This window comes from Streptomyces neyagawaensis (assembly GCF_023516595.1).
Lineage (GTDB): Bacteria > Actinomycetota > Actinomycetes > Streptomycetales > Streptomycetaceae > Streptomyces > Streptomyces neyagawaensis.
The window spans coordinates 1-45,372 of record NZ_JAMGBG010000157.1 but is presented as its reverse complement, the minus strand read 5'-3'; the positions used below and the strand labels follow the sequence as shown (position 1 = coordinate 45,372).

The 45,372-nt window shown below is 71.3% G+C and carries 48 protein-coding genes and 3 tRNA genes; 35 read left to right on the top strand and 16 right to left on the bottom strand.

What is annotated here, in order from left to right; all coding sequences use genetic code 11:
- Positions 1-71: 71 nt before the first annotated feature.
- Positions 72-695, bottom strand: a complete 624-nt coding sequence (locus tag M8J73_RS39890) for a GNAT family N-acetyltransferase (RefSeq protein ID WP_055542153.1) — start codon at positions 693-695, stop codon at positions 72-74.
- Positions 685-3,210: a penicillin acylase family protein gene (locus M8J73_RS39885; protein ID WP_055542154.1), complete on the bottom strand. Its 2,526-nt coding sequence runs from the start codon at positions 3,208-3,210 to the stop codon at positions 685-687. Before M8J73_RS39885 ends, M8J73_RS39890 begins: the two co-directional genes overlap by 11 nt.
- A gap of 84 nt (positions 3,211-3,294) precedes the next feature.
- On the opposite strand from M8J73_RS39885, the gene M8J73_RS39880 reads away from it, so the two are divergent.
- From M8J73_RS39880 to M8J73_RS39855, 6 genes are all read left to right on the top strand, one after another.
- The gene (locus M8J73_RS39880) at positions 3,295-4,053 is read left to right on the top strand and encodes a siderophore-interacting protein (RefSeq protein ID WP_055542155.1); all 759 of its coding nucleotides are present in this window, start codon (positions 3,295-3,297) and stop codon (positions 4,051-4,053) included.
- A 114-nt stretch (positions 4,054-4,167) separates the two neighbouring features.
- Entirely contained in the window at positions 4,168-4,761 is a 594-nt protein-coding gene (locus tag M8J73_RS39875) for an HhH-GPD-type base excision DNA repair protein (protein ID WP_055542156.1), read from the top strand.
- Positions 4,762-5,191: 430 nt separating this feature from the next.
- On the top strand, positions 5,192-5,530 hold the full coding sequence (locus tag M8J73_RS39870) for a hypothetical protein (protein WP_249829726.1): 339 nt from the start codon (positions 5,192-5,194) through the stop codon (positions 5,528-5,530).
- Between the two features lie 84 nt (positions 5,531-5,614).
- Positions 5,615-5,767, top strand: coding sequence for a hypothetical protein (locus tag M8J73_RS39865; protein WP_169797952.1), 153 nt, complete (start codon positions 5,615-5,617; stop codon positions 5,765-5,767).
- A gap of 185 nt (positions 5,768-5,952) precedes the next feature.
- Positions 5,953-6,249 carry a type II toxin-antitoxin system VapB family antitoxin gene (locus tag M8J73_RS39860; RefSeq protein WP_003999914.1) on the top strand — a complete coding sequence of 99 codons (297 nt, stop codon included), beginning with the start codon at positions 5,953-5,955 and terminating at the stop codon, positions 6,247-6,249.
- A 139-nt stretch (positions 6,250-6,388) separates the two neighbouring features.
- Entirely contained in the window at positions 6,389-7,033 is a 645-nt protein-coding gene (locus tag M8J73_RS39855) for a LytR C-terminal domain-containing protein (RefSeq protein WP_055542932.1), read from the top strand.
- 64 nt (positions 7,034-7,097) lie between these two features.
- Here M8J73_RS39855 and upp read toward each other — a convergent pair whose 3' ends face one another.
- Positions 7,098-7,733, bottom strand: a complete 636-nt coding sequence (gene upp / locus M8J73_RS39850) for a uracil phosphoribosyltransferase (RefSeq protein ID WP_055542936.1) — start codon at positions 7,731-7,733, stop codon at positions 7,098-7,100.
- Positions 7,734-7,918: 185 nt separating this feature from the next.
- Here upp and M8J73_RS39845 point away from each other — a divergent pair, with 185 nt between their 5' ends.
- The 9 genes from M8J73_RS39845 to M8J73_RS39805 all read left to right on the top strand — a co-directional run bounded on the left by M8J73_RS39845 (position 7,919) and on the right by M8J73_RS39805 (position 13,968).
- Positions 7,919-8,260: a hypothetical protein gene (locus tag M8J73_RS39845; RefSeq protein ID WP_157873393.1), complete on the top strand. Its 342-nt coding sequence runs from the start codon at positions 7,919-7,921 to the stop codon at positions 8,258-8,260.
- Positions 8,261-8,612: 352 nt separating this feature from the next.
- The gene (locus tag M8J73_RS39840) at positions 8,613-9,137 is read left to right on the top strand and encodes a tRNA adenosine deaminase-associated protein (protein WP_055542934.1); all 525 of its coding nucleotides are present in this window, start codon (positions 8,613-8,615) and stop codon (positions 9,135-9,137) included.
- A 209-nt stretch (positions 9,138-9,346) separates the two neighbouring features.
- A complete protein-coding gene (gene tadA / locus M8J73_RS39835; RefSeq protein WP_055542935.1) occupies positions 9,347-9,778 on the top strand; it encodes a tRNA adenosine(34) deaminase TadA in 432 nt (143 codons plus the stop codon).
- 78 nt (positions 9,779-9,856) lie between these two features.
- Positions 9,857-9,941 (top strand) — tRNA-Ser (locus M8J73_RS39830).
- 207 nt (positions 9,942-10,148) lie between these two features.
- Positions 10,149-10,721 (top strand): DUF4232 domain-containing protein, encoded by a 573-nt coding sequence (locus M8J73_RS39825; protein ID WP_249829725.1) that lies wholly within the window; start codon positions 10,149-10,151, stop codon positions 10,719-10,721.
- A 160-nt stretch (positions 10,722-10,881) separates the two neighbouring features.
- Positions 10,882-11,058: a hypothetical protein gene (locus tag M8J73_RS39820; protein WP_099966503.1), complete on the top strand. Its 177-nt coding sequence runs from the start codon at positions 10,882-10,884 to the stop codon at positions 11,056-11,058.
- 41 nt (positions 11,059-11,099) lie between these two features.
- The gene (locus M8J73_RS39815) at positions 11,100-11,393 is read left to right on the top strand and encodes a Dabb family protein (protein ID WP_055538177.1); all 294 of its coding nucleotides are present in this window, start codon (positions 11,100-11,102) and stop codon (positions 11,391-11,393) included.
- Between the two features lie 218 nt (positions 11,394-11,611).
- Complete coding sequence (locus M8J73_RS39810) at positions 11,612-12,445, top strand: RNA polymerase sigma factor SigF (RefSeq protein ID WP_079054765.1); 834 nt, start codon at positions 11,612-11,614, stop codon at positions 12,443-12,445.
- A 602-nt stretch (positions 12,446-13,047) separates the two neighbouring features.
- Positions 13,048-13,968: an RNA polymerase sigma factor SigF gene (locus M8J73_RS39805; protein ID WP_055522255.1), complete on the top strand. Its 921-nt coding sequence runs from the start codon at positions 13,048-13,050 to the stop codon at positions 13,966-13,968.
- A gap of 354 nt (positions 13,969-14,322) precedes the next feature.
- On the opposite strand, the gene M8J73_RS39800 is transcribed toward M8J73_RS39805, so the two are convergent.
- The gene (locus M8J73_RS39800; protein WP_055713413.1) at positions 14,323-14,517 is read right to left on the bottom strand and encodes a hypothetical protein; all 195 of its coding nucleotides are present in this window, start codon (positions 14,515-14,517) and stop codon (positions 14,323-14,325) included.
- A gap of 175 nt (positions 14,518-14,692) precedes the next feature.
- Here M8J73_RS39800 and M8J73_RS39795 point away from each other — a divergent pair, with 175 nt between their 5' ends.
- The 4 genes from M8J73_RS39795 (at position 14,693) to M8J73_RS39780 (ending at position 19,120) form a co-directional block, all read left to right on the top strand.
- Positions 14,693-15,142, top strand: a complete 450-nt coding sequence (locus M8J73_RS39795) for a MarR family winged helix-turn-helix transcriptional regulator (protein WP_249829724.1) — start codon at positions 14,693-14,695, stop codon at positions 15,140-15,142.
- A 145-nt stretch (positions 15,143-15,287) separates the two neighbouring features.
- Positions 15,288-17,726, top strand: a complete 2,439-nt coding sequence (locus M8J73_RS39790) for an MFS transporter (protein WP_476718387.1) — start codon at positions 15,288-15,290, stop codon at positions 17,724-17,726.
- Between the two features lie 68 nt (positions 17,727-17,794).
- The gene (locus tag M8J73_RS39785) at positions 17,795-18,625 is read left to right on the top strand and encodes a YceI family protein (RefSeq protein WP_249829722.1); all 831 of its coding nucleotides are present in this window, start codon (positions 17,795-17,797) and stop codon (positions 18,623-18,625) included.
- A gap of 24 nt (positions 18,626-18,649) precedes the next feature.
- Positions 18,650-19,120, top strand: a complete 471-nt coding sequence (locus tag M8J73_RS39780) for a PPOX class F420-dependent oxidoreductase (protein WP_055520542.1) — start codon at positions 18,650-18,652, stop codon at positions 19,118-19,120.
- 67 nt (positions 19,121-19,187) lie between these two features.
- On the opposite strand, the gene M8J73_RS45070 is transcribed toward M8J73_RS39780, so the two are convergent.
- The 8 genes from M8J73_RS45070 to M8J73_RS39745 all read right to left on the bottom strand — a co-directional run bounded on the left by M8J73_RS45070 (position 19,188) and on the right by M8J73_RS39745 (position 28,191).
- Positions 19,188-19,319: a hypothetical protein gene (locus tag M8J73_RS45070; protein WP_274757580.1), complete on the bottom strand. Its 132-nt coding sequence runs from the start codon at positions 19,317-19,319 to the stop codon at positions 19,188-19,190.
- Between the two features lie 23 nt (positions 19,320-19,342).
- Complete coding sequence (locus M8J73_RS39775; RefSeq protein WP_249829721.1) at positions 19,343-21,634, bottom strand: ArnT family glycosyltransferase; 2,292 nt, start codon at positions 21,632-21,634, stop codon at positions 19,343-19,345.
- A complete protein-coding gene (locus M8J73_RS39770; RefSeq protein WP_249829720.1) occupies positions 21,631-23,247 on the bottom strand; it encodes a bifunctional glycosyltransferase family 2/GtrA family protein in 1,617 nt (538 codons plus the stop codon). Before M8J73_RS39770 ends, M8J73_RS39775 begins: the two co-directional genes overlap by 4 nt.
- 26 nt (positions 23,248-23,273) lie before the next feature.
- Positions 23,274-25,094: a sensor histidine kinase gene (locus M8J73_RS39765; RefSeq protein ID WP_249829719.1), complete on the bottom strand. Its 1,821-nt coding sequence runs from the start codon at positions 25,092-25,094 to the stop codon at positions 23,274-23,276.
- On the bottom strand, positions 25,091-25,831 hold the full coding sequence (locus M8J73_RS39760; RefSeq protein ID WP_055711103.1) for a response regulator transcription factor: 741 nt from the start codon (positions 25,829-25,831) through the stop codon (positions 25,091-25,093). Before M8J73_RS39760 ends, M8J73_RS39765 begins: the two co-directional genes overlap by 4 nt.
- 292 nt (positions 25,832-26,123) lie before the next feature.
- Positions 26,124-26,474 carry an antibiotic biosynthesis monooxygenase family protein gene (locus tag M8J73_RS39755; protein ID WP_249829718.1) on the bottom strand — a complete coding sequence of 117 codons (351 nt, stop codon included), beginning with the start codon at positions 26,472-26,474 and terminating at the stop codon, positions 26,124-26,126.
- Between the two features lie 199 nt (positions 26,475-26,673).
- The gene (locus tag M8J73_RS39750) at positions 26,674-27,558 is read right to left on the bottom strand and encodes a DUF2797 domain-containing protein (protein ID WP_055536968.1); all 885 of its coding nucleotides are present in this window, start codon (positions 27,556-27,558) and stop codon (positions 26,674-26,676) included.
- Between the two features lie 186 nt (positions 27,559-27,744).
- Entirely contained in the window at positions 27,745-28,191 is a 447-nt protein-coding gene (locus M8J73_RS39745; RefSeq protein ID WP_055536969.1) for a hypothetical protein, read from the bottom strand.
- Between the two features lie 88 nt (positions 28,192-28,279).
- On the opposite strand from M8J73_RS39745, the gene M8J73_RS39740 reads away from it, so the two are divergent.
- Together M8J73_RS39740 and M8J73_RS39735 are read left to right on the top strand one after the other, a co-directional pair.
- Positions 28,280-28,771, top strand: a complete 492-nt coding sequence (locus tag M8J73_RS39740) for an MSMEG_6728 family protein (RefSeq protein ID WP_055536979.1) — start codon at positions 28,280-28,282, stop codon at positions 28,769-28,771.
- 76 nt (positions 28,772-28,847) lie between these two features.
- Positions 28,848-29,618 carry a hypothetical protein gene (locus M8J73_RS39735; RefSeq protein WP_055536970.1) on the top strand — a complete coding sequence of 257 codons (771 nt, stop codon included), beginning with the start codon at positions 28,848-28,850 and terminating at the stop codon, positions 29,616-29,618.
- A gap of 345 nt (positions 29,619-29,963) precedes the next feature.
- On the opposite strand, the gene M8J73_RS39730 is transcribed toward M8J73_RS39735, so the two are convergent.
- Positions 29,964-30,581 carry a GNAT family N-acetyltransferase gene (locus M8J73_RS39730; RefSeq protein WP_055536971.1) on the bottom strand — a complete coding sequence of 206 codons (618 nt, stop codon included), beginning with the start codon at positions 30,579-30,581 and terminating at the stop codon, positions 29,964-29,966.
- The gene (locus M8J73_RS39725) at positions 30,562-31,332 is read right to left on the bottom strand and encodes a GntR family transcriptional regulator (protein WP_055536972.1); all 771 of its coding nucleotides are present in this window, start codon (positions 31,330-31,332) and stop codon (positions 30,562-30,564) included. The genes M8J73_RS39730 and M8J73_RS39725 overlap by 20 nt, the downstream gene beginning before the upstream one ends.
- 454 nt (positions 31,333-31,786) lie before the next feature.
- On the opposite strand from M8J73_RS39725, the gene M8J73_RS39720 reads away from it, so the two are divergent.
- From M8J73_RS39720 to M8J73_RS39665, 12 genes are all read left to right on the top strand, one after another.
- Positions 31,787-32,056 (top strand): DUF6284 family protein, encoded by a 270-nt coding sequence (locus M8J73_RS39720; protein ID WP_055536973.1) that lies wholly within the window; start codon positions 31,787-31,789, stop codon positions 32,054-32,056.
- Positions 32,053-32,382: a hypothetical protein gene (locus M8J73_RS39715; protein WP_055536974.1), complete on the top strand. Its 330-nt coding sequence runs from the start codon at positions 32,053-32,055 to the stop codon at positions 32,380-32,382. The genes M8J73_RS39720 and M8J73_RS39715 overlap by 4 nt, the downstream gene beginning before the upstream one ends.
- The gene (locus M8J73_RS39710) at positions 32,379-33,260 is read left to right on the top strand and encodes a DUF2637 domain-containing protein (protein WP_055536975.1); all 882 of its coding nucleotides are present in this window, start codon (positions 32,379-32,381) and stop codon (positions 33,258-33,260) included. The genes M8J73_RS39715 and M8J73_RS39710 overlap by 4 nt, the downstream gene beginning before the upstream one ends.
- Positions 33,260-33,601 (top strand): RRQRL motif-containing zinc-binding protein, encoded by a 342-nt coding sequence (locus M8J73_RS39705; RefSeq protein ID WP_055536976.1) that lies wholly within the window; start codon positions 33,260-33,262, stop codon positions 33,599-33,601. Before M8J73_RS39710 ends, M8J73_RS39705 begins: the two co-directional genes overlap by 1 nt.
- 29 nt (positions 33,602-33,630) lie before the next feature.
- Entirely contained in the window at positions 33,631-34,128 is a 498-nt protein-coding gene (locus M8J73_RS39700) for a hypothetical protein (protein WP_055536977.1), read from the top strand.
- 17 nt (positions 34,129-34,145) lie between these two features.
- Positions 34,146-34,691, top strand: coding sequence for a plasmid transfer protein TraA (traA, locus tag M8J73_RS39695; RefSeq protein WP_055536978.1), 546 nt, complete (start codon positions 34,146-34,148; stop codon positions 34,689-34,691).
- Positions 34,692-34,766: 75 nt separating this feature from the next.
- The gene (traB, locus tag M8J73_RS39690; protein WP_055536980.1) at positions 34,767-36,785 is read left to right on the top strand and encodes a plasmid transfer protein TraB; all 2,019 of its coding nucleotides are present in this window, start codon (positions 34,767-34,769) and stop codon (positions 36,783-36,785) included.
- 169 nt (positions 36,786-36,954) lie between these two features.
- A complete protein-coding gene (locus M8J73_RS39685) occupies positions 36,955-37,401 on the top strand; it encodes a hypothetical protein (RefSeq protein WP_249829717.1) in 447 nt (148 codons plus the stop codon).
- Between the two features lie 88 nt (positions 37,402-37,489).
- A complete protein-coding gene (locus tag M8J73_RS39680) occupies positions 37,490-38,392 on the top strand; it encodes a bifunctional DNA primase/polymerase (protein ID WP_249829716.1) in 903 nt (300 codons plus the stop codon).
- 349 nt (positions 38,393-38,741) lie between these two features.
- Positions 38,742-39,908, top strand: a complete 1,167-nt coding sequence (locus tag M8J73_RS39675) for a DUF3631 domain-containing protein (RefSeq protein ID WP_055539816.1) — start codon at positions 38,742-38,744, stop codon at positions 39,906-39,908.
- A gap of 180 nt (positions 39,909-40,088) precedes the next feature.
- Positions 40,089-40,286 carry a helix-turn-helix domain-containing protein gene (locus tag M8J73_RS39670; RefSeq protein WP_055539817.1) on the top strand — a complete coding sequence of 66 codons (198 nt, stop codon included), beginning with the start codon at positions 40,089-40,091 and terminating at the stop codon, positions 40,284-40,286.
- Positions 40,286-41,569, top strand: coding sequence for a tyrosine-type recombinase/integrase (locus M8J73_RS39665; protein ID WP_055539818.1), 1,284 nt, complete (start codon positions 40,286-40,288; stop codon positions 41,567-41,569). The genes M8J73_RS39670 and M8J73_RS39665 overlap by 1 nt, the downstream gene beginning before the upstream one ends.
- Positions 41,570-41,649: 80 nt before the next feature.
- Here M8J73_RS39665 and M8J73_RS39660 read toward each other — a convergent pair.
- Positions 41,650-41,722 (bottom strand) — tRNA-Arg (locus M8J73_RS39660).
- 188 nt (positions 41,723-41,910) lie between these two features.
- Positions 41,911-42,001, bottom strand: a tRNA-Ser gene (locus tag M8J73_RS39655).
- 357 nt (positions 42,002-42,358) lie between these two features.
- On the opposite strand from M8J73_RS39655, the gene M8J73_RS39650 reads away from it, so the two are divergent.
- Together M8J73_RS39650 and M8J73_RS39645 are read left to right on the top strand one after the other, a co-directional pair.
- Complete coding sequence (locus M8J73_RS39650) at positions 42,359-42,985, top strand: SSI family serine proteinase inhibitor (RefSeq protein WP_249829715.1); 627 nt, start codon at positions 42,359-42,361, stop codon at positions 42,983-42,985.
- Between the two features lie 374 nt (positions 42,986-43,359).
- Positions 43,360-45,372, top strand: a 2,013-nt coding sequence (locus M8J73_RS39645) for a PAS domain-containing protein (protein ID WP_249829714.1), incomplete at its 3' end; no start/stop codon positions are given.

Below are 45,372 nucleotides of genomic sequence, written 5' to 3'. Positions count from 1 at the left end.
CGTCCACCCTCCCGGGGGATGGGCTCCAACGCGTAGTGCGCGATCAGGTCCTCAGGAGTCACCCGCACACGCTACGTCCGAACCGACCGCCCCGACACCGTCTCGCGCCGCAGGAACGCCAGTTGCGCCCGCTTCTCCGGCAGGTACACGTCGGGCAGGTCGATCTCCGGCAGTACGACCACCGGCCCGCGTTCGAAGCCCTGCCGCAGGAATCGCTCGATCGCCTTCTCGTTCCGCACGTCCGGGTCGACGACGACCCGCCGCCGGTCCAGGCCGACCAGTACGAACGCCGTGAGGGCCGCCAGCACCGAGGCCGACCAGCCGGGCCGCACCCCGTCCCGCCCGGCGGGCGCCAGCAGGACGTGCACGCCGATGTCGCCGGGCTCGACGTCGTAGCACTCCCCGACCCGGTCGGCGTCCGGCTCGTACGTCTGGAGCAGTCCGACGGGCTCGCCGTCGTGCACCGCGAGGAAAGCGTGGTGGGTGTCGAGGGTGTCGAGGTGGTCGTAGACCTCCCGGACCTGGTCCTCGGTGAGCCCGTTCATGCCCCAGAACGCGGCCCGGGGTTCGCTCACCCAGCCGTGGACGACACCCGCGTCGGCCTTCGGGTCCAGCGGCAGGACGCGGACGGTCCCGAAGCCGTCGATCACCTGCTCATGGACGGCCACGCGACCGCCGTACGCGTCAACGCTCATCGTCGTTCCCCTCGCTGAACTTGCTGACCTGGCTGTCCTGGCTGTCCTGGCTGTCCTTCTGGTGCTCGCCGTGGTCGGTGAGCCCGGTGTCCCTGGTGAGCCGGTCCCAGTCGGTCACGACCGGTACGAGCTCCCCCCGGAGCCAGAGGGGGAGCTGATCGCGGTGGTGGGCGGAGCCGGTCGTGCCGGACGCCCCGAACGGCACCACCCAGAGGCTGTCCTCACGCCGGGCCAGGTCCCAGACGTAACGGGCGGCGGGGCCGCGCGCGCTGAGGTCGGTGATCCCGGGGACGGCGGAGGTGCACAACACGCAGTCGTGGTCACCCGCGAGCCCCGGCTCCACGTGCGCGGCGGACGGGTCCGTGGGGCCGAGCGCCCGCCACGGCGCGAGCCGGTGGCTGTCGGCCCACGGCCCGAACGCACCGCCCGCCACCTCCTCCAGCGCCTCCCGCACCAGCCCCGCACGGTCGATCCCGTACAACTCCTCGGCCCGCAAAAGATGTTCGAGCGCGAACCCGATGCGGACGGTGAGCGACAGCCAGGGCCGGAAGACGTCCGGGTACCCCGGCGGCGCGGCCAGCGCCGCGAACGCGGGCTGGGCGGCGAGCCGTCGTACGACCGCGCCGCGCACCGCCGCGTACGCCGTGGCCTCGACGCTGTCGGCCGCCATCCGCCGGTCCCAGCCCAGCAGCCGCGCGCGCAGGTCGGCGGCGGCAGGGGTGAGTCCCTCGGAGCCGTGGGAGCCCTCGGGGAGGGCGGCCAGGTGATCCAGCAGGGGCTCCGCGGAGGCGAGATACGTGTCCATGTGGATGGCCGGCATGTCCGGCGCCGACCAGACCGGCCGCTCGGCCAGCAACTCCCGGATGCGGGCGGCCCGGTGGGGCGGCGCGAACTCCACGCCGAGCGGGGTCGCCGGGCCCCGCTGGTTCGCCATGACGGCGACCCCGTCCTCGAACGTGCCGTACGGCGTCTCGTGCCAGCCCTCCCAGGCATGGCCCGGCTCCCAGGCAGGAACGATCCTCTGGCGGTTGTCCGCGCTCCGGACCGGCACCCGCCCCGCCACCCGGTGCAGCACGCCGCCCCGGGTGTCCGCGGCCTGCACGACGTTCACCGGCTCGGCCCACAGATCCAGCGCCCGGTCCACATCGGCGACCTCACGCGCCCGGAGGAGGGGGAGCAGCGCGCTCATCCCGAGGTCCTCGGTGACCCGCGGCGGGTAGCGGAGGCTGATGGGACCGACGGAGAGGATGCCGGAAGCGGCGCTCGCGCCCGCGTCGGCCGCGGAGGCGATGCCCGCGCCGATGCCGGTGTCGGCGTCGGCATCGACATCGACATCGACATCGACATCGGCGTCGATGGCCGTGCCTGTGTCGGCGTCGTTGGCCGAAGCGGTGAGCGTGCCCGCGTCGGCGTATGTGTCGGCGTGAGTGCCCGAGGCGGTGGCTGTGTCCGAGGCGGTGGCCGTGTCCGCGTCGGTGTATGTGCCGGCGTGAGTGCCCGAGGCGGTGGCCGTGCCCGAGGCGGTGGCCGTGCCCGAGGCGGTGGCCGTGTCCGAGGCGGTGGCCGTGTCCGCGTCAGCGTCGGCCCCCGTCTCGCAGTCCCCGATGACGACCGGCCCCCGGGCGGTCTCGACGATCTCCACCTCGACGGGAGCCCCGCCGGCGACCTCGACGCTCTCCACGTGGCGGTGCGCGGCGCGCCACCGCCCGTCCGGGTCGAGCGCCTCGACGCCCCCGGTCGCGGTGCGCCGCAGCCGCTCCCGGTAGAGGTCCTGGTAGTCGGCCATGGCGTTGGTGATCGCCCAGGCCACGTGCCCGGTGTGGCCGAAGTGGGCGACGCCGGGCATGCCCGGGACGGCGAGCCCCACGACGTCGAACTCGGGGCAGGAGAGGCGGATCTGCTGGTAGACCCCGGGTTCCTCGATGAACCGGTGTGGGTCACCGGCGATGACGGCCCGCCCCGTGGCCGTACGGGACCCGTCGACCAGCCAGCCGTTGCTGCCGGCGGTGCCGAGCCCGTCGGTGGCGAACAGGCCCACCGCGTGGGCGCCCAGGTGCCGGACGACCTCCTCGCGCCAGAGCTTCGCGGGGAACCCGGCGAACAGGATGTGCGTGGCAAGCCACACCCCGAGCGGGTGCCAGTCCTCCCAGCGCCCGGGGGCGAGCCCAACCCGCTCGAACTCGGGTGCGCGCCGGGCCCCTTCGACGAGCCCCTCGTTGACCCCGTCGACATACGCGCGCACCCAGTCGGCGGTGCCGGGATCCTGTCTCTCCAGCCGGGCGAAGCAGCGTCTGGCGGTGTCGTCGAGTCTCGCCCGTCTCGCGAACAGGTCCCAGCCGAGCGCGTCCGCACCGAGGAAGGCCGCCGAAGTGCCCTGGGACCGGTGGCGTTCGACCTCCAGTTGCCAGGCCCGGTCGTGTGCGGTGACCCGGCCCTGGGCGCGGGCGAGGGCACGGGCGTCGGCGGCGCGGAGGTGGGGGATGCCCCAGGCGTCCCGGTAGGTCTCGGTGCTCATGTCTGTCCCTGACGTGAAACTGTGGTTTAGGTTAGCCTCACCTAAGCAATTCTGAGCGAAGCGTACGTGAAGGGTGCGGGCGTCATGGGGCAGGGTCACGGCTGGGAGGGCGCGGTCCTCAAACTGCTGCGCGCGAAGGACTTCGTCTTCACCGTCACGGGCGCCGAACAGGTCACCGACGACTACCGGCGCATCCACCTCACCGACGGCGGCATGCTCGCGACGACCGGCGTCCACCCCACGATGTGGGTACGGCTCTGGTTCGCGCCCACCCGGGAGACGGGGGCCGCCGCCCGCCCGCACCAGCGGGCGTACACCCTGGTCGACCCCGACCCGGCCGCCGGGACCTTCAGCCTGGAGTTCGCCCTCCACGAGGGCCGCGCCAGCGACTGGGCGCGGTCCGCGAAGCCGGGCGACACGATCGAGGCGACCGTCCACGGCACCGGCTTCACCGACCCCGACCCGGCCCCCTCCCACATACTCGCCATCGGCGACCCGGCCTCGCTCCCGGCCATCAACTCCCTGCTGGGCGCGCTGCCCTCGACCCCCACGACGATCTGGTTCGAGACCCCGGCCGAGAACGGGTCCGACGGCGTGGGCGGCCTCCCGCTGCGCCGCGACCCCGACCACCACGAACTCCGCCCGGTCCCCCGCCGGGACGCCGGCGCGCACCTCGTCACGCGGGTGCGATCGGACGCCCCCGCGTTGCTGGAGGGCACCCCCGACCCGTACGTCTGGATCGCCTGCGACACCGCCACGACCCGCTCCCTCACCACGTACTTCCGCAAGGAACTGGGCCTGCCGAAGCAGCGGATACAGGCACTGGGGTACTGGCGGCCGTAGGCGAACGCCGAGCTGCGGCGGGTCGGCGCCCTGGAGGCGGCCGGGCTGCGACGGGTCGGCGCCCCAAGGGGTGGCCGGGCTGCGGTGGGTCGGGGTCCGCGCCATCATCGGGGCATGGACGTCACCCTTCACCTCGCCCAGGATCCCGAGGCCGACGCGCTCCTCGGGCGCAGTCCGCTCGCCGCGCTGGTCGGCATGCTGCTGGACCAGCAGGTGCCGATGGAGTGGGCGTTCAAGGGGCCCTCGACCATCGCCGGACGGCTCGGCGCGGACGACCTCGACGCGCACGAGATCGCCGCGATGTCCCCGGAGTCGTTCGCCGAGATCCTCTCCACCAAGCCGGCGGTCCACCGCTACCCCGGCTCCATGGCCAAACGGATCCAGCAGCTGTGCCAGTACCTCGTGGAGCACTACGACGGTGACGCGAGCGGGGTCTGGAAGGACGCGGGGACCGGCCGGGAGCTCCTGGCCCGGCTGGAGGCCCTGCCCGGCTTCGGCCGCCAGAAGGCACAGATCTTCCTCGCGCTCCTCGGCAAGCAGCTCGGTGTCCAGCCGGAGGGGTGGCGGGAGGCGGCGGGGGCGTACGGCGAACCTGACTCCTTCCGTTCCGTGGCCGACATCAAGGGACCCGAGTCACTGGCCAAGGTCCGGGCACACAAGCAGGAGATGAAGGCGGCGGCCAAGGCGAAGAAGCAGAGCGCGGGGTAGGGGGGCCGCGCCGGGTGAGGGGCGCCGCGCCGCATGAGGGGCGCCGCGCCGTATGAGGGGCGCCGCGCCGCGCGGGACGAGCCAGACCGGATGAGTGAAGCCACGTCAGATGAGGGGCGCCGCGCCGGCCGGGGGAGCCGCGTCAGCGGGGGATCCATGCGCCGCGTGAGAGAGCCGCGCCGGTGGGAGGGCAGGCCTCCGCCGCCGTCGCGTACGGGGCCCTTCGGCGCGAGGGTGGCGTCGACACGCCGTAGGGGTGGGGCGGCCGGGGCTGTGTGGCGGGTGCGGCGCGCAGTTCCCCGCGCCCCTGGAGGGCGCTCCGCCCCCTCCTCGGGGGCCGGTTCCCGTACGCCGAACAGCCCGTACGCCGAATAGGGGGTTCTTCGGGCGGCTCGATGCGAGAAGGGCGCTCGGCGGGCAGACAGTCACCGTGAGCACGACCCCGCACGCCCCCGTCGCCGTACGGCTGTGGCTGCGTGCGCTCGTGCTGGCCCTCGCCCTGGTTCTCCCGGCCGCCCACGGCACCGCTCACGCGAGTGGCGCGCCGCCCGTGGCCGGCGAGACGGCCCTCGTCGAGTACGACCTCGTGGAGACCGCGCCCCGGCCGCCGTCCCGGCACCACCAGCCTCCCGCGACCGCGACACGCCCGGCGGCCCCCGCCGCCGCCTCACCGGCCCCGGCCACGGCGGAGCGCCCCCCGCTCACGCCGGCCCCGACCCGGGCCCCGTCCGCCCCGCACGTCCTGCGTTCCGTGGTCCTGCGCTGCTGAGCGAGCCGTTCCCGCAGCTCACCCCCCGCGAGAAAGCGCGGCGGGACACCGGCACAGAACCCCGCACAGGACAGGACCACAGCCATGCCCAGCGACCCGTACACGGTCCTGCGCGCCCTCCTCCGCGCGGAGGCCGTGCGCAGCGCACCCAAGGCACGCCCCGAGCAGCACCCGGAACGCGGCCGGGACCCGAAGGGCGGGGAACGACACCGCCCGAAGGCCCCCGAAACCGACTGAACCGGGCTCCGCCCGAGTGCCCTGGAACCACGGGTTCCAGGGCACTCGGACCGCGAGGACAGCGGGGATCACACGCCATCCACCCCCAGGGATTGCGTCGTTTGACCGATTCACGGAACCTTTTCCCGGGTCGCACTCCGTCGCCATGGCTGCGCCCGGAACGTCTCGACCGGTAGGCTTTCCGTGTGATCTTCAAGCGCATCGGAAACGGCCGGCCGTACCCCGACCACGGCCGGGAAAGCACCCGGCAGTGGGCGGACGTCGCGCCGCGCCCGGTCCGCCTCGATCAGCTCGTGACGACCAAGGGGCAGCTGGACCTGGAGACCCTCCTCGCCGAGGACTCCACGTTCTACGGCGACCTCTTCGCGCACGTGGTGAAGTGGCAGGGCGACCTTTATCTGGAGGACGGCCTCCACCGCGCCGTACGCGCGGCCCTCCAGCAGCGCCAGGTCCTGCACGCCCGCGTCCTCGAACTGGACTGACCGGACACCCACGTTCCGGTGGGCCGGGGCACCGGTTGGCCCTTTCGGGTTGGACTGCCGCGCGGTCAATGATCATCTAGTAGGCATCGCCGCCCAACGGCACTACGCTGCGCCCATGAGCATGCTGACTCCTCCCGGCATGGGCGGCCAGTACCGGATCACGGGGGACAAGTACCCGCGGCTGCGCCGACCGAAGAGGCGCCGCAGGCTCGTGCTCGCGGTCGTCGCGTCCACGACCGCGCTGGGCCTGGCCGGCTGGGGAACCCTGCAGCTCATCGACGTCTTCACCGGCGGCGACGACCAGGCCGCCGCGGCCGGCCCCAAGGCGGACTGCTCCGCCCGGGTGAGCCCCTCCCCGACAGCGGGCAAGGCGGGCCGCAAGCCGTCCGGCACCCCGGAGTCGTACCCGGCGCCCGGGAAGATCACCGTCAACGTCCTCAACGCGACACCCCGCTCCGGGCTCGCCAAGGACACCGCCGAGGAACTGAAGAAACGCGGCTTCCGCATCGGGAACGTGGGCAACGCGACCGAGGAGTACGACAAGAAGGTCAAGGGCACCGCCCTGCTGCTCGGCGCGAAGGCGGCCGAGGACACGGCGCTGCCCGTCCTCAACACCCAGCTCCCCGGCGCCCGGCTGAAGACCGACGGCCGCAAGAAGGCCACCGAGGTCGACCTCGTCATCGGCACCAGGTTCAAGGCCCTCAGCAAGCAGAAGGACGCCGACGCGGCCCTGGCCGAACTGACCAGGCCCAAGCCGACGCCCACTCCGACGAAGACCTGCTGAGCCCCGCGAGGGACCCGGGCGGTCCCTACTCGGGGCTGAGCCCCGCGAGGGACCCGGGAAGTCCCTACTCGGCCGCCCCGTACAGCCGGTCACCCGCGTCGCCCAGGCCCGGCACGATGTAGCCGTGCTCGTTCAGGTGCTGGTCGACCGCGGCCGTCACGACCGTCACCGGGGTGCCCGCCAGCTCGCGCTCCATGACCTCCACGCCCTCCGGCGCGGCGAGGAGCACCACGGCGGTCACGTCGTCGGCGCCCCGGGCGATCAGCTCGCGGATCGCGGCGACCAGGGTGCCACCGGTGGCGAGCATCGGGTCGAGGACGTACACCTGACGCCCCGAGAGGTCCTCGGGCATCCGCGTGGCGTACGTGGAGGCCTCCAGCGTCTCCTCGTTGCGGATCATGCCCAGGAAGCCCACCTCGGCGGTCGGCAGCAGCCGGACCATGCCGTCGAGCATGCCGAGGCCGGCGCGCAGGATCGGCACCACCAGGGGGCGCGGGTGCGAGAGCTTGACGCCCGTGGTCCGGGCGACCGGCGTCTCGATGTCGACCTGCTCCGTGCGCACGTCACGGGTGGCCTCGTAGGCGAGCAGGGTGACCAGCTCGTCGGCGAGACGACGGAAGGTCGGGGAGTCGGTGCGCTGGTCGCGCAGCGCGGTGAGCTTGTGGGCGACCAGAGGGTGGTCGACGACGTGGAGACGCATGACCACAACAGTAACGGGGGTGACAGCGGCGGGCTCCCCGTCCCCGGCCGCGGAACCGTTCACTCACCGCTCAGCAACCCCGACCCGGGCGGTTCACCCTTCCGATGGCATCAAACCCGCCGCCGGAGGGAAAGTGGGAGGGACATGGCGGGGGTGGTGAGCCGATGCCGGACGGTGGTGAGCCCATGGCGGGAGTGGACGAGGAGTCCCGGCGTCCGCGCAGGACCGGCGGGACCCGGTCGCGGGGGACGAACCGGGAAGGGCAGCGAGGAGCGGAAGGGGATCCGCGGCGCGCGACGGACGGGGAGCGCCCGCGGGGCACGGACCTACGGGAACCCGCGGAGGCCAACACTGACGCAGGCGCCGCCGACCCCGACGAGCAGGGCGATGCCGCGCGGAGGCGGCGCCGGGCCCAGTTCCTGCGGGAGCTGACAGAGGCACGGGAACTGCGCGACCGGGTGCAGCCGCGCCGGGCCAAGGCGGCCAGGCTCCGGCACGCGATGCGTATGCGCACCTTCCGCTGGTAGCCGGGCCGGCAGCCCCGCGAACAACACCCGTTCGACACACCCCGTACGCCCCCTCTCGGGGTCTTCGCGAGGTGCTCACGGGGCATGCTCGGGGCGCTCACGGGGTGGCCGTGCATATGCGGCGGGGAAGTCCGCGTACGATCCGCAGGTGGCGGCAACAGGTGCGCAGGTGAACGCCTTGCCCGGCCGGCGATCAAAACTGCCGGACACAGGGAGCCGAAGACGTCCCCTGGGCGCTCTGTTTCTGCCACGATTCCGAGTGGGTGGGGCTCGGAGGACAGCACTCCCCGCCCATCGACCTCCGCCGGGGGGACCCCCAACCGGCACGCCTATGACCAGTGGGAGAGTCACGGTGTACTTCGCCGCACTGCTCGCGCGCACCGAAGACGGGTGGGAAGCGAGCGACACAGAGCTCGACGATGTGGAGACCCTGTCGGATCTGGCCGACCTGGCCCGTGAAGCCTCGCCCGACGACGACACGGTGCTGGTGCTCATCGAGCAGGAGGACGCCTGGTTCGGCGTCGTCCGCATCGATGGCGAGGACGACCCTCGTATCTATGTCTCGGACGCCGCCGCCGCTGCCCGCAGCAGTTACGGCGAGATCCTGCTCACCGCCGAACTGCTCGGAAAGGAGCCGGGAGACGACGGTCCCGACCTGGACTCCCTCGACCTCGACGGTACGGAGGACGGTGAGCCCGACGACGATGACGACGACACGGCCGCCGAGGCCGTGCCGCACAGCCCCGTCGGCGACACCGAGATCCTCGACGACCTCGGCGTGAGCGAGAAGGAACTGCGCGCCCTCGACGCCGACGACGCACTCAACTCCATCGCCGAGGCCCTGGGCGCCTCGGAGGTCCTGGAGACGGTCCGCTAGGTCGTCGTCGGGCTCCGCCAGGTCGTCGCCGGGCCCGCCTGTACGACGGCCCGGCGGCGGGTCTCTCGCGGCGGGTCCCGGGCGGCGGGTCCCGGGGCGACTCCCGGACGGCTCGCCGGCGGCCGATCCGCTAGGTTCCCCGGGTGACCGAAGCAACCGACGCAGAGGCACCGGGCCCCGATCCGGTACGCGACCGCTGGCGGCCCGCGATGCGGCTCGCCCTGGACGAGGCCGGGCGGGCCGCCGCGGGCGGAGACGTCCCGGTCGGCGCCGTCGTCCTGTCCCCGGACGGCACGACCGTCCTGGCCACCGGGCACAACGAACGCGAGGCGACCGGCGACCCGACGGCCCACGCCGAGGTACTGGCCGTCCGCCGGGCCGCCGCCGCACTCGGCGAGTGGCGGCTGACCGGCTGCACCCTGGTCGTCACCCTCGAACCCTGCACGATGTGCGCCGGCGCGATCGTGCAGTCCCGGGTCGACCGGGTCGTCTACGGCGCCCGCGACGAGAAGGCCGGCGCGGCCGGTTCCCTCTGGGACGTCGTCCGCGACCGCCGCCTCAACCACCGCCCCGAGGTCGTCGAGGGCGTCCTCGCCGACGACTGCGCCCGGCTCCTCACGGACTTCTTCCGCCTCCGCTGAACCGCCCGCGGCAGCGCACCCCGGCCTCCCCCCATATCGATTTCAAAGCACGCCCCACCTTGCTGTAAGGTCTCCCTCGGTAGCGTGTCCGAGCGGCCGAAGGAGCTCGCCTCGAAAGCGAGTGTGGCGCAAGTCACCGAGGGTTCAAATCCCTCCGCTACCGCAGATAGACGAAGGGCCCGGTCCGATGGACCGGGCCCTTCGCGCTGCCCGTCTCAGCAGGCGCGTCACCGTTCCGTCACAAGGGTCGCCGCACGGAACCCTGTCGCTCTCCCGCCCTATCTGCACTCACGTACAACGACCACCCGTACCGCGGGGCAACAACCGACGACCGAAACCCGCGGACGAGACGACTCAGGGGGACGACAGCATGCGGCACAGCAACGGCATTCGCAGGGCGGCTCTGGCGACGACGACGGCGGCCACGGCCATCGCGGCGGCGGTGACCGGCATCCTGCCCGGCACCGCCATGGCGGCGAGCACCACCACCTCCACCCCGCCGCCCGCCTGCCGGGCCTCCGCCCTCGAGGTCAGCGCCCGGCAGGCCGCCCACCCGCCCGTCGGGACCGGGACCGGGGCGGCGGTCGTGAAGTTCACCAACGTCTCCGGGAGGACGTGCGTCCTCAAGGGCCATCCGACGGTCGCGGGCGCCGGCAACGGCTCCCCCGCCCACAACACCCCGCTCAAGGTCACCCGCACCGGCAAGGCGGCCACCGTGAAGGTCCGGCCGCACGGCAAGGCGTGGGTGAAGCTGACCTTCGTCCAGGTCCAGGGGGAAGGCGACGGCTACTGCAAGTCGGGCAAGACCCCGAAGACCTATCCGACGATGGTCATCGGGCTGCCGCGCTCCGGGAAGCACCAGGTCGCCCTGAAGGACGGGGTGTGGGCCGAGTGCGACGACAAGGTGACCGTCACCCCGGCCTCGGCGGTCAAGCCTTCCTGACCCCACCGCCCCCACAGACCAAGCAGCCCCCCGCTACCGCTGAAGAAGGGTCCCGCCGTCAGGTGGGGCCCTTCCCGCTTTCCGGGGATCTCCTGCGAACGCTTGATCGGGTTACACTCGCCGCCGGTGGACAGGGACATATGAGGCGGGGGAGGCCGCTGTGGCGGTGCAGGGGAAGAAGATCGCGCTGTACGTGCTCGTGGTCTTCGTGCTGTACGTGATCATCACAGACCCGGCCAAGGCCGCGGACTACGTCCAGATAGGGTTCGAGGGCGTCTCGACCGCCGCCCAGTCCATCGGCGACTTCTTCACGTGGATCGCCGACGGGGCCGAGTAACCAGCAGCACGCATGCGTCGTACGACCTTCCCGGAGCACCCATGATCCGCCATCTGGTCCTGTTCAAGCTCAACGAGGGCGTCGAGCGCGACGATCCGCGGGTCGTCGCGGGCGAGAAGGCCTTCCGGGCGCTCGACGGCACCATCGCCGAGCTGCGCCACTGGGAGCTGGGCTGGAACATCAGCGACCGGCCCATCGCGTACGACTTCGCGATCAACTCGGCGTTCGACGACGCGGACTCCCTGCGCCGGTACGTCGAGCACCCCGACCACCAGGCCGGCGTGGCCCTGTGGCGGGAGTTCGCCACGTGGGTGATCGCGGACTACGAGTACTGAACCGCCGGGCTTCCCGCCCATACGCCCGTACGGCCCGCCCCGCACCACTCAAAAGGTGCGGGGCTTCGTCGTGCCCCGTTTCCCGGTTCCCCCGATTGCCCGGCACGGTCTCAACTCTCCCTCAACACGGCGATATGCGGTGCTTGATCACAGTGCACATGTCTTGTGATGCTATGACCGCTTTTGACGGTTGAGTTGATGAGTTGATCGATGAAGAGGTGGCGTTGACCGTGTCGGCCAGTACTGCGCCACCCCAGGAAGAAACCCAAGCGCCCGTTCAGGAGAAACGTCGCGGCGCCGACACCCGCGCCCTCACTCAGGTCCTCTTCGGTCAGCTCAAGCACCTGGAACCGGGCACCCCGGAGCACAACCGCGTACGCGGGGCGCTCATCGAGGCGAACCTCCCGCTCGTGCGGTACGCGGCCGCCCGTTTCCGCTCCCGCAACGAGCCCATGGAGGACGTCGTCCAGGTCGGCACCATCGGCCTGATCAACGCCATCGACCGCTTCGACCCCGACCGGGGCGTGCAGTTCCCGACCTTCGCGATGCCGACCGTCGTCGGCGAGATCAAGCGCTACTTCCGCGACAACGTCCGCACGGTCCACGTCCCCCGCCGACTGCACGAGCTCTGGGTCCAGGTGAACGGCGCCACCGAGGACCTCACGACCGCCTTCGGCCGCACCCCCACGACCGCCGAGATCGCCGAGCGGCTCCGGATCACCGAGGACGAGGTCCTGTCCTGCATCGAGGCCGGCCGCTCCTACCACGCGACCTCGCTGGAGGCCGCCCAGGAGGGCGACGGGATGCCGGGACTCCTCGACCGGCTCGGCTACGAGGACCCCGAGCTCGACGGCGTCGAACACCGCGACCTCGTACGGCACCTCCTCGTCCAGCTCCCCGAACGCGAGCAGCGCATCCTGCTGCTCCGCTACTACAGCAATCTGACGCAGTCGCAGATCAGCGCGGAGCTGGGCGTCTCCCAGATGCACGTCTCCCGACTGCTGGCCCGGAGCTTCGCGCGACTGCGGTCGGCGAACCGCATCGATTCCTAGGCGGGCATCAAGGCCTGGGCGGCATCGAGTCCTAGGCGGCATCGAGTTCCGGGTGGAGGCGAGCCCCGGGCCGCGGCGACGTCCGGGCCGCGGCGACGTCCGGGCCGCGGCGGCGTCCGGGCCACGGCGATGACCGAGCCAGGGCGATGACCGAGCCGTGGCGCGGCCGAAGTGGGCCCTTTCGGACACCCCGCGACCGGGGGGCCGGCGTGACCGCCGGTAACCGGCAACCCCCGTTCCACCTCGGAGGGACCGTGGGGCACGCGGGGCGCACAAAGGCAGGCGGGGCGCACAGAATGGGCCACGAGCACACGTGCCCAGGCCATCTGGCCTAACCGAATGCGCTGTCGAGGCATCACCGCCGAGAGCGAATCACTCACAGCAACTCTTTCCGACAGCAATAGGCCGAAACACCGTCAGACCGCCTGTTTCCAGGGCCAATCACCCCTCTCCATGTCGACATGTCACTACATCGCGTTGCCGACGTGTGACATTCTTCCCCCAGCGCGTTTGCCGTGGCCTCGCCGCCGGTATTCAGGTGGAGGCTGCGTTCCCTACGACGGAGCGTCCGCCGCGACCGTCCGCGACCCAAAGGGGGTGGCATGTCCGCAGACCAGGGCAGCTCGAAGGTGCTCACGCTCGCCAAGAGCGAAACCGCGCCCGACGCTATCCAGGCCCCTCAGGACCTTCAGGAGCTCGAGGACCTTCCCGGCACCGAGGCTCCGCCGGCGCCTGAGTTCCCGGCCGTGCCGGCCTCGGCGAACATCGACACCCGCACCCTGTCCCGCTCCCTGTTCCTGCGGCTCGCCGCACTCGACGAGAACAGCCCCGAGCGCGCCTACGTCCGGGACACCCTCATCGAGCTCAACCTCCCGCTGGTGCGCTACGCGGCCGCTCGTTTCCGGTCACGCAACGAGCCGATGGAGGACATCGTCCAGGTCGGCACCATCGGCCTGATCAAGGCGATCGACCGCTTCGACTGCGAACGGGGCGTGGAGTTCCCGACGTTCGCGATGCCGACGGTCGTGGGCGAGATCAAGCGGTTCTTCCGCGACACCTCGTGGTCGGTCCGGGTCCCGCGCCGCCTCCAGGAGCTGCGCCTGGCCCTCACCAAGGCCAGCGACGAGCTGTCGCAGAAGCTCGACCGCTCCCCGACGGTCACGGAACTCGCCGCCGTCCTGGGCGTGTCGGAGGAGGACGTCGTCGACGGCCTCGCGGTCGGCAACGCGTACACAGCGTCGTCGCTCGACTCACCCGCCCCCGAGGACGACGGCGGCGAGGGCTCGCTGGCGGACCGCCTCGGCTACGAGGACACCGCGCTCGAAGGGGTCGAGTACCGCGAGTCCCTCAAGCCGCTGCTGGCCAAACTCCCGCCCCGTGAGCGCCGGATCATCATGCTCCGCTTCTTCGCGAACATGACCCAGTCCCAGATCGGCGAAGAGGTGGGCATCTCCCAGATGCACGTCTCCCGCCTCCTCACACGCACCCTGGCCCAGCTGCGCGAGGGCCTCATCTCCGACTGAGCCCCCGTCAAGAGGGACAGGGAGCCCCCAGACAGAGAAACGACCGCCGGGATGTCCGTTCGTTCAGGACATCCCGGCGGTCGTCGTGCGCGCGGATGGATATGCGGGGGGGGAAGTAACTGGGTGGGGGCGGAGCAGCTGGGTGGGTGGGTGCGGGTGGCGGGTGGTTGCTCGCGCAGTTCCCCGCGCCCCTTGAGGGCGCCGGGCGCCACCCATGCCCTCAAGGGGCGCGGGGAACTGCGCGACCAGCCACGGACCGAGCCGCAGCCGCAAGATCACAGTCACCCGGCAGACGCGACAGGCACCCGGCAGACGCGTAGGCGCCCACCGCCCCACCGGAGGCATCCGGCCGGCTTAGCCCAGCGCCAGCCACACCACCGCCGCGACCACCGCCACCGCCGCGACGATCCCGACGATCAGACCGACGCGGGGCCCGGAGGAGGCCACCTCCGCACGGCCACCCCGCGGGGTCTCGTCAACGAACGCGCGGAACATCTGCGTGCTCCCGGCGGGGTCGTAGTTGCCCTGGGGGCCCTGGTTGTCAGCCATGGCCCGAGACCTTAGCGAATCCGCGAGGGGGCACCCAAGTGGGGTGGGGCGGAGCGGCCCCCGCCGCAGCGCCCTCCTTTACCAAGACTTGGGCCGCAACCTCCCAGATTCGCTTGCCTGCGACAACCATCCAGTTCTATGGTTGCCCTAAGCAACAAACACGGGAGGGGCTCCCATGGCCGAGCGAGCGCAGTACGAGGAGCTGGCCCGCCAGCTCAGCGCCATCGGGGTCGTGAAGCGGGAGATCGCACGGATGCTGCCGTACGACTGCCCCGGCGGATCGGCGGGAGTCCTCACACTGCTCGACCGGAACGGCGAGATGCGGATGAGCAGGCTCGCCGAGCTGCTCTCGGTGGACATGTCGGTGACCAGCCGCCATGTCGCGCACGCCGCCGAGCGGGGCTGGATCGAACGGCTCCCCGACCCGGCGGACAGACGCTCGCGCATCCTGCGCCTGACCCCCGAGGGCCGCGCCCTGGTCGCCGAACTCCACCGGCGCACCAGCGGGGTGATGGCCCATCGGCTGAGCGACTGGTCCGACGACGAGGTCGGCGAGCTGGTCCGGCTCCTCGGCCGGCTGCGCCACAGCTTCGACACGGCCCCCGCCTCCCGCCCGGCCCCCTGAACGACACCCGCCACAACCCGTACACCCGCGAAGACCACGTAAGAGAAGGAAGCCCATGGCAACGACCACACCAGCCGGTGTGCGGGCTCACGCCAAGCACGGCCACGGCCCCGCCAAGGGGGCCTCGCACGGCGACGGCGCTCCGATGACGCACCGGCAGATCATGGAAGCGCTGACCGGGCTGCTGCTCGGCATGTTCGTGGCGATCCTGTCGTCGACGATCGTCTCGAACGCCCTGCCCGACATCATCAAGGACCTGGGCGGCGGCCAGAGCGCGTACACCTGGGTGGTGACCGCGTCGCTGCTGGCGATGACCGCGTCCACCCCGCTGTGGGGCAAGCTCGCCGACCTGTTCTCCAAGAAGCTGCTGATCCAGCTGGCGCTCGTCATCTTCGTGCTCGGCTCGGCCGCGGCCGGACTGTCCCAGAACGCCGGGATGCTGATCGGGTTCCGCGCGGTGCAGGGCGTCGGCATGGGCGGGCTGTCGTCGCTGGCACAGATCATCCTGGCCGCGATGATCTCCCCTCGGGAGCGCGGCCGGTACAACGGCTACCTCGGCGCCACCTTCGCGACCGCCATGGTCGGCGGCCCGCTGGTCGGCGGTGTCATCACCGACACCGACTGGCTCGGCTGGCGCTGGTGCTTCTACGTCGGCGTCCCCTTCGCGGTGATCGCCCTGATCGTGCTCCAGCGGACCCTTCACCTGCCCGTCGTCCGGCGCAAGGTCAAGGTCGACTGGGCGGGCGCCTTCCTGATCACCGCCGCGGTCTGCCTGTTGCTGATCTGGGTGACCTTCGCCGGTGACAAGTACGACTGGGTGTCCTGGCAGACGTACGCGATGGTCGGCGGCACGGTGGCCCTGCTCGCGCTGTTCGTCCTCGCCGAGGCGAAGGCGAGCGAGCCGATCATCCCGCTGCGGCTGTTCCGCAACCGGACGATCACCCTGGCCTCGCTGGCCTCGCTCTTCGTCGGTGTCGCGATGTTCGCGGGCACCATCTTCTTCAGCCAGTACTTCCAGCTGGCCCGCGGCAAGTCGCCGACCATGTCCGGCGTCCTGACCATCCCGATGATCGCCGGCCTGTTCGTCTCGTCGACCGTCTCCGGCCAGGTCATCACCCGCACCGGCCGCTGGAAGGCCTGGCTGCTCGCCGGCGCTGTGCTGGTGACCGCGGGTCTCGGTCTGCTGGGCACGCTCCGGTACGACACCCCGTACTGGCACGTGGCGATCTTCATGGGGCTGCTCGGCCTCGGCGTCGGCATGATGATGCAGAACCTGGTGCTGTGCACGCAGAACCAAGTGGCCCCGGGCGACCTGGGCGCCGCCAGCTCCGTCGTCACCTTCTTCCGCTCCCTCGGCGGCGCGATCGGCGTCTCCGCGCTGGGCGCGGTGCTGAGCCACCGGATCACCCACTACGCGGAGGAGGGCCTCGCCAAGCTCGGGGTGTCCGGCTCCTCCATGGGCCACGGTGAGATCCCCGACCTGGACGCGCTGCCCGCGCCGATCCGCACGGTCATCGAGAGCTCCTACGGCCACGGCATCGGCGACGTCTTCCTGTACGCCGCCCCCTTCGCCGTCCTCGCACTCGTCTTCTCCGCCTTCATCAAGGAGGTCCCGCTGCGGACCCACGGGGCGCTCGCCCAGGCGGTGGCGGAGAAGGGGACGGCCGGTACGGCTGGGGCTGAGGCTGGAGCTCCTTCCGCCGCGGCTCCCTCCACCGTGGCGGCTTCCTCCACCGTGGCGGCTTCCGCCACGATGGATGTCGCTTCGTCTGATGTCGCTTCGGCGGCCGCCGCCTCGGGCTCCGTCCCGGCGTCGGCGGGCGGCGGGGTGCCCGTGCGCGGGCACGTACGCGGGGCCGAGGAGGCGCCCGTGCCGGGGGCCGCGGTCACGCTGATCTCGCTCGAGGGCCGGCAGCTCGGCCGTTCGGTCGCGGGGGCCGACGGGGTCTACGCGGTGGACGCGCCCTCCGCCGGGTCGTATGTACTGATCGCCGCCGCCGACGGGTTCCAGCCGCAGGCGTCCACGATCGTCGTGAACGGCGAGCCGGTCCCGTACGACATCCTGCTGAGCGGCACGAGCGGGCTGAACGGTGTGGTGCGGGCCGCCGGGGACGCGCTGCCCGTCAAGGACGCGATGGTCGTGGTGACCGATGTGCGCGGGGACGTCCTGGCCACCGGAACCACCGGTGAGCAGGGCGAGTTCGGCTTCGGGGAGCTGGTGCCCGGTCCCGTCACCGTCGCGGTGAACGCCGCCGGGTTCCGTCCGCGCGCCCTGCCCGTCGAGGTCGGCGGCACCGGCGTCACCCGCGTCGAGATCGACCTGGAGGCCGGGGCCCGGCTCCAGGGGGTCGTCCGGGCACCGGGCGGACCGCTGGCCGACGCCCGCGTGACGCTGGTCGACGCGGCGGGCAACGTCGTCGCCACCGCCACCACCGGTTCGGACGGGGCGTACGCCTTCGCCGACCTGGACGGCGGCGACTACACGGTCATCGCCACCGGGTACCCGCCCGTGGCCACGGCCCTGACGGTCTCCGGCACCGGAGTCGACGGCCACGACATCGAACTCGCCCACACCGGCCAGTAGTTCACACCCGGTCGGCGGGGCGGCGCCTGAGCCCCGCCGACCGGTCGCACCCGAGGAGTGACGCGCACATGGGACTGACCGCGAGGATCCGCACGAGGGACGGCTGGGCCGTGTCGCACGCGGTCGTCACGGTGACCGACAGGGCCGGTACGCAGGTGATGCGGGCCGAGGCCGACGCGGAGGGAGCGGTCCACGAGCCCACGGCGCTCGCGCCCGGCGCGTACACGGTGATCGTCACCGCCGTCGGCTACGGGCCGGTCGCATCGAGCGCCCTGGTGACCGCGAGCGGGCGGGCGGAGGTCGGCACGGTCACCCTCGCCCGGCCCGGCGGCACCGAACTCCCGCCGCCCGGCCCCTGGACCGTCGACCCGGCCCACTCGTCGGTCGCGGCGGTCGCCCAGCACCTGGGCATCTCCAGTGTCCGCGGGCGGTTCACGGAGTTCTCCGGTTCGATCGAGATCGCCCCGGCGCCGGACGAGGGCACCAAGTCCCGTGTGGCGGCGGTGATCCGGGCCGCCTCGATCGACACGGGCAACGGCATGCGCGACGACCATCTGCGGTCCCCTGACTTCCTGGACGTGGAACACCACCCGGAGATCACCTATGTGTCGACGGGCCTCACCCCCGTCGCCCCGGACCGCTGGACGGTGCACGGCGAGCTGACCCTGCACGGCGTCGTCCGCCCGGTCGACCTCGACCTCGCGTACCTCGGCACCGGCCCCGACCCGTGGGGCGGCACGCGCGCCGCGTTCCGGGCGACGACGGAACTGCGCCGCGAGGACTTCGCGATGAACTACAACCAGGTCCTCCAGGCGGGCATCGCGGCCATCGGCACGACCCTCAAGGTGGAACTGGACGTCCAGGCGGTGCAGGGGGAGAGCCTGCCCGGTGGCCTGTAGGCGCCCCGGCCCTACGCTGTGCGCATGGCACGGAACATCGCGACCAACACCAAGGTCTCCCTCGACGAGCTCCTCGACTTCGTACGCCCCCGGCACCGGGCGCTCCTGCTGACCCGACGGGCCGACGGCGGGCCGCAGGCCTCACCGCTGACCTGCGGTGTCGACGACTCGGGCCGCATCGTGGTCTCCACGTACCCCGAGCGCGCCAAGACGCGCAACGCCAAGCGCGACGAGCGGGTCAGCGTCGTCGTCCTCAGCGACGACTGGGACGGCCCCTGGGTCCAGATCGACGGAACCGCCGAGGTCATCGACTCCCCGGAGTCGGTGGAGCCGCTGGTGGAGTACTTCCGCAACATCGCGGGCGAGCACCCGAACTGGGACGAGTACCGCGAGGCCATGGTCAAGCAGGGCAAGTCGATCATCCGCATCACCCCGGACCGCTGGGGCCCGGTGGCGACGGGGGGCTTCCCGGCACGGCTGGTGGAAGGGGACTGAAGGCCGGGGGAGAGAACTGAGGCCCCCCGAGGGACGGGACCGGCGGTCGAGGGCCCCAGCCCAAGGGTCAGCGGCGCAACTCCTCGGTGAGCGAGCGGATCGCCACGTTCAGCACGGTGTTGTCCAGCAGCACAACGAGCCGGTTTCGGCGGTGTACGGCAAGGCGGTGGCCCGGGGTTCCGTCCTCGCCCCGGGCCACCGCCCACTCCGCGTCGGCCGCGCCTACTTCGTCTGCGTCAGGTCGTAGAACGTCGTGCCGTCGACCGTCACCGTCTCGAAGTTCTCCTGGACCCAGGAGCTGATCTGCGCGGAGGTGCCGTTGCTCCCGCCGCCCATGCCGCCGCGGGAGCCGCCGGCGATGAAGTAGTGGATCTTCCCTTCCTCCACGTACTTCTTGAACTCCGCGAGGGTGGGGGACGGGTCGGTGCCGTTGAAGCCGCCGATGGCCATGACGGGTTCGCCGGTGGAGAGCTGGTAGCTGGCCGCGTTCTGGGCGCCGATCGCGGCGGCCGCCCAGGTGTAGTCCCCTGCGTTCTTCTCCAGCAGTTCCTTGACCTCGTCGCTGACGCTCGCGCCGTTGAGCAGACCGCCCATGCCGCCGCCACCGCCGCCGCCCATCCGGCCGCCGTCGCCGTTCTGGGTCTGGCCGTTGCCCTGGCCCTGAGGCTGGGTCTGCGTGGACCCGTTGCCGTTCTGTTGGCCCGGCTGACCCTGTTGGCCCTGCCGGCCGTTCGGGCCTCCACCGAAGCCACCGGTCGGGGGCTGGCCCATCTGGCCGTTTCCGTTCTGGCCGTTTCCGTTCTGGCCGCCCTGCTGGTTGTTCTGGCCCGGCTGGCCCGGCATCCCGCCGCCACCGGGGCCACCCGGGCCACCGGGGCCGCCGCCCATGCCGCCGCCGGGGCCTCCCCGGCCGCCCTGGACGGACGGGCCGGCCGTGACGATCGAACCGGTGTGGCCCTCGCCGAGCGTGGTCAGGGTGTACGCCGTCGGGCCGGCCAGCGCGGTGACGAAGCTCAGGCCCACGACCGCGAGGGCCAGTTGACGTCCCAGCCTGGCCGCGAAGACCAGGCCGAGCGCGGCGACCAGACCGCCGATCAGCACGACCCACCTCAGCCAGGGGAGGTAGTCGGAGGAGCGGGTGAGGAGGACGTACCCCCAGACCGCCGTGGCCGTCGTCGCGGCGGCCAGGGTGAGCGACGCCCACACCTCGGCGCGTCGCTCCCACAGCAGGGCCGCGCCCATGCCGACCAGCGGCGCGACGTAGGGGGCGAGGGCCACGGTGTAGTACTCGTGGAAGATGCCCTGCATGAAGCTGAACACCACCATGGTGATGAGCAGCGAGCCGCCCCACAGGAGGAACGCGGCGCGGGTGCCGTCGGTGCGCCGCAGCTTCCGCGTGGCCCAGATCGCCGCGCCGAGCAGGATCAGCGCGGCCGGGATCAGCCAGGAGATCTGGCCGCCGATGTTCGAGCTGAACATCCGGTCCCAGCCGGTCTCGCCCCAGTTGCCGCCGCCGTCGCCGCCACCGCCGCCGACGCTGCCGGTCTCCTCGCCGTTGATGCGGCCGAGGCCGTTGTAGCCGAAGGTCAGCTCCAGGAAGGAGTTGTTCTGCGAGCCGCCGATGTACGGGCGGGACGAGGCCGGCCACAGCTCGACGACCGCGACCCACCAGCCACCGGAGACGACCATCGCGAGCCCGGCGACCAGCACCTGGCCGACGCGTTTCTTCCAGGTGCCGGGGGCGAACGCGACGTACACGAGTGCGAGCACCGGCAGGATCAGGAAGGCCTGGAGGGTCTTCACGAGGAAGGCGAGGCCGATGGCGGTACCCGCCCAGACCAGCCACTTCGTCTGCGCCTTCTCCATCGCGCGGAGGGTGCAGTACACGGCGGCGGCCATCAACAGCGCGAGGGCCGCGTCCGGGTTGTTGAAGCGGAACATCAGCGCGGCGACGGGCGTGAGCGCGAACACCGCCATGGTGAGGAAGCCGGCCGTGGCGTCGAAGCGGCGGCGGACGGCCGCCCACAGCACGCCGGCGGTGGCGACGGCCATCAGGACCTGCGGGAACAGGATCGCGAAGGAGTTCAGGCCGAGGAGCCGTACCGACAGGGCCATCGGCCACAGCGACGCCGGGGGCTTGTCGACGGTGATGGCGTTGGCCGAGTCCAGCGACCCGAAGAAGAGGGCCTTCCAGGACTGGCTGCCCGCCTGCACGGCCGCCGAGTAGAAGGAGTTGGCGTACCCGGACGCCGTGAGGTTCCAGGTGTAGAGGCCGCCGATGAGGAGCAGGGTGAGGAGGAAGCCGGGGCGCACCCAGCGGTTGTCCTCCGGGCGCCCGCGCCACATCCGCCGGCCGAGGGGCTGCCGGGGTTCACCCGAGCCGGGTGCCGTGGGCGTGCCGGGCGGGTCCGCGGCCGCCGCCCCCTGGACGTCTGTTCTCGTCGTGGGCGGTCCCCAGCCGGGGTCGGCGGGGCTCGCGCCCCCTTGGTGCGTCGTGTCGAAGCGCGTGGTCATCGGGTGTTCCTCGAATCCTGGTCGTGCGGGCGCACCGGCCGCATCCGCATGGTCGCGTCGCCCCAGGTGCGGTCCGCGGCGTCACCGGCGCGGAACGGGGTCGTGGGGTACGGGGTGGTCCCGTACGGGACGGTCGGGACTGTCGGCGCCGCCGCGCACTCGGCGCGCGGCGCGGTGTGGGCCGCCGTCGGGCCGCTGGCCGGTGTCGGCGAGTGAGCCGCCGTCGGTGAGTGGACCGCCGTCGGGGGGTGAGCCGCCGTCGGTGAGTGGACCGCCGGCTGGAACCGGTCCTGGCGGGCGTAAGGCCCGGGCCGCCCCGGTCGGACCGCGGCCGTGCTCGCGTACCCGGCGGCCGTGTGGCCGGACACAGCGGCACGCCGGTCGGGGAAGACCCAGGCCCGGAAGAGCAGGAACCGCAGCACCGTCGCCGCGAGGTTGGCGGCGATGAGGACGGCCAGCTCCGTGGAGTGCGCGGGGTCGCTGGTGGCCGCGTTCAGGGCGGCGAGCGAGCCGCTGGTGAGGGCGAGGCCGATGCCGAACACCACCAATCCCTGCGCCTGGTGCCTGACGGCGCCGGCCCGGCCCCGGACGCCGAAGGTGAGGCGCCGGTTGGCCGCCGTGTTGGCGATCGCCGAGACGAGCAGGGCGAGCGCGTTGGCGGTCTGCGACCCCGCCAGGCTGCGGAAGCCGCTGTAGAGGAGCAGGTAGAAGAGGGTGGACAGGCCGCCCACGACACAGAAGCCGAGGAGTTGGCGGGCCAGGCCGCGCGGCACGTCCTCGATGTCGCGGTCGCGGGGGTCGTCCCCGAAGGGGCGGGCGAGCCGGTCGAGGGCGATCGACCCGGTGGCGAGGGCCCTGCCGACCCGCCACACGCCCTTGAGGTCGTCGGTGGCCGTCTTCACGATGTGGACGGTCGAGTCGGGGTCGTCGACCCAGTCGACCGGCACCTCGTGGATCCTGAGCCCTGCGCGCTCGGCGAGCACCAGCATCTCGGTGTCGAAGAACCACCCGGTGTCCTCGACGAGCGGCAGCAGCACCTGCGCCACGTCCCGCCGTATCGCCTTGAACCCGCACTGCGCGTCCGAGAAGCGGGCCTGGAGCGAGCCGCGCAGGATCAGGTTGTACGCGCGGCTGATGAACTCCCGCTTGGGACCGCGCACCACCCGCGAGGAACGGGCGAGCCGGGAGCCGATGGCGAGGTCCGAGTGACCGGAGATCAGCGGGGCCACCAGCGGCAGCAGGGCGTTCAGGTCGGTCGACAGGTCCACGTCCATGTAGGCGAGGACCGGGGCGTCGGAGGCGGACCAGACGGCGCACAGGGCCCGCCCGCGCCCCTTCTGCTCCAGCCGGAACGACCTGACACTCGGCAGCTCCGCCTCCAGCCGGGCGGCCACCTGGGGGGTGGTGTCCGTGGACGCGTTGTCCGCGATCGTGATGCGGAACGCGTACGGGAAGGTCCGCGCGAGGTGCTCGTGCAGTCTGCGGACGCACGGCTGGAGGTCCTTCTCCTCGTTGTAGACAGGGATCACTACGTCCAGGACAGGCGTACCGGCGTCTGTGGCCGGGAGGTGCTCCCGCGCCGGCAGGGTGCCGGGAGAAGAGTGGGTTCGCATGACACGTACATTCGCGACCCGCTCTGTTATGCCCGTGTGCTGACGCTGTGCTGTGCCTGTGAGTCCGGCTGCCGGTGCGCCGCGTCGACGAGATCGTGGCCGAAGCCGCCGACGTCCTGGGCGAAGCCCGGTTCGGCGTCGTGTCGGGTGTCGTGTCCGGCGTCCGGATCGGCGTCCGGATCGGCGTCGTGGTCCAGGTCGTCGAGCTGCCAGTTGGCGGCGTCGTCGAGCAGGGATCCGGGCCCGCCGAGGACGGGCAGATGCACGGTGAACACGGTCCTGCCGGGCACGCTGTCGACGGTCACGGCACCGCCGTGCGCGTCGGCCACGGCCTGCACGATGGCGAGCCCGAGACCGGTCGAGCCGGACGCCCTGGACCGGGAGGAGTCCCCGCGCGCGAACCGTTCGAAGACATGCGGCAGCAGTTCCTCGGGGATGCCCTGGCCGTCGTCCTCGACGTCCACGCACATCCACGGCCCGCGCCGCTGCACGCGCACGGTGACCGTGGTCCCGGGCGGTGTGTGCGTACGGGCGTTCGCCAGCAGATTGACGAGGACCTGCTGGAGCCGCGCCGCGTCCGCCGACACCAGTGCCGGCGCGTCCGGCAGATCGAGCCGCCAGTTGTGGCTCCGCCCGGCCGCCCGCGCGTCGCTGACGGTGTCCACGACCAGCGGGATCAGATCGGTCCGCTCGAACTGCAACGGCCGCCCGGCGTCGAGCCGCGCCAGCAGCAGCAGATCCTCCACGAGCAGCGTCATCCGCCCGGACTCGGACTCGATACGGCCGAGCGCGTGCCGGGTGTCCGGCCCGATCTCCTCCCGGCCACGCCGGGTGAGTTCGGCGTAGCCCCGGATGGACGCGAGTGGGGTCCGCAGCTCATGGCTGGCGTCCGCCACGAACTGCCGGACCCGCGTCTCGCTCTCCTGCCGCGAGTGCAGCGCGCCGTGGATGTGGTCGAGCATCCGGTTGAGGGCGGCGCCGACCTGTCCGACCTCGGTGTGCGGGTCGGTCTCGGACTCGGGCACCCGTTCGTTGAGGGTGACCTCGCCGGTGTGCAGGGGCAGTTCGGAGACACGGGTGGCGGTGGCCGCCACCTTGCGCAGCGGCCGCAGGGCCACCCCGACCAGCGCGGACCCGGCGATACCGGCGGCGACGAGCCCGGCGCCGGTGACGCTGAGCTCGACGATGACAAGGGTGTTGAGGGTGTTGTCGACGTTCGTGGTCGGCAGCGCGACGTAGTAGGTGCCCTTGACGCCCGTGACGTAGGTGACCCGGTAGTCACCGAGCCCGGTGAGCTCCACCGTGTCCATGCCCGTCCTGGACGCGGCGGCGAGTTCCTTCGTCGTCGCGGCCGGGAGTTCGGTCCCGTACATACGGTCGAAGCCGCCGGAGTCGGTGGACTTCTCCCGCGCCACGACCGCCTTGCTGACCTTGCCGCTGTCGTCGACCGCGGCGATGACGGTGTTCTCCAGCGTCGGGCCCCTCACGAAGTCCTCGAGCTTCTCGTCCGTCGTCCGAGCCGTGAACGCACCGGAGTTGTCAGCCGCCGCGGAGCCGTTCGGCTTCTGGAAACCGGGGTAACCGCCGCTCGGCTTGAGCCCGTCCAGCGCCTCCTGGGGAGGACCGGACGCCCGTTCGCCCACGTCTCGCACCTGACGGTCCAGCTGATTGTTCAGGTGCTCGCTCAGCGCGATGGTCGTCACCGTCCCGATCACCGCGCCCACCACCGCGATCAACGCCACCGCGGAGACGACGAGCCGCGTACGCAGTGTGCGCGGCTGCCGCTTGACTCGTCCCGGCCCGAGCTGCGACCACCACCGCGTACGCGTCCGTCGTCGCCCGCTCATGACGCGGCGGGCTTGATCAGATAACCGGCTCCCCGCCGGGTGTGGATCATCGGCTCGCGTCCTGCGTCGATCTTCCGTCGCAGGTACGAGATGTACAGCTCGACCACGTTCGCCTGGCCGCCGAAGTCGTACGACCACACACGGTCGAGGATCTGCGCCTTGCTGAGCACCCGCCGCGGGTTGCGCATCAGGAACCGCAGCAGCTCGAACTCGGTGGCGGTGAGGTGGATGTTGTCCCCGCCGCGCGACACCTCGTGGCTGTCCTCGTCGAGCATGAGGTCTCCGACGACGAGCACCGAGTCGGAGCGCCGGTCGGCGGCGCCGGAACGCCGGATGAGGCCCCGCAGCCGGGCCACGACCTCCTCCAGGCTGAACGGCTTGGTGACGTAGTCGTCGCCGCCGGCGGTGAGTCCGGCGATCCGGTCCTCGACCGCGTCCTTCGCGGTGAGGAAGAGGACCGGCACGTCCGGCAGGTCCCGCCGCAGCCGCCCAAGGACGGTCAGCCCGTCCATGTCGGGGAGCATCATGTCCAGGACGACGGCGTCGGGCCGGAAGTCGCGCGCGGTCTGGAGGGCGCCGGTGCCGTCCCCCGCACTCCGGATCTGCCATCCCTCGTAGCGAAGGGCCATGGACAGCAGTTCGGTGATCGACAGCTCGTCGTCCACCACAAGCACTCGGACGGGGCTCCCGTCCGGCCTCAGCAGTTCGGTGCGCCCCTGGGGCGAGGTCGTGGTCATGCCGGACACCTTGTCGGGGTCCTCTGAGAACACCCTTTCTGGAACCTGTGATTTTTCTGAGAAACACACAGGAGCCTCTCAGGGAACACCTGGGAAGATCCCCGACTTCCGGGACAGACCCCACGCCGACCAGGGATTTCCCGCCCCGCCGCAGGGCTCTCTCCTGGGCGCCTCACCGAGATCCCACAGCCTCCCGCCCCACAGGAAACGGGACGCGCACCCCCGCCCTGACCCCCTCCTTATGCAAGCGCGGTCATGCTCCGCCCCTACCCACCGACCCGACTGCCGGTCCTTACTCCTCCTCCTTCACGAACCCGTGGCTGCGTTCGACCTTGGCGACGTGCAGGGAGTAGCTCCGATACCACTCGGCGCGCCCCCGCTTCTGGGCCGCCCGGTGCTCCGTGTCGCTCCGCCACCGCTCCAGGGCGTCGGCGTCCCGGAAGTACCCCACGGTGATGGCAAGGCCGCCGGGCGTCTGTGCGTGGTCCATGCCGAGGTACCCCGGCACGTCCTTCACCAGTTCCTCCATCCGCTCGGCCGTCTCCCCGTACCCGCTCTGATCCTCGGTCCGCGTGGAGGTGAACACCACGGCGTAGTAAGGCGGTTCGAAGGCAGGGACAGGTGCTATCTGCTGATCACTCATGTCGTCCACTGTCGCGTCGGTCATCGACCACCGTCCAGCGCCTTTCCGTACGGGATCCAAAAGGGATCGAAGTCTTTACCCGAAGCGCGTCGACCACGGCCAGGGCGGAGCCCCCTCACCGCCCGCAATCCCACCCCTAGCCCGCTCACCCCCTGGCCCCCACCTCCGGCCTCAGAACAGCCGGTCCTGCATCCCGGCCTCAGAACAGCCCGTCCTGCACCCCTCCCCCTCGCTCCCGCACCTCCCTGACCGGTACCGTGACCGCGTCACGCGTGCCCTCGCCCGTGGGAGCGGTCAACTCCCACCCGGTCATGAGCCGTGTGTCCAGGACGACGACTCCCCGTCCGGTGGCGAGATGCAGATCGGGCCCGGCGACGGCGAGCACCTCACCGCCCACCACGCCGCCCGCGACCAGCTCGCTCACCACCCCGTCGGCAGCCGGCAGCCCGTCCAGCCCGAACACCCCGAAGTGATCGACCGCGTGGAACGCCACCGGTTCCAGCGACTCCGGCCACCCCGGCAGCGCAAGGGCCCGCCCGTGGACCACCGCCAACTCCCCCTCGCGCTCCGCCCGTTCCGGCAGGGCGGCCCGCAGCAGCCTCTTCTCGGCGTACGGAATCCGGTCCGGCACCTTCAATGCGGCCCGCAGCACCTCCTCGGCCCGCCGCGCGGCCATCAGCGGCCCCCGCCCGAGCCACGCGAAGCACACCGCCCCCTGCTCCAGCAGCCGCGCCGCCCCCCGTTCGACGGCCGTGATCCCGACCTTCACCATGCCGGGCCCGAACCACGCGAGGTACACGTGATACGGCCGCGGATCATCGGCGAAGGTGTCAGCCGCGACGGAATGCGCCCGGTCCAGCCGCGCACACTCCTCGCACCGCGCGCCGGTACTCCGTCCCGGGACGCCCGCCCGCACCGGACACGCGTGCCCCCGGGCTCCGACACAGGTCCGTCCGCCCCCGTCCACGACTCCGAAAACCACCGCCTTCCCCCGAGGCAGAGGACTCCTCCGCCCGCCTTCCCACACCAGAGAGGGCTCGGCGCCGCCCCACCGCAGCCCAGTACATCTCCACGCGTGTGCCATCCCTCACGACATTAGAGGGCACCACTGACAATGCGACCGACCTGCGGAAACGGCGCGACCGCCGGGGGGGCGCGGCCTTGGAGGAACGATGCGAGGGGGCAACGAGGACGGACAACCCCCTACTCCTCCCTCCTCCCTCCTCCCTCCTCCCTCCTCCCTCCTCCCCCCGCCCCACGCGGAAGCCACTCACGGGCTGTCGGGTCGGGCGGTATGGGCGGGGTGGCCGGCCGTACGGCGGGCCTCCTTCATCTCCGCCTCGTAGAGATGGTCCCGGCCGTCGGCCAGCTCGTCCACGGCGCTCTTCTCCAGCGCCTTGAACGGCTCGTAGTAGGTGTCGTTGTAGGCCTCGACGATCTGGAACGTCCAGTGCCCGGGGATGACATTGCGCCCGAGGATCTCGGTCCGCACCTTCTCAGCCCACTCCGGGTGCCCGGCCTCCCGCAGCAGGCGCACGGCCCGGTCCAGTTCGAGATCGGCACCGCCGGTGAGCTGGTGGAAGTCGTAGAGGCGGCCGCGGGCCCGCTCGGTCATCTCCAGCGCCTTGGAGAGCGATCCGAGCGCCTCCACCGTCGTGTCGCTGAGCCCCTCGGGCCGCTGGTGAGCGCGGTCGGGGCCGTCGTGCTGTGCGTTCATGATTCCCGAAGTGCCCGTTTTCTCCGTATCCCATTCGGTCGACGTCAGGATGTGTCAGGGCCGCTGGCGCGGTACTCGTGAGGCCACCATGCAGACGTTCCTGCCCTACCCCGACTTCCGGGCCTCGGCGCTCACCCTGGACCGCCGCCGCCTCGGCAAACAACGGGTCGAGGCGTTGCAGGTGCTCCGCGGCCTCGTCGTACCGGGCTACGGCTGGCGCCACCACCCGGCGGTACGGATGTGGGCCGGGTACGAGGAGGCGCTCGTCCGGTACGGCCTGGACGTGTGCGCGGTGTGGCGCGAGCAGGGCCACCAGGACAGCTGCGCGGCCACCCTGGTCGCCGACCTCTTGGCGTTCCGCCCCGGAACGCAGGTCCGCACCCAGGCCGCGCTGAGGGAGGCTGCGGAACTCCCCCCTTGGCTGGGTGACGACTCGTTCCACCGCAGCCACCGCTCGGCACTCCTGCGCAAGGACCCCACCACGTACACCCCCCTCTCTCCCGACGTATCGCCCGACCTCCCCTACGTCTGGCCCACGTCGGACAGAACGACGACCCAGCCCCAACCGTCAGAGACATGACACGGCGATAACTCGGGTAAGGTAGCGATCTTCGGTCGGCGGAAGCCGTACGGAGTCCTCCTCGGAGGCTGGGCACATGCAACTCGCCGACCATCCCGCACGCCGCCGCCTCAGCGCCGCTCTGGACAACCTCTCCGCCACCTTCCGCGGCATGACCGCGCACCCGGACGAGCACAACTGTGATTGCCACTGGGGCAGTTCCGAGGAACTTGCCCTGCTCAAGACGCCGGACGTGGAGCTGGAGCCGGATCTTCTGCGCAGGAGCTGGGAGGCCGTCGACTGGACCGATCACGCGGCCGTGCTGCGCCGCATCCTGCCGCAGTTCGCCGCAGAGCTGGTCGCCGGTCGCGTGAATCCCCTCTATGACGCGCTGGAGGAGGCCGGGTACTCCTTCGCCCGAGGCCGCTGGCAGCAGTGGCCCGAGGAGCACGCCGGTCCGGTACGCGAGTTCCTGCATGCCTGGTGGGCACAGAGCCTCACCGATCCGGATGCGGTCGTCCCGGCACACCGGGTCTTCGTGCTGTGCGCCGAGGCGTCCGGAACGGTGGGGCCGTGGCTTGCCGCATGGGAGAAACACACCGGGCCCCTCAGCGACCGCCGCCTGGCCGAGGCAGCGACCGAATGGGAGTACGAGCTCCTGGGAGACCGCCTGCCCTGGAGAGTCGGCTGGTACGAGCACGACGAGGAGAAGATGCGCACCGACCTGGCCACCTGGCTCCTCGACCACGCCGCGATGCGGCTCCGCGAATCAAACGCACCGGAAGACCTACAGCACCGGATACGGCTCCTGGGCCTCACCGACGAGGACCGCTGGACAGACCCACACTGGCCCGGCCACCGCTACTGACGACCGGCCCTCCACTGCATGAGCATGGTCTGATCCGCTGAAGGCCCCAAGCCACGCCGCCAGCGAATCAGACCATGCCGACTGCGGTACACCACGACAAAGCCCCCTCCGGGATGATCCCGAGGGGGCTTTGACCTGTGTGCACTCGGCAGGATTCGAACCTGCAACCTTCTGATCCGTAGGCGCGTTCACCCCGGATGCGCGTTCCGTCGACCAGCCATTCAGCGCCGTTGATCCACGCTGCCTGTCCGACACTGGTCCGGGCTTGTGTCCCGTTGTACGTGACTGTTGATGTCAGGTACTGATGTCAGACGGCCGAGCCTTGCCGTCTGTCTGACCAGCGCCTTAGCCCCTCGGAAGCGGCACCGCGACGCTCGGGGCCACGTCCCCGCGCCACCCTTCGAGAAGACCGACGGACAGGAGATCATCGGGCATGGTGAGTTCGCCCGCCGGGCGCTGCGCGAGCCACCCAGAGCGCCTATGTGACGGTGTCTCAGTACGCACGTGCTTGAAGCCAAGCCGTTCGTAGTAGGCGTGCAGCCCCGTGTTTGTACGCCATGTGTCGATGCGCACCCAGGTTCGCCCCTCCAGCGCTGCAAGGCGGGACATCCAGTCAATGACCCGTGCGCCAAGCTGTCGCCCTGACGCGTTGCGCGCGACCATCAGCTTGTACAGGTACAGCGCCGTTTCGGGACGGTCGTCGTCCGTCCAGAAATCTCGGTCGACGGGGCCCCGACTGACCGTTGCGAGCACTTCGTCAGACTCGCTCACGACGACCCACGCGCGCCCCTCGTCTATGCTGGCGCGCCATTTCGAGATGGCCCGTTCGCCGGTTTCAGGGTCACTCCACTGGTCGGTGCCCTTGGTGCGTAGCCACCCCTCGGCCTCAACGCGCAAGGCCAAGAGGGCGGGTACGTCGTTCGCCGCCGCAGGGCGGAGGTACTCAGTCCGTGTCGACTTCATAAAGGATCTTGTGCCTGTCTCCGGGAAGAATGGTGACCATGCAGCGGAGGGGCCGACCGTCCGCGTCGTAGCCCGTTCGGGTGTGCTCTGCGACCGGCGTTGCTGCTGGAAGGGCAAGTAGCTCAGCCTCCTGACGAGTTGGCATTCGGACTGAGATCTCGTCCTTGTACTTGGTTTGCACGAGGCCCACGGAAGCCAGTACCCCGCCCGGCGCCGATACGTCACGTGGCTCCATCAGCGGTGTACCGCTGACGAGTTCCTGGGGGAAGTACGAATCAGCGAGCGCATAAGGCTGGTTGTCTATGAACCGGACGCGCTTGCGCGCCACGGCCAAGCCATCGGCTGGTAGTTCGAGGCATTCGCGCACGTGAGGCGGGGGTTCCACAATCGAGACGGTGATGTCTTGGCGGGGGGCGTTCCCGTTCTCGGCAATCGCGCTTGCCCACTGGTCACCAGCGGTTCGCCCTTCAACCGCCGTGGCGTGGCGGCTCCGGCTCTCCAGAGTGGTCCAGTTCCACACGACCGGCGGATAGTCCTGCCGGACGTACTTCCCTTGGCCCTGCCCCGTGACGACTAGGCCCTCATCAATCAAGATGCGGACGCCAGCGCGAACCGTCTCGCGGCTGTAGCCGTACTGGCTCATCATCTTCGACTCGCTGGGGAGTGCCTCACCCCCCACCAGTCGGCCGGACTGGATCTGTTCGCGCAGGTCATAGGCGATTTCTTGCGCCTTCGTCAAACCGCGTCGCATCGGCAATGTGACTCCTCCACTCCGACTCCTCCGTACAAGTTAGACCAGGGGGCTTGACTCTCCAAGCGCGACTCGTGCAGTCTCTTGCTCAGCGGCACTCCTCCAGACAAGTCGGATGGGGTGTCCCGTACGGTTCTGCCGTACAAGAGTGCCCGGAGGAAAACCCGCAGGGGTGAGTACGAAGGAAGCGCCTGCTACTTGACAACTCCACACAGGGAACTGCCGGTAACCCGTGGTCCGCCTGCCCGAAGGGGTCGGAAACAAGGCGGAGAAGACCGGCGCGCCCCGTACGGCATCCGACCGGTTCGACTCCGGTGCGGGGCACTTCGGCCGCTGCTCAGTGGCCGCGACCGCGCACAACGCGCGGCTTTCCCATCAACGGCGAGCACCCCCGGAGTTGCAGCTCCGGGGGTGCGGTTCGGGCCGTTCCACCCTGCGAGAGGAATCACGACCCATGAGGCACATCGGTGCTGTTCAGGCGGTTGTTACCGCCGCCGACGAGTTCGACCGCGAGCCAACGTCCGCGGAGCTGGACGCGATCGCGGTCGAGACGCCGCTGATCGTGGCAGAAGTCGAGTTGCTGGACGTGCGGATCAGCCTGCTGGACCGGACGCCGACCGAGGTCGACCACCAGCGCATCCGCCGGGCCCGGCGCAAGGTGCTGGCCGCGCGTCGCGAACTGGCGAACCGGGCCGTCACGGTCCTGCCGGGGGTGGGCGCGTGAGCGAGACCCTGACCCTGGACGACCTGGCCGCCGCGCTGCGGGTGCTGCGCGTGCTGGCCGTGGACTTCGGTCACCTTCCGGCGCCGGACGTGCAGGTGTCCCCGATCTACCCCGATCGGCTGGAGCTGCGGTTCCACCGAGACCTGCCGGACTTCGAGGCGTGGCGGGAGGCGCTGGGTATCGCCCCGGACGCGGTGGTCTACCGCGAGCAGAACGCTGGCCGGACGCGGGTACTGAAGGCGTCCGCTGACTACGCGGGCGCCACGTTGGAGCTGACCGGTTACGGCGACGTGCGGGCCCCCGAACTGGTCGGGGGTGCGGCATGAACCGGACCGGGAAGACGCTGCTGGTGCTGGCCCTGGTCGCCGTGGTCGTCATGGCGTTCCGGGTGTCGTGGAACGCGCTGAGGGACGTGGCGCGCGTGGTCGGCGCGGACGCGACGGCCGCGACGCTGTATCCGTTCGTGGTCGATGGTCTGATGGCGCTCGCCCTGGTGGCCACGCTGGTGCTGACCAACGCACGTGACAAGCGGTTCGCGCTGCGGGTGCTGGCCGTCTACACCCTCGCCTCACTCGTCCTCAACTACGTCCACGGACTCGTGCCGGAGCTCCACGGCAAGGCTGTGGACTGGGGGCGGCTGGCGGACTGGGACCCGGCAAACTGGGCCCTGGTGCTGCTGGCCACCTCCCTCCCGGTCGGGTCGATCTACTTCGGTTCCGACCTGGTGGCCAAGGTGCTCCACCACCAGCCCACCACCGCCGTGCGCGAGCCGGACGGAGAGCGTGCGGATGAGCCCGCACAGCGTCCGCACACCCCCGCCGACACCCCGCCCGACCTGACCGACACCGCCCCCGCAGACACGCGGCCGGACGCTACTCCGGCCGTATCGTCGCAGGTGGACGGGAGTGCGGATGCCGTGCGGACCGAAGACCCGCACACCCCGCACACCACCCGCACGGCGGAGCTGACCGATGAAGAGGAAGCCGCACGCCAAGCTCAGTTCGAGGATGCGGAGCTGGAGCGTGTGCGGCAGGACGCACGCCGTACGTACGCCGAATCCGTACAGGCCGCACGGCCTCTGTCCGCCCGTGCGCTGGGTGAGGCGTACGGCATGAGCGAGTCGTGGGCGCGTAAGCAGATCCTCGCCGTCCGCAGCGCCGACGAGACCGACCGGCCGCATCTGGTCGCCGTGGGCGGTGAGTGATGGCCGCCCTGCCGGTCTACCCGTGGCGGCTGGCGCCGGAAGGGCTGGCCACCCTCCGTCAGCTCCGCGCGATGGACCTTCGGCCGGGTGGTCAGGGCGTGGTCGCGCAGATCGAGCGTCCACGCCGTCGCCGTCCGCCGCTGGTCGCCTACCTCTACGAGGTCGAGCAGGCCAAGCCCGTCCGGCCCATGACCCCGGCCAAGTGGGCGGCGCTGGACAAGGCCAACGCCGCCCGCCGCACGTGCCCCGAGTGCAGCCGGGATGCCGGTTACGTCATCCCGGTCTCGCTGGGGGTGTGCGTGCCCTGCGCGTACCCCGACGACGAACAGCGCGTCGCCTGAATCCACCCCGTCCACCTGGGAGTTTCGCTGTGTCCAGCCGTACCCGTACCCGCGCCGTGAAGACGGCCGCCGGTGTCCACACTGTCCGTATTCCGCGTCAGCGCGGGCGCCGCTCCGACCCGTTCGTGATCGTTGTCCCCGAACGTCCCTCCCTGACCCGCGAAGCGCTCGGCTTCGTCGGCCGCACGCTGTGGCGCTTCCGCCGCGCACTCGCCCCCACTGCGCTGGCCGTGCTGGCGTGGCCGGTGACCGCCGTTCTGCATGTGATCGGCTGGTGGTCCGGTCTCGTCCTCGCCCCCGCCGCCCTGGTCCCGGCGCTGTGGGTGCTGCTCATGCAGCGCCGCCGCCCCGTGTCCGGCTCCGTGCTCGGCTGGCGGATCGGTCTCGCCGTGCTTGCCACCCTCGCCGCGGCGTGGCTGGCGCTGGCCGCCGGGTTCGGCCCGCTGGCGGGGCCGCTGGCGCTGCTGTGGCTGCTGACCCTGATCGCGGCTCAGACCACCTGGTTCTTCGTCCGCCCCTCCCGCTGACCTGAGGAGATCAACTGATGGCGCAGAACAGCAACGGCCAGCGTGCGCGCGGGCCGGTGAACGACCCGAAGACCGGCAAGTTCGCCAATGCCGGGGCCGCCGCTGGCGGGTTCGTCGGCGCGCTCGGCGGCTCGATCGTCCCGCCGATCAACGTCACCGTGAACAACAACAAGCGCCAGGCCGGGGCGAACGGCCGCCGCCCGCACGCCGAAGCGCTGCTCCCGTCCCCGGAGTTCACCTCCCCCGCCCACGTGCGGCACTACTGCAACACCCTGCGCGCCGCCGCCGTGACCTTGTCGATTGAGGTCGCGATGGGTGCCGAGATCCTCAAGGGCGTGCTCGCGGCCGTGCCGGACCCGGAGGGCCGTGCGTTCGGCTCCCGCGTCCGCGCCGCGAAAGTGGCCCGCAAGCTCAACCGCGCCGCGGACGACCTGCGGGACGCGGCGAAGAACGCCGCCGCCTGCTACTCCGCCTTTCAACAGGAGTACGAGGAGGAGATCAACCGCGTCCGTCACCGCGCCCGCAAGCCCCAAGCCCCGGTCATGCGCTGGGACCAGCAGTAAGAGGAAGGGGATCACCTCATGACCAGCAGCAACCGGCGCGGGCGTCGCGCCGAATACCTGGACGGCGGAGTCACCATGGCCACCTACAACGTGCCCGACCACGCCCCCGGCGGCGGGGGTGTGGGCGCCTACCTGCTGCACCGGGCCATGCCCCACATGCCCCCGTGGCTGGGAGTCGCAGGGGTCGGCATCGCGGGCGGGCTGGGCAGTCTGGAGTGGGCCGAGAGCGCGGCGGCCGGAGTCGGTCTGACCCTCGCCTCTGTCGCGCTGACCGGCGCGACGTGGTGGATGGGCAAGGCCACCACCCAGCAGCGCCGCCTGCACTCCGCCGTCACCGTGGCCGCCGCCTCCGCATGGACCACGGCCGCCTGCCTCGCGGGCCCGATGGCCGGGCCGCTGCCCGACATGTATCTGATCGGCGGGCCGGTGCTGGCGCTGTCGTGGAACGTGCGGATGATCCTGCGCCGCAACGACGAACCCACCGGCCAGAACACCGACAAGGGCCTGTTGGAAAAGGTGGGGCTCGCCCGCGCGCAGATCGGCAACGTCAAGGTCGAGCCGAACCGGGTCACCGCACCGATCGCGCTGGAGCCGGGCGAGCAGACCAACGACGACGTCTCCAAGACCCTGGCCCGGCTGGCGTCCGCGCTGGATCTGCCGAAGTCCGCCGTCCGCTACATGCCCGACCCGGACTCCGAGCGGCGCGGCGAGCTGGTCATCGTCCCGGAGGACATGCTGGCTGAGTTCGTGGAGTGGGAGGGCCCGTCGAACCTGGGCGGGTCGATCGCGGAACCGCTGGTGATCGGCCGCTACGACGACGGCTCCCCCCTGCTGCTGTGGCTGCCCGGCGCCCCGGAAGCAAAGCGGAATTCCACGCACGTCCTGATCGCCGGGGGCACCGGCTCCGGCAAGGGTGACGCGGCGCTGAACCTCCAGACGGAGATCCTGTCCCGCCGGGATGTGCTGCTGTGGCTGTCCGATCCGAAGATGTTCCAGGACTTCCGCCCGCTGCTGCCGGGGATCGACTGGGCCGCTGAGGGAGGCACCCCGACTGAGGTCATGGTGGAAGGGGTCAAGGCCGCCATCCCCGCCCGTACGGCGTGGCTGGGCAAGCACTCCTACCGTCAGTGGCTCCCCGAGTGCGCGCAGCGGCAGACCAGCACCGAGCACACGTGCCGTCCGGACGGGCGGGCGTGCGGCTGTGAGGGGATGCCGTTCCTGGTGGCGTGGATGGAGGAGGCCGCCAACACCCTCCGTGCTCTCGGGGATGACGTGTTCACGGGGATCGCGCAGGAGGCCCGTTCTGCCGGCGTCTCGCTGATCGTGTCGCTTCAGCGGCCGTCGTACGACCAGATGTCCACCAGCACCCGCGCGTCTCTGCCGTCCGTGATCGCGCTCGGCTGTGACCCGCGCGACGAGGGGTTCAGCCTGCCTGAGGCGGTCATCGACGCGGGCGCCCACCCCGGCGCGTGGGGCAACCGTCGCCCCGGCTACTGCTACGTGGTCAGCCCCGGCATCGACGAGACCCGCTACCCCTCGCCGGGCCGGACACGAGCCTTCACCCACCGGTCCGTCTCCCGCATGGAAGTGCTGGCCGCTTGGGCGCAGCGCAACGGCGCCACCGCCGACCCGGTCACCGCGGGCGCCGCCTCCAGCGTCGCGGGCCGCGCCTACACCGGCCGCCCCGCCGCCGACGACGACGACCCGAGCGGCCACCGGGCCGTCGTGGAGGAGGACGACATAGACGACACCGGATACGGGCCGCTGGTCGACCCCGAGGACGACCACATCGACCCCGAGGCCGAACTCCCCGACGACGAGCCGGGCGACGACGCCCCGATCTTCGGCCAGGAGTCCGGCCACAAGCCCACCCCCGAGGAAGCGCGCCGTTTGTTCGACCAGGCGCTGACGGAGTTCGAGGAGCAGGGGCTCATGGTCGTTGGCCCGAAGGACTTCATGGACTGGTGCGACCAGCACAGCCTGTCTCGCTCGTGGGTGTCCAAGCGGCTCAAGGATGCCGCGCTGGAAGGCCGGTTGGAGGCGACGAACACGACCGGCCGGTGGCGGATCGTCCCCACCCTCACGGCCGCCTGACACCCGTCACATGTGACGGGTCCGTCACACCCAAACCCCTAGGCAGACGCGGGTGTGACGCGCCGTCACAGCGGCCCGTCACACCCCCGCACACCAACCCGTCACACCCGCCCGCGGGCCCGCGTCACACCCTCGACGCGGGCCCGCGGCCCACCCGGAAGGACCACCCATGGCCCACCCCGAACAGCCCGGCGCCCTCGAAGTCCACCACCCGCAACCCATCACCCTGCACCCGGCTACGGCGCCGCTCGTCCCCGTCGAGCCGGGCACCGTCCCGGCGGTGCAGAGCATCGTCCTTCCCGATGGCCGGGTCGTCACCGGCTACACCCTCGCCGCCGCACCCGCCCCGGCCGCCGAGGCCCGCCCGGCCGTCTCGCGTACGGCGGTGAACATCGCGCTCGGGGGCATCGGGTTCGCCGCCGTGTGCGGCGGACTGGTGCTGCTCACCTCGTTCATCGCGGCGCTGGCCGCGTTCGTCCAGCAGCTCATCATCCTCGCCGCCGTGATCTTCGGCGGCTGGATCGCCGTGCAGGTGCTCGGCCCCCGGCCGACCGGCGGCGGGACCACGGTGAACATCCGCAAGGCCGTGATCAAGCGGAACCGCTTCTACCAGTAGCTACGCCAAGGGCGGCCCCCATCTCGCCAAAGAATCCGGGGCCGCCCTTGCTCGCCAGCATCCATCGAAGGAACTGGAGACATCCAGCATGACCCATGATGCCCGTCACGTGCTGCTGCGCGCGGCGCTGGACGCCGCCGAACGCGGCTGGCACGTCTTCCCCCTGCGCCCCCACACGAAGCGCCCCGCTCTCCACGGCGAGAGCGCATGCCCCCGCACCGGACCGTGCGCGACGGGGCACCGCAAGTGGGAGCAGCGCGCGACCACCGACCCCGACCTGATCCGGGCCACGTGGGCGCGGGCCCCGTACAACGTCGGCATCGCGACCGGCCCGTCCGGGCTGGTCGTCGTCGACCTCGACATGCCCAAAGGCAAGGGCAGTTCGGACGCGCCTTCCGGCGCGACGACCTTTGCGGCGCTCTGCGAGCGCACCGGACAGCCGGTGCCCACGACGCGCCGGACGCGGACCGCGAGCGGCGGAGAGCACCTGTACTTCACCGCCCCGGCCGGGGCGCGGCTGGGCAATACGGCGGGCACCCTTGCCCCGCTGGTCGACACCCGCGCGTGGGGCGGCTACGTCGTCGGCGCGGGCAGCACCACTCCCGCCGGACCGTACGAGACCGTAGGCGGCTCCGGGGTGGCTGAACTGCCCACGTGGCTGGTGAGGCTGCTGCAACCCGCCCCGGTGCGATCCGTGGGGCCGCTCCGGCTCCCCGCCGTCAGCGGGAGCCGCGCGGCGCTGGCCGCGCTGGAACGGGAGTGCGCCACGGTCGGCACCGCGCCGGACAGGCAGCGCAACATCACGCTCAACCGCAGCGCCTTCCTGGTGGGGCGCTTCGTCGCGTGGGGCGACATCCCCCGGCACGTGGTGGAGGAGGCATTCCAAGCGGCTGGGGAGGCGCGGGGACTCACCGCCGCGGAGTGCCGCGCCACCATCCGCAGCGCTCTGGACAGCTCCATCCGCAAAGCCCGACCCCGGGAGGCGGCATGAGCACCCGGCCCCATCCCCCCTTGGAATGCCAGCAAGCCACCCCCACCTGCCCGCGAGCCGCCCAACGCGGCACGCTCCGGGCGGCCGTGGGCGAGCCGAAAGGCGCCGCCCGCAAGGGCGTCCCTTCTGTTCTTCGCCCTGGCCCGCGGGCCGGTGACGGCCGGTACCCCGTGGCGTGGCTGCACATCGTCGCTCCGCGCGGCGCCGTGCCCACTGCCACCTCAAAGTGCCTGTGCGGCCGGGATCGCAGCGCCGTCGGCCGCGCCAAGGTGCTGGCCCTGATCGACGACCACGCCGCTCACCGCGACACCTGCCCGCTCCGGAGCTCCCAGGAAGGGAGGGCCGCCGCATGAGCGACCCGACCCCCACCACCCCCGCCCTCGACGGCGCCGCGCTGCTCGACGACGTAGAAGCCTTCCACCGCCGCTTCAACGTCTTCCCCACCGAAGCCGCCTACGTCGCCGTCACCCTGTGGGACGCCCACGCGCACCTGCTCGACGCATTCGACTCCACCCCCCGACTCGCCTTCCTGTCCCCCGAACCGGGGTCGGGGAAGTCGCGGGCACTGGAAGTCGTCGAAACGCTCGTGCCGCGCGCCATGGCGGCCGTGGACGCCTCCGCCGCCGCACTGTTCCGGTCCGTGTCCGGGGTCGACGGCGGACGGCCCACCATCCTCTTCGACGAGATCGACACCATCTTCGGCCCCAAGGCCGGGGAGAACGAACAGCTCCGAGGGTTCATCAACGCAGGCCACACCCGTGGCCGGGTGATGTACCGGTGCGTGGGAGACGGCGCCAACCAGCAGGTACAGGGCTTTCCCTCGTACTGCGCCGTCGCGGTCGCCGGACTCGGCAACCTCCCCGACACGATCATGACCCGCTCGGTCATCATCCGCATGCGCCGCCGGGCCCGCAACGAGAAAGTGGAGCAGTTCCGCACCCGCATCCACGTGCGTGAGGGGAACCAACTCCGGGACCGGCTCGCCGGGTGGACGGCGGCCGTACAGGACCAGGTCACCGACTCCTTCCCCGAGATGCCCGACGGGGTAGCCGACCGACCGGCGGACGTGTGGGAACCCCTGATCGCCATCGCAGACGCTGCGGGCGGTGACTGGCCGCACCGCGCACGGGAAGCGTGCCTGACCCTGGTCAAGGCATCCCAGGTCAACGACAAAGGCAGCATCGGCATCCGGCTGCTCACCGACCTACGCGACCACGTGATGATCGGCATCGACCGCTTGCCCACCGTCGCCATCCTCGACCGGCTCAACGCGCTCGATGACGCCCCATGGGCCGATCTGAACGGCAAGCCGCTCGACAACCGGCGGCTCTCCCGGATGCTCTCCGAGTACGTCACCGCCGACGGCGACCCCATCGCGCCCCGCAACATCAAGACCGGCGGAAGCGTGCTCAAGGGCTACTACGCCACCGATCTCCACGACGCGTGGCAGCGCTACTGCCCCCCACCCCCGGAGAATCCGCTACCTCCGCTACCTGGCACCGAAAACACGGCCTGACCAGCAAAAACGGGGTAGCGGCAAACGCCACCGCGAGCCGCTACCCCAACGCTACCCATCCGCTACCGCTACCCCTATCCGCTACCTCAAACAGGCCCCTGACCTGCGAGGTAGCGGAGGTAGCGGAAGTAGCGGCCCTCAGGAGAGGCCCCCGCAGGACTGCCCCGGAGGAGTCACCGCATGACCACCGCCATGCCCCCGAGCCACGAGGCACTCAAGGTCCCCGAAGTCATGTCCGCCCTGCGCCTCAGTCGCAGCAAGGTCTACGACCTCATTCGCTCGAAACAGCTCGAAAGCTTCACGTCCGGACGCGCCCGCCGCATTCCCGTCGACGCCGTACGCCAGTACATGCGGAACCGCATTGAGGAGACCGACTGATGGCCAAGCGCCGCGCCAACGGCGAAGGAACGATCACCAAGCGCGCAGACGGCCGCTACCACGCCGCCGCCTACGTCTACCGGCCCGACGGGACCCGTACGCGGAAGTTCGTCTACGGCAAGACCCGTGAGGAAGTGGCCGACAAGCTCACAGAGTTGCAGGAGAAGACCCGCCAGGGAATCCCGGCCGCAGAGTCCACGATGGCGTTCGGCGACTACCTCACCTACTGGCTCGCCGCCGTCGCGCCGGAACGGCTCAAGCCGTCCACTCTGAACAGCTACGAAGGGCTTTCCCGTCTGTACATCCGGCCCGCCCTCGGCAAGAAGCGGCTGAATCGATTGTCGCCGACGGACGTGCGCCGCTTCCTCTTGGAGTTCAAGGGCTCGTGCTTGTGCTGCCTCCGGGGTGCGGACAAGGAACGGCCCGAGGAGAAGAGGTCGTGCTGCGCCGTGGGGCGCTGCTGTGAGCGCCGTCCGTCGGCCCGCACCGTCCAGTACATCCACGCCGTGCTTCGGTCCGCGCTACAGCAGGCGATGCGAGAGGAGTTGATCGCGCGGAACGTCGCCCGGATCGTCGAGACTCCCACCGTCACCCCCAAGGAGGTGCGTCCGCTGGACGCCGCAGAGGTTCGGCTCCTGCTCAAGACCGCCCGGCCGCACCGTCTATATGCCCTATGGCTCCTGCTCGTGTCGACGGGCCTGCGACGGGGTGAAGCGCTCGCTCTCACGTGGTCGGACATCGATCTCGCGAACGGTCAGCTCCGCGTACGCCGGAACGTGCAGCGCATCCGGCGTGAACTGATCTTCGGCACCCCGAAGACGAAGCGGTCCATCCGCACGATGTCCCTGCCGAAGCACTGCGTGCGGGCGCTCACTCAGCACCGGGCCCAGCAGGAACGGGAACGCGCGATCGCGGGTAAGAAGTGGCAGCCAGCAGCGGAGCAGCCGGATGGGCTGATCTTCACTACCACGACCGGTCGCGTCACAGACCCCCGGAGCTTGAACCGGATGCTCACCATCCTGTGCCGGGACGCGAACGTACGACGGGTGCGGGTGCATGACCTGAGGCACACGTGCGCCTCACTCCTGCTCGCACAGGGTGTCGACGCTCGCACGATCATGGAGACGCTCGGGCACAGCACGATCACGATGACGCTGGACACCTACGCGCACGTGATGAGCACGACGCTGCGAGCCGCCGCCGACCGGATGGACGATGCTCTCGGGCTGGACGACCCGGAGGAGAGTTCGGACGGCGAGTCGGAACCGGATGCCGAGGAGTGACTAGCCGTTCCGGCCGCGTTGATGTCAGCGGCTGATGTCAAAGGGCCCTTGGGATGATCCCAAGGGCCCTTTGACCTGTGTGCACTCGGCAGGATTCGAACCTGCAACCTTCTGATCCGTAGTCAGATGCTCTATCCGTTAAGCTACGAGTGCTTGTTCTGTTTTTCGCCGGTCCCGGTCCTTTCGGCCCGCTCTCGGCGACAGGAAGAACATTACATGACTGCCGTCGCCATGTGAAATCCGTTTGCCGCACCCCTTGTGACCTGCGGAAACGCCTCAGCGGGCCCTCTGGGGAACGACGAAGCCCCGGTCGCGTGGACCGGGGCTTCAGTGATCAAGCGCGGAGGCGGAGGGATTTGAACCCTCGATGGGCTTTAAGGCCCAAACCGCATTAGCAGTGCGGCGCCATAGACCGGACTAGGCGACGCCTCCCGCACAACCGCCCGCGCGAGCGCGAGTGGTGCGTGCAGATGATGACACAGCCGAGTGGGCTGTCACCAATCGCCTCCCACGGTACTAGGCGGAGAGGCCGCAGGGCAAAGCCGTATGGCACGTCGTGGCGGGTCGGAGAGCGTTCGGGAACGGTTCGTCAGGGACGTCCGGGATCAGTACGGCGAGAGGGCGGGCGGTCGGCGGCGAGCCGGAAGGGAAACAGGGGCGGGGGCGGGGTTCGACCGCGCGTGCCGTCCGCCCGGCCGCCCGTCCCCCGTCCACCCGTCCACCCGTCCGCCCGGCCTCCCGGCCGCCCGGCCGCCGCAACCATGGGACCCGCGTGGCGTTAGTCAGGTCATGTTGCAGAGCCCTCCCCCCGCACCGCCGCAGGCGTCCCCCTTCGCCGCCGCCACCTCCCGCGTCGCGGACTCGCGCCGTTCCGACCTCCCGGTCGCCCTCCGGTCCGGCAGCCCCCGCACCGCCGCCCCCGGCCGTCCCGCCCGCCGGGCCCTCCTCGGTGTCGCCGCCTCCCTCGCCGCGGCCGCCGCCGGAGCGTTCTCGCCCGGGGTCGCTCCGGCCGCGTACGCCGCCGACGGGCTGCCCCGTACCGGGGATCTGCTCCCTCGTACCTCGTTGCCGCTGCCCCTCGCCGAGCCGCAGGACCGACTGGTCGTCACGGTGCGGGGTGCCGGCGGTGACCTCGACGGGCGGTTCGAGCTGCACTGCCACCCCGACGGGGGCAGTCATCCGCACGTCGGCGACGCCTGCGGCCGGCTCGACCAGAGGACCACCTGGGGCAAGGACCCCTTCGCCCCCGTCGAGAAGGGCGCCGTCTGCACGATGATGTACGGCGGACCGGCCACCGCCCACGTGACGGGGACATGGGCCGGCCGCCCGGTCGACGCCCGGTACGACCGCGGCAACGGCTGCGAGATCGCCCGCTGGGACGCGCTGGTCCCCGTACTCCCCGACCTCCGCAAGTAACGGCGCCTTCCCCCATCACGGCGCACCCCCGCCCCCGGACCGCCGACATCACCTCCAGACCGGCGGCACCACCCGACCGACGGCACCGCCCCCGCCCGCTCCTCTCCCCTCCCCTCTCCGCCCGATAACTCCGACGGCATATGCCCATAAGCCCGAGCGGGGGTCGTAGGCGCCGCACATATGTGCCGCGAAGCGCGTTGTTCGGCAAAACGCACGGTCACGGCATCTCCCTACGTTCGGTGTGCGACCTCCCTCTCATCCGGCGTCGCGAGCGCAACCTCTGCCCGTAGACTCCCTCGCGTGACACGTTGCGGGCCGGTTGGCAAGATGGCCCAGGCGGTCGGCAAGGTGCGGTAACAGGGAGGAAGCGTCTCGTGAGCAGCAGGCCATCCCGAGGCGCTGCTCGCCTCGCAGCCATACTGGACGCGCTGCCCGACGCGTTGGTGCTGGTCAACGCCAATGGGACCGTCGTCAACGCGAACACCATCGCCCTGGAGGCCTTCGAGGCCCCGGGTACCGCCCTGGTGGGGCGCGGGCTGCTGGATCTTCTCCCCGAGTTCGACTCCCGGCTCATCCCGGGGTCGATGCGCCGGCCCGACACCATGGACCCGACCGGGCGGACCAAGCCGACCCGCATGATCGCCCGCCGGACCGACGGCAGCGAGTTCCCGGTCGAGGTCACAAGCGCGAATCTGGAGAACGGGCAGCAGGCGTACGACGGTTACGGCTACGCCAATGACGAGCTGCTCATGCTGGTCGTACGCGACCTCTCCGGCACCGTCGACACCGAGGCCGAACTCGCGCGTTCGCAACGGCAGACCGAGATGATCCTGCGGGCCGTGGCCGAGGGTGTCGTCGGGACGGACACCGACGGGCGGATCGTCCTCGTGAACCCGGCCGCCGCCCAGATCCTGGGTTACCGGGCCAGCGATCTCGGAGGGCGCGAGCTGCACACGCTCGTCCTGCACTCCCGCGAGGACGGCTCCCCCTTCCCGTACGGCGAGTCCCCGCTCGCCGACACCCTGCGCTCCGGGCGCAAGCACCGGGTGCGCGGCCAGGTCCTGTGGTCCAAGAGCGGCGACAAGGTGTCGGTCGACCTGACGACCGCACCGGTGCGCGACGGGGACCAGCTCGTCGGGGCCGTGATGACGTTCACCGACCGGCGCCCCTACGACCAGCTCGCCGAGGAGAAGACCGCCGAAGCCGAGCGGCACGCGGAGGAGCTGAAGCAGCTCACCGAGGGGCACGCCGAGGAACTGGAGGGCGTGCGGGAGCAGCACACCGCCGAACTCGCCGAGCTGCGCGAGAAGCACGCCGAGGAACTCGCCGCCGGTGACGAGCGGTACGCCGCGCTCGGCGAGCGGGAGAAGGACCGCTACGAGGCGCTGGCCGCGCGGCACGAGCAGCTGCTCGCCGTGCTGGGCACCTCCCTGCGCGGCCCCCTCGACCAGCTCCGCAGCGAACTGGGCACCCTCGCCGCCGACGACGCCGGGCAGCTGTGGCCCGAGGCCAACCAGGTGCTCCACCACCTCACCGCCGGCTACTCGCGGATCACCACGCTGATCGACAACGTGCTCGGGTACCAGCGGATCGACGCCGGCGAGGACGGCCTCGTCCGTACGACGGTCATGCTCGACGCGGTCGTCGCCGCCGGTGTCGACGGCGCCGTGGAACTGGTCGGGCCTGGGCGGGTTCAGTTCGCCGTGCACGCGCCGCCCATCGAGGCCGAGGTCGACCAGGCCCGCCTCGCGACCGCCCTCGCGCACCTCATCGCGGACGTCGCCGGCGTCGACGCCACCGGCAACGCGCCCATGTCCGTCGGCGGCTACATGGACAACACCGTCGTCGTGGCGGCGGCGCAGCGCGGCGAGGTCGTACGGATCGAGGTCCGCGGCCCCTACGCCGGGGGAGACCCGGTGCACCAGCCGATCGTCCAGGGGATCGTGCGCGCGCACGGCGGTGTGCTGCAGACGCACGAGGTGCCGGGCATGAGCGGCAGCGCGTACGTGCTGGAGGTGCCGCTCGGGGGCGGTGCGGGCACGGTTCCCGCGCAGCCGCCGGTCGTGGCCGTCGACGAGTCCGCGCTCCCCGCGGAGTCACCTGCCGACGCCGGTCCCGTGGCCGCCGGTGCCGAGGTCTCGTTGCCCGAGCAGGCCGACGGTGGCGTCGGTGGAGCCGGTGGTGGTCGGCGTCGGGCCCGGCGGTCGTCCGTGGACGCGTTCCTGGAGAGCGACGACGCCCCCGAGGCGGAGGCCGCGTCCGCCGCGCCTCCCACCGGGCGTCGTCGGCGCCGGGCCGAGGACGCCGCGGGCGGATCCCCCGCCGGCGAGGCGCCCGTGCCCGCGCAGGGCGGCACCGACGAGGCCGAGGGCACCGGGCGGCGGCGC

Excerpts from the sequence above, each read along its gene's own strand:
- traA (WP_055536978.1), top strand. The coding sequence starts at position 34,146 with ATGGCGCAGAACAGCAACGGCCAGCGTGCGCGCGGGCCGGTGAACGAC.
- M8J73_RS39710 (WP_055536975.1), top strand. The coding sequence starts at position 32,379 with ATGAACCGGACCGGGAAGACGCTGCTGGTGCTGGCCCTGGTCGCCGTG.
- M8J73_RS39725 (WP_055536972.1), bottom strand. The coding sequence starts at position 31,332 with ATGCGACGCGGTTTGACGAAGGCGCAAGAAATCGCCTATGACCTGCGC.
- M8J73_RS39750 (WP_055536968.1), bottom strand. The coding sequence starts at position 27,558 with ATGGCACACGCGTGGAGATGTACTGGGCTGCGGTGGGGCGGCGCCGAG.
- M8J73_RS39685 (WP_249829717.1), top strand. The coding sequence starts at position 36,955 with ATGGCCCACCCCGAACAGCCCGGCGCCCTCGAAGTCCACCACCCGCAA.
- M8J73_RS39670 (WP_055539817.1), top strand. The coding sequence starts at position 40,089 with ATGACCACCGCCATGCCCCCGAGCCACGAGGCACTCAAGGTCCCCGAA.
- M8J73_RS39845 (WP_157873393.1), top strand. The coding sequence starts at position 7,919 with ATGGCGGGAGTGGACGAGGAGTCCCGGCGTCCGCGCAGGACCGGCGGG.
- M8J73_RS39730 (WP_055536971.1), bottom strand. The coding sequence starts at position 30,581 with ATGAAGTCGACACGGACTGAGTACCTCCGCCCTGCGGCGGCGAACGAC.
- M8J73_RS39865 (WP_169797952.1), top strand. The coding sequence starts at position 5,615 with ATGCCCAGCGACCCGTACACGGTCCTGCGCGCCCTCCTCCGCGCGGAG.
- M8J73_RS39650 (WP_249829715.1), top strand. The coding sequence starts at position 42,359 with ATGTTGCAGAGCCCTCCCCCCGCACCGCCGCAGGCGTCCCCCTTCGCC.
- M8J73_RS39675 (WP_055539816.1), top strand. The coding sequence starts at position 38,742 with ATGAGCGACCCGACCCCCACCACCCCCGCCCTCGACGGCGCCGCGCTG.
- M8J73_RS39780 (WP_055520542.1), top strand. The coding sequence starts at position 18,650 with ATGGCACGGAACATCGCGACCAACACCAAGGTCTCCCTCGACGAGCTC.
- M8J73_RS39705 (WP_055536976.1), top strand. The coding sequence starts at position 33,260 with ATGGCCGCCCTGCCGGTCTACCCGTGGCGGCTGGCGCCGGAAGGGCTG.
- M8J73_RS39735 (WP_055536970.1), top strand. The coding sequence starts at position 28,848 with ATGCAACTCGCCGACCATCCCGCACGCCGCCGCCTCAGCGCCGCTCTG.
- M8J73_RS39805 (WP_055522255.1), top strand. The coding sequence starts at position 13,048 with ATGTCCGCAGACCAGGGCAGCTCGAAGGTGCTCACGCTCGCCAAGAGC.
- M8J73_RS39745 (WP_055536969.1), bottom strand. The coding sequence starts at position 28,191 with ATGAACGCACAGCACGACGGCCCCGACCGCGCTCACCAGCGGCCCGAG.
- M8J73_RS39680 (WP_249829716.1), top strand. The coding sequence starts at position 37,490 with ATGACCCATGATGCCCGTCACGTGCTGCTGCGCGCGGCGCTGGACGCC.
- M8J73_RS39720 (WP_055536973.1), top strand. The coding sequence starts at position 31,787 with ATGAGGCACATCGGTGCTGTTCAGGCGGTTGTTACCGCCGCCGACGAG.
- M8J73_RS39760 (WP_055711103.1), bottom strand. The coding sequence starts at position 25,831 with ATGACCACGACCTCGCCCCAGGGGCGCACCGAACTGCTGAGGCCGGAC.
- M8J73_RS39740 (WP_055536979.1), top strand. The coding sequence starts at position 28,280 with ATGCAGACGTTCCTGCCCTACCCCGACTTCCGGGCCTCGGCGCTCACC.
- M8J73_RS39815 (WP_055538177.1), top strand. The coding sequence starts at position 11,100 with ATGATCCGCCATCTGGTCCTGTTCAAGCTCAACGAGGGCGTCGAGCGC.
- M8J73_RS39875 (WP_055542156.1), top strand. The coding sequence starts at position 4,168 with ATGGACGTCACCCTTCACCTCGCCCAGGATCCCGAGGCCGACGCGCTC.
- upp (WP_055542936.1), bottom strand. The coding sequence starts at position 7,733 with ATGCGTCTCCACGTCGTCGACCACCCTCTGGTCGCCCACAAGCTCACC.
- traB (WP_055536980.1), top strand. The coding sequence starts at position 34,767 with ATGGCCACCTACAACGTGCCCGACCACGCCCCCGGCGGCGGGGGTGTG.
- M8J73_RS39855 (WP_055542932.1), top strand. The coding sequence starts at position 6,389 with ATGGGCGGCCAGTACCGGATCACGGGGGACAAGTACCCGCGGCTGCGC.
- tadA (WP_055542935.1), top strand. The coding sequence starts at position 9,347 with ATGCGGCTCGCCCTGGACGAGGCCGGGCGGGCCGCCGCGGGCGGAGAC.
- M8J73_RS39825 (WP_249829725.1), top strand. The coding sequence starts at position 10,149 with ATGCGGCACAGCAACGGCATTCGCAGGGCGGCTCTGGCGACGACGACG.
- M8J73_RS39775 (WP_249829721.1), bottom strand. The coding sequence starts at position 21,634 with ATGACCACGCGCTTCGACACGACGCACCAAGGGGGCGCGAGCCCCGCC.
- M8J73_RS39765 (WP_249829719.1), bottom strand. The coding sequence starts at position 25,094 with ATGAGCGGGCGACGACGGACGCGTACGCGGTGGTGGTCGCAGCTCGGG.
- M8J73_RS39890 (WP_055542153.1), bottom strand. The coding sequence starts at position 695 with ATGAGCGTTGACGCGTACGGCGGTCGCGTGGCCGTCCATGAGCAGGTG.
- M8J73_RS39770 (WP_249829720.1), bottom strand. The coding sequence starts at position 23,247 with ATGCGAACCCACTCTTCTCCCGGCACCCTGCCGGCGCGGGAGCACCTC.
- M8J73_RS39755 (WP_249829718.1), bottom strand. The coding sequence starts at position 26,474 with ATGAGTGATCAGCAGATAGCACCTGTCCCTGCCTTCGAACCGCCTTAC.
- M8J73_RS39880 (WP_055542155.1), top strand. The coding sequence starts at position 3,295 with ATGGGGCAGGGTCACGGCTGGGAGGGCGCGGTCCTCAAACTGCTGCGC.
- M8J73_RS39665 (WP_055539818.1), top strand. The coding sequence starts at position 40,286 with ATGGCCAAGCGCCGCGCCAACGGCGAAGGAACGATCACCAAGCGCGCA.
- M8J73_RS39800 (WP_055713413.1), bottom strand. The coding sequence starts at position 14,517 with ATGGCTGACAACCAGGGCCCCCAGGGCAACTACGACCCCGCCGGGAGC.
- M8J73_RS39885 (WP_055542154.1), bottom strand. The coding sequence starts at position 3,210 with ATGAGCACCGAGACCTACCGGGACGCCTGGGGCATCCCCCACCTCCGC.
- M8J73_RS39790 (WP_476718387.1), top strand. The coding sequence starts at position 15,288 with ATGACGCACCGGCAGATCATGGAAGCGCTGACCGGGCTGCTGCTCGGC.
- M8J73_RS39785 (WP_249829722.1), top strand. The coding sequence starts at position 17,795 with ATGGGACTGACCGCGAGGATCCGCACGAGGGACGGCTGGGCCGTGTCG.
- M8J73_RS39795 (WP_249829724.1), top strand. The coding sequence starts at position 14,693 with ATGGCCGAGCGAGCGCAGTACGAGGAGCTGGCCCGCCAGCTCAGCGCC.